The following is a 56,445-nucleotide window of genomic DNA, read 5'->3' as shown; positions in this document are numbered from 1 at the left end:
GTTATACCCGCGCAGCCGGCAGCAACCTTGCGACATCGGCGCAGATCGACGGCCGCTCCATCGTTGCCGTCGTTCTCGGCGGCCGCTCCAGCGCCGCCCGCGACTCCACCATGCGCAAGCTCGTTGCGACCTACCTGCCGCAGGCCTCGCGCAGCGGCAACAGCAACCTGATCGCACAGACGCGGTCGATGCCGGTTGAAGAACCCGTCACTATCGCCGCCGCTGTTCCCTCCGTGGCGGTTGCCGCAGCCGATGCCGGCCTGCCGCATGCAGGGCCCGTACCGCAGACCCGTTACGAAGATGCGCCGGTCACAGCCTTTGCAGGCTCCTCTTCCAATGCGGCCGTAAAGGCCATGGAAGCCGCCACCTGGCAGAAGGGCAAGGACCCCATCGCTCAGGCGTCCGTCGCACCAGACCGTAAGTTGATTACCAACTCGACCAAGCTGGACAATATCGTCACCGCATCCACGCCAGCCTCCGCACCTTCCGTTTCCGCAAAGGCGGAGGCTCCGCAGGGCGGCTGGGTGATCCAGATCGGCGCATCGCCGGATGAGAATTCCGCGCGCGGCCTGTTGCAGAGTGCGCAGGAAAAAGGCGGTGCGGCTCTTCGTTCCGCAAAACCCTTCACGGTCGCCTTCAATCGGGAAGGCGCCCAGGTCTACCGCGCCCGCTTCGGCGGCTTCGATGGCCAGAGCGCCGCGGTAAATGCATGCAATGCATTGAAAAAGAAAGGCGTCAGCTGCTGGGCGTCACTCCAGTAATGGGCGTTCACGCAGGCGGTGGCTCACAGTTGAAACATCGCCTGTCTCCTCGAATTGTGTAATGTGTAGCGAGGCTTTCCAAGATGGCAGTCAACGAGAATTATTCGGACATTGCGTCTGGCAACGGGCACGGCAGCCCGTCGGTTCTGCATCCCATTCACGAGGCGGCAATGCGCATTGCCGATCTCGGTCTTAATCGTTCCAAGGCAAAGACGCGCGATCTGGTCAGCCTGCTTCTGTCGCATGGTGCCCGCGCCTGGCGCTCCAACCAGCCGGAAGCCAGCATCCACCTTCATGTCGCCCGCCGCTCCGGGCGCGCTCCGGTCCATATCCGGATCCGCTGAAGAACCGAACCTAACCGGACGAAACAAAGAAAAACCCCGCGGTGCACAGGCTCCGCGGGGTTTTCTGTTGATTGACGGTGAAGAAACGAGGCGGCTTACGCCTCGCTCTCCGGTGCTTCAGGCGTATCCGGCAGAGTGTCGGCCGCCTCTTCGCCATTGTCGTTTTCCGCCTCGTCGTCACCTTCCGGCTCGTTGATGCGTTCCACGGAAACAACCTTCTCATCCTTGGCGGTGGAGAAGATCGTCACGCCCTTGGTCGCGCGGCTGGCGATGCGAATACCGTTTACCGGTACGCGGATGAGCTGGCCGCCATCGGAAACCAGCATGATCTGGTCACCATCGTCCACGGGGAAGGCAGCGACAAGTTCGCCGATTTCCGTCGTCTTCGAGGTATCGGTGGCGCGGATGCCCTTGCCGCCACGACCCGATGTGCGGAAGTCGTAGGAAGACGAACGCTTGCCGAAGCCCTTCACGGAAACCGTCAGCACGAATTCTTCGCGCGCCTTCAGTTCCTGATAACGCTCTTCGCTCAGTTCGCCCTCTTCCGTCACTTCTTCGCCAACGAGCGCGATATCTTCCTCATCGACGCCTGCGGCGCGCCGTTCAGCGGCCGAACGCTTGAGGTAGGCGGCGCGCTCCCACGGTTCTGCATCCACATGGCCCACGATGGTCATGGAGATGATGCGGTCACCGTCAGCCATGTTGATGCCGCGTACGCCGACGGAATTGCGGCCGGCGAAGACACGTACATCGTCCACGGGGAAGCGGATGCACTGGCCAAGCGCGGTCGTCAGCAACACATCGTCATGCTCAGTACAGGTTTCGACGGAGAGGATTTCATCGCCCTCCTCGTCCAGCTTCATGGCGATCTTGCCATTGCGGTTGACCTGCACGAAATCGCCGAGCTTGTTACGGCGAACCGTACCGCGCGTCGTCGAGAACATCACATCCAGCGTGTCCCAGGTCGTCTCGTCCTCGGGCAACGGCATGATGGTGGTGATGCGCTCGCCGGGCTCCAGCGGCAGCATGTTGATGAGGGCCTTGCCCTTCGATTGTGGCGTGCCGATCGGCAGACGCCATACCTTTTCCTTGTAGACGATGCCGCGCGAGGAGAAGAACAGCACCGGCGTATGGGTGTTTGCAACGAAGAGACGGTTGACGAAATCCGCGTCGCGCGTCGCCATGCCGGAACGGCCCTTGCCGCCGCGACGCTGCGCCCGATAGGTCGTCAGCGGTACGCGCTTGATGTAGCCGAGATGCGAAACGGTGACGACCATATCTTCGCGGGATATGAGGTCTTCATCGTCCATGTCGGGGCCACCCTCGACGATCTCGGACCGGCGCGGCGTGCCGAACTCGTCACGGATGGAGATGAGCTCGTCCGTGACGATCTGCATGATGCGCAGGCGCGAAGACAGGATGTCGAGATATTCGCTGATTTCCGCACCGATCTTGTTCAGCTCGTCGCCGATTTCATCGCGGCCAAGCGCCGTCAGGCGGGCAAGGCGCAATTCGAGAATGGCGCGTGCCTGCTCTTCGGAAAGATTGTAGGTGCCGTCTTCGTTGATGCGGTGGCGCGGATCGTCGATGAGAAGGATCAGGCTTTCCACATCCTTCGCCGGCCAGCGCCGCGTCATCAGTTCCTCGCGGGCCGTAGCCGGATCGGGAGCATGACGGATGACGCGGATGACTTCGTCGATATTGGCGACGGAAATCGCCAGACCGACCAACACATGCGCGCGGTCGCGCGCCTTGCGCAGCAGATACTTGGTGCGGCGGCTGACGACTTCCTCCCGGAAGGAAACGAAGGCCCTCAGCATGTCCAGCAGCGTCATCTGTTCCGGCTTGCCGCCGTTCAGCGCCACCATGTTGCAGCCGAAGGAGGTCTGCAGCGGCGTGTAGCGATAGATCTGGTTCAGGATGACTTCGGCATTGGCATCGCGCTTCAGCTCGACGACGACGCGATAACCCTGGCGGTCGGATTCGTCGCGTAGGTCGGAAATGCCCTCGATGCGCTTTTCCTTGACCAGTTCGGCCATCTTTTCAATCATCGTCGCCTTGTTCACCTGATAGGGAACCTCGGTGATGATGATCTGCTCGCGGTCGCCGCGCATCGGCTCGATGGTCGCACGGCCGCGCATGATGACCGATCCACGGCCCGTCTCATAGGCCGAGCGGATACCGGAGCGACCCATGATCAGCGCGCCCGTCGGAAAATCCGGACCGGGAATGATCTGCATCAGTTCGGGCAGCTCGATCGCCGGATTGTCGATGAGGGCGATACAGCCATCGATGACTTCCGACAGATTGTGCGGCGGAATGTTCGTCGCCATGCCGACGGCGATGCCGCCTGCCCCGTTGACCAGAAGGTTCGGGAACTTCGCCGGAATGACGACCGGCTCATGAAGAGTGCCGTCGTAGTTGTCGCGGAAATCGACCGTTTCCTTGTCGAGATCGTCGAGAAGCGAATGGGCTGCCTTTTCGAGACGGCACTCGGTGTAACGTTCGGCCGCCGGCGGATCGCCATCTATGGAGCCGAAGTTACCCTGCCCGTCGATCAGCGGCAGGCGCAGAGACCAGTCCTGCGCCATGCGCGCCAGCGCATCGTAAATCGCGGAATTGCCGTGCGGATGGAATTTACCCATCACGTCACCGGTGACGCGGGCGCATTTGACGTATTTCTTGTTCCAGTCGATGCCGAGTTCGGACATGCCGTAAAGGATACGGCGATGAACCGGCTTCAGACCGTCACGGACATCGGGAAGCGCGCGGGACACGATGACGCTCATCGCGTAATCGAGGTAAGACCGCTGCATTTCCTCAATGATGGAAATCGGTTCAATGCCTGGCGGAAGTTTTCCGCCGCCGGGGGGGCTCTGGTCAGTCAAAACGGATCACATTCTCTGTTAAGAATCGGATGGATTTTTATAGCGGAAACAGCCACGTTAAGCCAATTTCCCGGCGAGTTTTGAACAGTCTTTTGCGTCATTTGCAAGACATACACCGCTTTTCGCCATTTAGGTCGGCAAAAGCGCCGCCGCTCCCTTTTAATGCATGTACGACTTGCGTAGGCTCCGGCCTAAAAACAGAACAGGTGGGGAAAGAATGGCCAGCAGCGAAACGCTTATCAACGCGCTTACCACACTTCTGGTCACGCTCGATCCACCCGGCCTTGCACCCGTATTCCTCGCACTCACGGTTGGAATGACGCGTGCCCAGCGTGCCCAGGTGGCTCTGCGCGGCTCGCTCATCGCCTTCGGCATTCTCGCCGTCTTCGCCCTGTTCGGCCTTGCGATCCTCAACCTGTTAGGCATCTCGCTGGGCGCCTTCCGCATCGCCGGCGGTCTGCTGCTATTCTGGATTTCCTTCGAGATGATTTTCGAAAAACGTCAGGAGCGTAAGGAAAAGACCTCCGAGATCGCCATTACCAAAGACCATCTGCACAATCTGGCGGTCTTTCCGCTCGCCTTGCCGCTGATTGCCGGGCCGGGCGCCATTTCCGCCACCGTGCTTCTGGCGGGAACGATGAAGACGACGCTCGAAATGGTCGTGCTTATTCTCATTCTCGCTTTCGCCATGGCGCTCGTCTACGCCGCCCTGATCGTTTCGGAACGCATGGACCGCTTTCTCGGCAATACCGGCCGTGCGATCCTCACAAGGCTGCTCGGCGTTCTGCTCGCCGCCCTCTCGGTGCAATTCGTGGTGGACGGGATAAAATCGGCATTCGCATTCTGACGGTCGTTGCCGCGCAAGAAATTCCTGCAGCCGGCCCATATTGCGAAAAATCCGCTCTTTAAATCCGGCCCCCGCCTCGGTTAAAAGACGCACATCTTTTCCGCATCAGAAAGCTCTCTCCATGCGATCCACGCTGCGCCGCCTCATCCCGGATGCCGCTCCCGTCAGTCACAGGGAAAGGCTGCGCACTGCTGCCGGCGCCTTCGTCGGCATTTTGCTGACCGGTCTCATGGGCAGCCTTGTTTTCCGCTTCGACCCCACCCTGCCCGCCATGATCGCTCCGATGGGCGCATCGGCGGTGCTTTTATTCGCCGTGCCGTCCAGTCCCCTTGCGCAGCCGTGGTCGATCCTGTGCGGCAATCTCGTTTCGGCTTTCGTCGGCGTGACGGTGGCGCTCCTCGTTCCGGATATCTTCCTTGCCAGCGCGCTCGCCATCAGCCTTGCCATCGCCGCCATGATGGCGCTGCGCTGCCTGCATCCGCCAAGCGGCGCGGTGGCGCTGACGGCCGTTCTCGGCGGCCCCGCCGTGCACAGCCTCGGTTATGGTTTTCTCCTCTGGCCCGTCTTCGGGAACTCGCTGATCCTTCTCATCCTGGCGCTCGCCTATAACAATGCCACCGGCCGCGCCTATCCGCATGGCCTGAAGCTGGGAAAGGCGAGCCACGGCACGACGGATCCGACCCCGATCCAGAAAATCGGCTTTTCGTCTGCCGATCTGGACGAGGTGCTGAAGGAATATGACCAGGTTCTGGATATCGACCGCGACGAACTGGAGACCATTTTGCGCAAAACCGAACTGCGATCCTGGCGTCGCCGCGCGCTGCATCTCGATTGCGCCAGCGTCATGTCGCGCGACGTTGTCGGCGTCGCCCCGGATGACAGCCTGCGCCACGCCCATGCGCTGATGCATAACCATCATTTCAAGGCGCTTCCCGTCACCAATGACAGGGCCGAAATCGTCGGCATCGTCACCCAGACGGATTTTCTGGAAAAGGCGAGCTGGAGAAACGGCCGCCCCTCCATCGGTTTCCTGCAGCGGCTGCGCCTTATTTTCTCCGGTGCAAGCGCCCCCAACGATACCGTCAAGGATATCATGACATCGCCGGTCAGAACCGTACGGCCGGAGACGGCGATAGAAGAAGCAATCATCCGCTTTGCGGAGGAAGGGCTGCATTACCTGCCGGTGATCGACGCCAACGGCAAGATGGTGGGTATCCTATCGCAATCCGATGTCATGGTTGCGATGCTGGCGGACAAGGTCGCGGCATAAGCTGCCGCAACCCTGGAATAAAACGCTCTCGGTGCGCTCATTCCAACCCGACGACTATCGTTTGGCTTTCAAAAGGCGCTGCCACAGCGTGCCGCCGAAAAACCGCCCGAGCACGACGAAATAGGCGATGATCAGTGCGAAGGCGAAAAAGGCGGGCATGCCATTCAACTGAAAGCCGTTTGGCGTTTGCCCGCCCGCAACCGATGCGACAAGGAATCCGGCGACGAAAAACGCTGTCCAGAAATCGAGGAAAAATGCCAATATGATGCGCCAGGTGGCGGGCTGTTTGGGTACCGTTTCGTCACTCATGCCCGTCTCCTGTCACTTCACTCGTCATTTCTCATCCGATCAGAACGGGATATCGTCGTCCATATCGTTGGAGAAGCCGCCGGCAGGCTGGCTGCCGCCACGGGAGGAAGAACCGCCACGCGCCGCCGCCGGCTGCTGGTCGTAACCGCCGCCACTGCCATAATCTCCACCGCCGAAGTCTCCGCCGCCGCTGCGGCCACCAGCACCGCCACCGCCGCCTTCGCCACGACCATCGAGCATGGTCAGCGTGGAGTTGAAGCCCTGCAGCACAATTTCGGTGGAGTAACGGTCGTTACCGGTCTGGTCCTGCCACTTGCGTGTCTGCAACTGGCCTTCGATATAGAGCTTGGCGCCCTTCTTCACATATTGCTCGACGACTTTGCACAGGCCTTCGTTGAAAACCACGACGGTGTGCCATTCGGTCTTTTCCTTGCGCTCGCCGCTGTTGCGGTCGCGCCAGGTCTCCGAAGTGGCGATGCGCAGGTTGGCGATCGGACGGCCGTCCTGCGTCCGGCGAATTTCGGGATCGGCGCCAACGTTCCCAATCAGAATTACCTTGTTTACGCTACCAGCCATCTCGTCATCCTGTCCGCCAGTCGTCATGACCGGCAATTGCATTTCAAAAAATTCCGCACACAATACCCATCGCCGCCCATAAAGGGCACCGCAACGGAGAACAATCCACAGCGAATAATCCAGACTTCCGAAGAGCGTATATTCGCACTTGCAATTTGTTCCTTTTTTGTTCTATTAAATCGTGAAATTCGAGTCAAGTGAGCCGAAAAGCCATCGACCGATAGGGAATAAACCTCGACACGTCCGGCTGCGTCACTACATAAGGACGCGCCGCCATCAGGCCTGTTATTTTTGTCCGAGCTTTATCATGAGTGAATTGAAGACGATTTCCATCCGTGGTGCCCGTGAGCATAACCTCAAGGGCATCGATCTGGATCTGCCGCGCAACAAGCTGATCGTCATGACCGGGCTCTCCGGCTCGGGCAAGTCGTCGCTTGCCTTCGACACGATCTATGCCGAGGGCCAGCGTCGCTATGTCGAGAGCCTCTCGGCCTATGCGCGCCAGTTCCTCGAGATGATGCAGAAGCCGGATGTTGACCGTATCGAGGGCCTGTCCCCGGCGATTTCCATCGAGCAGAAAACCACCTCGAAGAACCCGCGTTCCACGGTCGGCACGGTCACGGAAATCTACGACTATATGCGCCTGCTGTTTGCGCGTGTCGGCGTGCCCTATTCGCCGGCCACCGGCCTGCCGATCGAAAGCCAGACGGTTAGCCAGATGGTCGATCGTATTCTCGGTTTCGAAGAAGGTACGCGTCTTTATATTCTGGCGCCGATCGTGCGCGGCCGCAAAGGCGAATATAAAAAGGAACTCGCCGATCTGATGAAGAAGGGCTTCCAGCGCGTCAAGGTGGATGGCCAGTTCTACGAGATCGCTGACGTTCCCGCCCTCGACAAGAAATACAAACACGATATCGACGTGGTGGTGGACCGCGCCGTCGTGCGCGCGGATATGGCAGCACGCCTTGCCGACAGTATCGAGACCTGCCTCAAGCTCGCAGATGGGCTGGCGGTGGCGGAATTTGCAGACAAGCCACTGCCGCCGGAAGAGACCTCGGCTGGCGGCTCCGCCAACAAATCGCTCAACGAAACCCACGAGCGCGTGCTGTTTTCGGAAAAATTCGCCTGCCCGGTCTCCGGCTTCACCATTCCGGAAATCGAGCCACGGCTTTTCTCCTTCAACAATCCCTTTGGCGCCTGCCCCAGCTGCGATGGCCTCGGCTCACAGCAGAAGGTGGATGAAAACCTGATCGTTCCTGAGCCGGCACGCACCCTGCGGGACGGCGCGATCGCCCCCTGGGCCAAATCGTCCTCGCCCTATTACAACCAGACGCTGGAAGCGCTCGGCAAAGCCTTCGATTTCAAGCTGTCGAGCAAATGGACGGATTTGTCGAAAGAGGCGCAGCACGCCATTCTTCAGGGTACCGAAGACAAGATCGAGTTCAACTATCAGGACGGCGCGCGCTCCTACAAGACGGTGAAGAATTTCGAAGGCATCGTTCCCAATCTGGAGCGTCGCTGGAAAGAGACCGACAGTGCCTGGGCGCGCGAGGAAATCGAGCGTTACATGTCGGCGGCCCCCTGCCCGGCCTGCGCCGGTTTTCGTCTGAAGCCGGAAGCGTTGGCGGTCAAGATCAACAAATTGCAGATCGGCGAAGTCACGCAGATGTCGATCCGCATGGCGCGCGACTGGTTCGAAACGCTGCCTGAAAATCTGAACGCCAAGCAGAACGAAATTGCGGTGCGCATCCTCAAGGAAATCCGCGAGCGCCTGCGCTTCCTCAACGATGTCGGTCTGGATTACCTCAGCCTGTCGCGTAATTCCGGCACGCTTTCCGGCGGCGAAAGCCAGCGTATCCGGCTTGCCTCGCAGATCGGCTCGGGCCTCACCGGCGTTCTCTATGTTCTGGACGAGCCGTCGATCGGCCTGCACCAGCGCGACAATGCCCGCCTGCTCGATACGCTGAAGCACCTGCGCGACATCGGCAATACGGTCATCGTCGTAGAACACGACGAGGACGCCATTCTGACGGCGGATTATGTCGTCGATATCGGCCCGGCTGCCGGCATTCATGGCGGTCAGATCATCGCCGAAGGCACGCCACAGGAGGTGATGGCCAATCCGAAGTCGCTGACCGGCAAATATCTCTCCGGCGAACTCGGCGTTGCCGTGCCGGCCGAGCGCCGCAAGCCAAAAAAAGGCCGCGAGATCAAGGTTTTTGGTGCACGCGGCAACAATCTGAAGAATGTAACTGCGGCCGTGCCGCTCGGCGTTTTCACTGCCGTTACCGGTGTTTCGGGCGGCGGAAAATCCACCTTCCTGATCGAGACGCTCTACAAATCGGCGGCACGCCGGGTAATGGGCGCGCGCGAAATCCCGGCCGAACACGACCGCATCGACGGTTTCGAATTCATCGACAAGGTGATCGACATCGACCAGTCGCCGATTGGCCGCACCCCGCGCTCCAACCCCGCCACCTATACTGGCGCGTTCACGCCGATCCGCGACTGGTTCGCCGGTCTGCCGGAGGCAAAGGCGCGCGGTTATGCACCTGGCCGTTTCTCCTTCAACGTCAAGGGCGGCCGCTGCGAAGCTTGCCAGGGCGACGGCGTCATCAAGATCGAGATGCACTTCCTGCCGGATGTCTATGTCACCTGCGACGTCTGCCACGGCAAACGCTACAATCGTGAGACGCTGGATGTGACCTTTAAGAGCAAGTCCATCGCCGACGTGCTGGATATGACTGTCGAGGAAGGCGTTGAATTCTTCGCCGCAGTGCCAGCGGTGCGCGACAAGCTGCAAGCGCTGTTCGATGTCGGCCTCGGTTATATCAAGGTCGGGCAGCAGGCCAATACGCTTTCGGGCGGTGAGGCCCAGCGCGTCAAGCTCGCCAAGGAACTGTCGAAACGCTCTACCGGCCGCACGCTCTACATCCTCGACGAACCGACAACGGGCCTGCATTTCCACGATGTCAACAAGCTTTTGGAAATGCTGCAGGCGCTGGTGGATCAGGGCAACTCCGTCGTGGTGATCGAGCACAATCTCGAAGTCATCAAGACGGCCGACTGGATCATCGATATCGGCCCCGAAGGCGGCACGGGCGGCGGCGAGGTGGTGGCGACCGGCACGCCGGAAGACATCGTCAAGAACGAACGCTCCTATACCGGTCACTTCCTGAAGGAGCTTCTGGAACGCCGGCCGGCTGGGAAACGCGAGGCTGCGGAGTAATCCGCAGCTTTTCCGAGCGAGGATTCGTAAGGCTGAGAGCCGGAGGAGGAACAGCACATGTCGACATCAGGCACGATCCGCACCGGTATCGGCGGCTGGACCTTCGAGCCGTGGGAAGGCACGTTTTATCCGGAAAAACTGCCGAAAAAACGCCAGCTGGAACATGCCAGCCGGCAAATGACGGCAATCGAGGTGAACGGCACCTATTATAGCAGCCAGAAACCCGAGACCTTCGCCAAATGGGCGGCGGATGTGCCTGAGGATTTCGTTTTCTCCCTGAAAGCAAGCCGCTTCGTCACCAACCGCAAGGTTCTGGCCGAGGCGGGTGAATCGATGGCGAAGTTCCTGACACAAGGGCTGACGGAACTCGGACGCCATCTCGGCCCGATCCTGTGGCAGTTCGCGCCGACGAAAAAATTCGACGCGGATGATTTCGGTGCCTTTCTCGCGCTGCTTCCCGAAAAACAGGATGGCATCCGCCTTCGTCACGTCGTCGAAGTGCGAAACCCGACATTTCAGGTGCCGGAATTCATCGATCTACTCACAAAACACAAGGTCGCAGTCGTCTGCGCCGATCATCACGATTATCCGATGCTGCCTGACGTAACTGCCGATTTCGTCTATTGCCGCCTGCAGAAGGGCGAAGACGATATCGAGACCTGCTACCCGAAAGCCGGGATCGATCACTGGGCAAAACGGGTCAAGACCTATGCGGCGGGCGGCGTACCGGACGATCTGCCGTTGATCGCGCCCGACAGGCAGGCCGAAAAGACCCCGCGTGACGTCTTCGCCTTCTTCATCACCGGCGGCAAGATCAATGCGCCCAACGGCGCGCGGGCATTGCAAAAAGCGGTCTGATCCCTCTCAGCCTGCCATTTCTTTCGTCGGATTGAAATCGATGGCGGTGAACGCCGCCTCGATCACCTCTGGTCCGGCGCCTGGCCGGGTGGCGTCGCTGGATAGAACCTGCCGGAAACGACGCGCACCGGGCATGCCCTGAAACAGGCCGACCATATGGCGGGTAACGTGGTTGAGACGCCCGCCCGCAGCGATATAGTCGGCGGCATAGGCCATCATCGCGTCACGCAGCCAGATCCAGTCGGGCTGCCGGGCCTCTTCACCATAGATACGATGGTCGACCTCGGCGAGGATGGACGTGTTGTGATAGGCCGCACGGCCGAGCATCACGCCATCAATATGTTTGAGGTGCTCGCTCGCCTGATCGAGATCGGCGATACCGCCATTGATGCCGATGAAGACGTCAGGATTTTCCCGTTTCATACGATAGACGAGATCATAATCGAGCGGCGGAACCTCCCGGTTTTCCTTGGGCGAAAGCCCCTGCAGCCAGGCCTTGCGCGCATGCACCCAGACAGCGTCCGCACCAGCGGCGACGACCCGCGCCAGAAATTCCGGCAACACGGCCTCCGGCTCCTGATCGTCAACCCCGATGCGGCATTTCACCGTGACCGGCACGCTCGCAACAGCCTTCATCGCCGTCACGCATTGCGCCACGATCTCCGGTTCCCGCATCAGGCAGGCGCCAAAAGTGCCGGATTGCACCCGGTCCGAAGGGCAGCCGACATTGAGATTGATCTCGTCATAACCGTAATCGCCGGCAATCCGCACCGCCTCGGCAAGCTTTGCCGGATCCGATCCACCGAGTTGCAGCGCCACCGGATGTTCCTGGGTGTGATAGCTGAGCAGCCTGTCGCGCTGGCCATGGATGATGGCGTCGGCGACGATCATTTCGGTATAAAGCAGCGCGCGCTTCGACAATTGCCGGTGCAGAAATCTGCACCTCGTGTCGGTCCAATCGATCATGGGGGCCACGGCGAAAATTTTCTCGCCGTTTGCAAGCGCTTCTCTATACATGAATTAACCTCTTTGCGCGGGCTTCTACAGCAAAGGACCGCAAAAAGCCAGTTTTGCGATCGCAGCCATTTTGAACTGGAAATCGCCCCGGAATCGCGGGACAAGACTTGCAGCTCTAAAAAAGACGACAGGAAATCCCATGGCCGCCACCGTCATTCCCGCCCCGAAACCCGTTCTTCTGCCCGTGGAAGGCACGGATGCGATGTTCCCCGTGCGGCGGGTCTATTGCGTCGGCCGCAATTATGCCGATCACGCCATCGAGATGGGCCACGATCCCTCGCGGGAACCGCCGTTTTATTTCCAGAAGAACGCGGACAATCTGCTGCCCGCAGGTCACGACTTCCCCTACCCGCCGCTGTCGTCGAACGTGCATTACGAAGTCGAATGTGTCGTGGTTCTCCAAAGCGGCGGTGCGGATATTCCGGCAAGTGAAGCGCTGAACCATGTCTGGGGTTACGCCGTCGGCATCGACATGACGCGCCGCGACCTTCAGGACGGTCTGAAGAAGATGGGCCGTTCCTGGGAGGGCGCGAAAGCATTCGAATATTCCGCGCCGGTTTCCGCCATCATTCCCGCAGACAAGATCGGCCACCCTGCCGCCGGAGCGATCTGGCTCGATGTCAATGGCGAGCGCAAGCAGACCGGCGATCTCGCCCAGATGATCTGGAAGGTGCCGGAAGTGATTGCCGAACTTTCGAAACTCTTCACGCTCGCCGCAGGCGACGTCATCATGACCGGCACGCCGGCGGGCGTCGGCCCCATCCTGCGCGGTGACCGGATCGAATGCGGCGTCGAGGGTGTCGGCACCTTGTCCGTCACGGTCGCCTGACCGCGATCAGCGAAAATCCAGAGGGAGGAAAACCGCCATGCCGCTTTATCGCCTTGCCGACCGGGTGCCGCAAACCCCTGCGCCGGGTCGCTACTGGGTGGCGCCCGATGCCAATGTCATCGGCTCGGTGACGCTCAGTGAGGATGTCGGCATCTGGTTTGGCGCGACGCTGCGCGGCGATAATGAACCGATCAGCGTCGGGCGTGGTACCAACATTCAGGAAGGCGCGATGGTGCATAGCGATCCCGGTTTTGCCGCTGTCATCGGTGAAATGTGCACCATCGGCCACCACGCCATCGTGCATGGCTGCACCATCGGCGACAATTCGCTGGTCGGTATGGGCGCAACGATCCTGAATGGCGCGAAGATCGGCCGCAACTGCCTTGTCGGCGCCAATGCGCTGGTGACGGAAGGCAAGGAGTTTCCAGACAATTCCCTGATCGTCGGATCACCTGCACGAGCCATCAGAACACTGGATGATGAGGCCGTCGCCGGCCTTCGCCGCTCGGCGGAAAAATACATCGAGAACTGGAAGCGTTTTTCAAAGGATCTGGCGATCATCGAAGGATGACGCCGGCCCTCTAAAAAGGGGGTGCCTATGCCGCGCAGGCGGCGCAGAGACCGCGAATCTCGATGGTGGTCTTTTCCGCCTTGAACTTGCTGTCCTTGACCCAGCGCTCAAGGCGGTGGTCGATCTCGTGATCGTGGAACTCGTTCACCTGCCCGCAGGATTCGCAAATGGCAAAGGCCACCGTTCCGTGGTGATGCGAGCAGCATTCAGCCTGCGTATGGGTGCAGGCAACGAAGGCGTTGAGGCTCTCAAGCCGGTGCACGAGGCCGTATTCCACCAGCTTTTCCAGCGCCCGGTAGACTTGCAGCGGTGCGCGAAAACCGTCATCGCGCAGCTTGTCGAGGATCACATAGGCGCTGAGCGGCGCATGCGCATTCGACAGGGCATTCATGACCAGCGACTGGTTTTTGGTAAGGTTCTGCGCATTCATGACTTGCCTCCTTCATCCGCGGAGCGGGAAAAACCCGGCGCCGGCAACAGGCTTATAACGAACAGGATCACGGCGGCAACCACGATGGACGGGCCGGACGGCGTATCGTAGGTCAGCGAGCCGAACAGGCCACCGACGACGGCAACCGCGCCAATCAGCGACGCGACCACCGCCATCACCTCGGGCGTGGCGGAAAACCGTCTGGCGGTCGCAGCCGGTATGATGAGCAGCGAGGTGATCAGCATGATGCCGACCACTTTCATGGCAATGGCGATCACCAGCGCCATCAACAGCGTGAAGATGAGTTTGGAACGTTCCGGGTTCAGCCCCTCCGCCTCGGCCAGCTCGGTATTGACGGTGGAGGCGAGCAGAGACCGCCACAGGAACACCATGGAGACCAGCACCACCAGCCCCCCGCCCCAGATCAGCGCGATATCGCTGCGGGTGACGGCCAGAATATCGCCGAACAGGAACGATACGAGGTCGATGCGCACCCAGCTCATGAAGGCGACGATGACGAGACCGATCGCCAGCGCCGAATGGGAGAGTATGCCGAGAAGCGCATCGGCGGAAAGCGCCTGCCGCCGTTGCAGAAAAATCAACAGGATCGAAACGGCGGACGCCACCAGAAAGACGCTCACGATGAGATTGATCTGCAAAAGCAGCGACAGGGCAACGCCGAGCAGCGCCGAATGGGCCATCGTATCGCCGAAATAGGCCATGCGCCGCCAGACGACAAAACAGCCGAGCGGCCCGGCGGTGAGCGCGACGCCGATGCCGGCGACCATGGCGCGGACGAAGAAATCGTCAAACATGCCGCTCTCCCTGCCCGTGGTTGGAGGTGGCATGGCCGTCATGCTCATGGCCGCAACCGCATTCGCCATGGTCGTCATGATGATCATCGTGAGGATGCTCATGGTCATGCGCGTGATGATGACCGTCATCGGGGTGACAATGTTCGGTCACCGAACCGTCCGCGTGCTGCACCCGGCCATCGGGCAGATGGGTGTGGTCGTGATGGTGGCTGTAAACGGCAAGGCCCTTGGCCGCAGCGCCACCGAAAAGCCGCATATATTCCGGGCTCTGGCTTACCGCCTGCGGCGTTCCCCGGCAGCAGACATGGCCGTTCAGGCATATCACGGTATCGGTTTCCGCCATTACCACATGCAGGTCATGCGAGATTAACAGAATTCCGCAATTATTTGAATTCCTGATATTTTTTATCAAATCATAAAGCGCGATCTCACCGGAAAAATCAACGCCCTGCACGGGCTCATCAAGCACCAGCAGGTCCGGCTTGCGGGCAATGGCGCGGGCAAGAAGCGCACGCTGGAACTCTCCGCCGGAAAGATGCTGGACCTCCGCACCGGCCAGATGCGCGATGCCCGTGGCATTCAGCGCCGCGTCGATTTCGCGCGCCGGCAATGGTCCGGTCAGCGTCATCAGCCGGCGTACCGAAAGCGGCATGGTCCAGTCGACGGAAAGCTTCTGCGGCACATAACCGACCCTCAGACCGGCAATGCGCGACACCTCGCCTTCATTCGGTTTCAAGACGCCGATCGCCATTTTCGCACTGGTGGATTTGCCCGAACCGTTCGGCCCGATCAGCGTGACGATCTCGCCTTTGCTGACGGAAAACTCCACGCCGCGCACCAGCCAGCGGTCGTTGCGCCGCGCGCCGGCATTGGAAAGGGAGACCAGTATCTCGTTGCCCTTGTGGGCGGAATGAAGCATGGGATTGTCCGATCGGCGATGTTGCTTACCGCTATCGCATACGTTATAGAGTTACGCAATAAATGTAATAACATAACCATACTTCTTCAAGTGGAGTGCATTTCATGCGATCGTTCGTGATCCCGCTCATGGCATCGGCAGCAATAGCGGCAGCCGCCTCCGGCGCCACGGCCGCGCCCAATGTCGTGGTCTCGATCAAGCCTGTCCATTCCCTTGTCGCAGCGATCATGCGCGGCGTTGGCGAACCGAAACTCATCGTCGATGGCGCGGCCTCCCCGCATACCTATAATCTCAGGCCCTCCAATGCGCGCACGCTGGAAAAGGCCGACCTGGTCTTCTGGGTCGGACCGGGGCTGGAAGCTTTCCTGCAAACGCCGCTGGAGGCGCTTGCCAGCAAGGCAACGGTTGTGGAACTGGAAGATGCCAAGGGGCTGGAGAAGCTTCCTTTCCGCGAAGGCGGTCCTTTCGAGAAGCATGACGATGATAAGGAAGGCCATGGAGAGCATGCCGGCCACACGGATGACGCATCTGGTCATGGACACGACCAGGGGCACGATCATGGCGAGGACCACAAAAACGATGGCGGCGACCATGAACATGGTGCATACGACACCCACCTCTGGCTCGATCCGGCCAATGCCAAGGCCATGGCCCAGGAGATCGAAACCGCATTGATTGCGGCCGACGCCGGCAATGCCGCAACCTACCAGGCCAATACGAAGAAACTGATCGACGATATCGATGCGCTCGACGCGGAGCTGGCGGAAACGGTGAGGCCGGTAAAGGACAAACCCTTCATCGTCTTCCACGACGCCTATCAATATTTCGAGCACCGCTATGGCGTGAAGACGGCGGGATCGATCACTGTCAGTCCCGAAACCCTGCCCGGTGCTGATCGCGTCAGCCAGATACAGGAAAAGGTTCGCCAGCTGGGCGCGACCTGCGTTTTTGCCGAACCGCAATTCGAGCCAAAACTGGTCTCGGTCATCACCGAAGGCACGGCGGCGAAATCGGCGACGCTCGATCCCGAGGCGGCAACGCTTGAACCCGGCCCCGATCTTTATTTCCAGCTGATGCGCGGCATTGCCGGTTCGCTGAAGAATTGCCTCTCCTGATCGGGAAAGGCGATGCTTCTCTCACGGTTTCGGCGCCATCGAGGACCAGACCGGGTTGCTGATGCTTTGCAGCGTTTCCGGCGGCGCGCCATTGATGCGCGCCAAAAGGGCCCTGGCAAGCTCCCTGCCCGCAAGCTTGATATCTTCGTTGACGGTGTGGATTTGCGGCTGAATCCAGTTCAGGAACTCCGCGGATTGTTTTGAAACGACGTCGATATCCTCGCCGATCCTCACACCCGCGGCCTCGAAACCTGCGACAAGCGCAATCGTGCTGCTGCCGCTGATCGAGACCACTCCATCGGGACGATCGCTCGACTGCATCAATCGCTGGCCAAAATCGCGTATCCTGTCGAGTGGCGTCTCGATGGTGACGGCATCCAGCGGGAATTCCGCAACGCCGAAATCCCTGATCCCCCGGTTGAATCCCCTGCGGGCATGGTCATGGAACGAAAACCGCGATGGCGGCACGATGACGGCGATCCTCTTTCGCCCGCGCTGAGCCAGCCGCGCGACGGCCTCATAGGCGTAAGCCTCGTTGTCGAAATCATGATAGGCATGTTCGATACCCATATCCGAGCGCCCATGGGTAACGAAGGGCATGTTGCGCTCAGTCATGAAGCGGACACGCGGATCGTTCGGCTCGATCTTGGAGATGATGATGCCGTCCGCCGAGCCGGTCTCGAGAATGTAGCGGATCGGCACCATGGAATCCTTGGCATGGGTGTGAGGGGTGACGACCAGGTGATATTGCGTCGCAGACAGGACCTCGGTGATGCCGAACACCATCTGGCTGGTGAAGCCCATCAGTTCCTCATCGACACTCAGCACCAGCGCGATCACATTGGTCTTGCCGGTGCGAAGGCGCACCCCGGCGCGGTTCGGCTGGTAGCCGATCTGCCGGGCGATAAGCCGCACGCGTTCCTTGGTTTCCGCGCCGATGTCAGGCGCATCCTTCAGCGCGCGCGACACGGTGGTGATGCCAAGTCCCGTCATATAGGCGATAGTCTTCAGGGTGGGACGTGCGCCCGTCGTTGCGGGTACTTCGCCCCCGCCGGATTTACCAGTATCGTTCATGTCATTTCGCCACGCTTTACCGAACGATAATCATAGATAGCTTTTTACTCTCTTGCAAAGGCGAACGTCGCCGTCAGCCGCAGGGATCAATCCGGTTGCGGGAGATTTTCGCTATAACGATATAGGTCGGGAAAAATATCCCCTGCGATTGGACCCTGTACCCAGATCAGGCGACGTATGAAAAACTCGCTTCAGGCGCATATAATTGAGATTAAAAAACAACAATATATAATTGATATTTATCAAAAAATTTTAGAATAATTCAGGTCTGTCAATCTCATGTTTTCTGGATCGCACCGACCGGCATTTTTTGCGCTGGAAGTTTCATCCCGAAGGCATGACGAAATGGAAGTTTTACGGTAACGTTGCCGGAGGGAGAGATAACACAGCCGAACGAACCGGGCCGCAGCCGGTTTGCGGCCATCCGTCTTCCCCAGATTCTGACACAAGCCCGCATCATAATGCAGGCTCATCCACTTTGAATTCGTATATGCAGGGTCCGATCATGATTTCTTCCTCCTCGCCCGAAACCGTCATCGATCTGGCCGGGCTCTGGCGCCTGACATCGGCTGAAGGAGACCATGCTACCGAGCTTCCTGTGCCGGGCGATATTCATAGCGCTCTCAAAAATGCGGGCATCATCCCTGACCCCTATCACGGCGCCAATGAAAATGCGGTGCAATGGGTTGCACAGCGGGACTGGATCATCGAGCGGACTTTCGTTCTCGATGACGCCGATGCCAGCTGGTATCTCGATATCGATTACCTCGATACCGTCGCCATCGTCTTCGTCAACGACGTGCCGGTCCTGAGCTCCGACAATTGCTTCCGCCGTTACCGTCCCGATGTCTCGCGCGCCCTGCGGCCCGGTGAAAACACCATTCGCATCCATTTCCATTCCAATGTTGCCGCCGGTGCGGAACGTCAGGCGCGGCAGCCTTTCTATATCCCCTACCATGAAGGCAACTCGCCGATTGCCAACGGCAACATGCTGCGCAAGCCGCAATGCCATTTCGGCTGGGACTGGAACATCGCGATTGCACCGCTCGGCCTCTACGGCAAAATCCTGCTGAGGCGCCTCGATACGGCCCGCATCGAACATGTCGTCACCTCTCAGCACCATATCGAGGGTGGGGTCGAGCTGCATGTGGCCGTCACGCTGTTTGCCGAAGGCCCGGCGAGCCTGCCGGTCTATCTGTCTCTCAACGATGAAAGGCTGCGGCTGGATTGCGGCGTCGGTGCGGGCGAGACGGTGGTGCGCCACATCTTCTTCGTGGAAAACCCCGCGCTCTGGTGGCCGGCGGGCAGCGGCGAACAGACACTCTACACGCTGACGGTCGAACTGCCGGATGAAACCGTCACCCGTAAGATCGGCTTCAGGACCATCGAGCTTCTGACCGACAAGGATGAGGCGGGCAGCCGCTTTGCCTTTCGTATCAACGGCCGGGAAATCTTCTGCCGTGGCGCCAACTGGATTCCATCAGATGCGCTTTATTCGCTGACCAGCCGCGAAAAAACCGAAGACCTCCTGTGCTCGGCGGTCGAGGCCAACATGAACATGATCCGGGTCTGGGGCGGCGGGTTTTACGAGGAGGACTGGTTCTACGATCTCTGCGACCGTCTCGGCCTTCTGGTCTGGCAGGATTTCATGTTCGCCTGCAACCTGTACCCCTGCAGCGAGGACTTTCTGGACAATATCGAACACGAGGTCGATTACCAGGTAAAACGCCTGTCTTCGCACCCGTCGATCGCGCTCTGGTGCGGCGATAACGAACTGGTGGGCGCGCTCACCTGGTTTGACGAGTCCCGCAACAACCGCGACCGCTATCTCGTGGCTTACGACCGCCTGAACCGCACCATCGAAAAGGCCCTGAAAAAAGCTGCTCCCGAAGCGCTCTGGTGGCCTTCCAGCCCGGCTTCAGGCTATCTCGATTATGGCGACGCCTGGCATGCGGACGGTTCCGGCGATATGCATTACTGGTCCGTCTGGCATGAAAACAAATCGTTCGATAATTACCGTTCGGTGAAGCCCCGCTTCTGTTCCGAATTCGGTTTCCAGTCCTATACATCCATGCCGGTCATCCGCACCTATGCGGAAGAGAAAGACATGAACATCGCCTCCCCGGTAATCGAGCTGCATCAGAAGAATGTCGGCGGCAACGAGCGGATCGCCGGCACCATGTTCCGCTATTTCCGCTTTCCGAAGGATTTCGCCAATTTCGTCTATCTGAGCCAGGTTCAGCAGGCGCTGGCCATCCGCACCGCTGTCGACCACTGGCGCTCGCTGAAACCCCATTGCATGGGCACGCTCTATTGGCAGCTCAACGACACCTGGCCGGTCGCCTCCTGGTCGAGCCTCGATTACGGCGGCGGCTGGAAGGCGTTGCATTATGCCGCGCGCCGCTTCTTCCAGCCGGTCGCGGTCTCGGCCATTCCCTCGGACGATGGACGCCGGGTAAGCTTCTCCATGGTCAACGACACGGCGGAGGATGTCGAAATCGACATGAATATCGTTGCGCTGACCATGGACGGCAATCGCGTGCCGCTGAAGTCCGCCAATGGTACATGCGCGACGGACAAGGCGGCGATACTGACCGAAATCGACATGGACAGCCTGCCCGAAGGCGCCATCCTTGCGTGGAGCTTCATTGCCTCCAACGGCATGACGGGCGAAGGCCATCACGTGCGCGATACCTACAAGGCGCTGGAGCTTCAGCCGGCCGGACTGACGTTCTCCGTCAAGACGTTGAAAAACGGCCAGTTCGAAATCGATGTCACCGCCGCCGGTCTCGCCCTTTTCGTCATGCTCGAGACCGATCAACCGGGACGTTATTCCGACAATCTGTTCGATCTTGCCGCCGGCGAAACGCGCCGCATCATTTTCACGCCGAAGACAGGCAGCGGACAGCCGCAGTTCCGCGTCTTCGATCTTCATACCTGCCAATCCTCGCATTGAAACCATGCGGCGAAAGGCTTAACCATCCCGTTTGGGAAAGGTGGGCGGCTTGACGCCTGCCCTCATCGGCTCAAAGGGTTGCGGGGTTCCCCGGCAACCATTCATCAGCAAGTGGAGGAAGACCCATGGTTTGGCAACCGGCCGAAAACCGATACACATCCATGAAATACAATCATTGCGGCAAGACCGGTCTGAAACTGCCGGCGATTTCGCTCGGACTCTGGCACAATTTCGGCAACGACACGCCGCACCAGACCAAACAGGCCATTTGCCGCCGGGCATTCGATCTCGGCATTACCCATTTCGATCTCGCCAATAATTACGGCCCGCCGCCCGGCAGCGCCGAAACCGCCTTCGGCGAAATTCTGAAGACGGATTTTGCCGGTTATCGCGACGAAATGATCATTTCGTCCAAGGCAGGTTACAACATGTGGCCCGGCCCCTATGGCGAGTGGGGCAGCCGCAAATATCTGATCTCCTCCTGCGACCAGAGCCTGAAGCGCATGGGGCTGGATTACGTCGATATCTTCTACTCCCACCGCTTCGACCCCAACACGCCGCTTGAGGAAACCTGCGGCGCGCTGGACCAGATCGTGCGTTCGGGCAAGGCGCTTTATGTCGGCATCTCGTCCTACAATTCGAAACGCACCCGCGAGGCCGCCGCGATCCTGAAGGATCTCGGCACGCCCTGCATCATCCACCAGCCAAGCTATTCGATGATCAACCGCTGGATCGAGGAAGATGGTCTGGTCGATACGCTGGAAGATCTGGGCATCGGCTCTATCGTCTTTTCACCGCTGGCGCAGGGCATGCTCACGACGAAATATCTGGGCGGCGTGCCGGACGGCAGCCGCGCATCGCAGAGCAAGTCGCTCAACCCGGCCTTCCTCAACGAGCGCAATGTCGAAAACATCCGTGCGCTCAACCGGATTGCCGAGCGGCGTGGCCAGACGCTGGCGCAGATGGCGATCGCCTGGGTGCTTCGCGGCGGCCGCATCACCTCGGCGCTCATCGGCGCAAGCCGTGTCGAACAGGTCGAAGATTGCGTGAAGGCGCTCGACAACCCCGATTTCTCCGCAGAGGAGCTTTCGGAAATCGATCGTTACGCCAGGGATGCGGACATCAACCTCTGGGCAAAATCCGCCGAACGCGTCTGATGCAAAAACGACCGCCCGGTTATTCCGGGCGGTCTGACGGTCTCGGAAAACTCAAAACGAAAGATTAACTTCCGCTCCTAACCATTAACAACCATTACATAAATGTAATTTTAAATTCAGTTTCCGTTCATTCGTTTATTCGTAAGTTCTCCTCATCGAAACACGAGAGGAAACATTCATGAAAAAGTTCATCACCGTTCTTCTGGCCGCCACCGTTCTCGCCGCTCCGATGGCCCAGGCGCAAAGCCGTCACGACGATCGCCATCGCGGCGCTACCATCGAGCGCCATATCACCACCAAAAAGGTCATCGTCAAGAAGCACCGCTGGGATCGCGGTCAGCGCCTGTCTGCCGGCGAACGCCGTCATTCCGTTGATCGCCGCGACTATCGCCGTTACCGTCTTGCCGAGCCGCGTCGTGACCAGCGCTGGGTGCGCGTCGACAACCAGTTCCTGCTCATCAACGCCGTTACCGGCTTGATCGTCGGCCTCTCTGCCGCACGTTAAAAAAATCAACGGATGAAATGAAAAAGGCCCGCGCAAGCGGGCCTTTTGTCGTTTGCCGTTTCAGCCGATCAGAAAATATCGGCGCCGCTGCCCCATGGGCCGTGCGGCTTGTCGACGCCGTCGGTGCGTTCGAAACCATGCGCGCCGAAGAAGTCGCGCTGCGCCTGGATAAGGTTGGCGCTGCCGCGGGCACGGCGATAGGCATCGAAGTAGCCGAGTGCGGAGGCGAGCGCCGAAACCGGCAGACCCGACAGAACCGCGTAGGAAACAACACGGCGCAGGGCTGCGTCGGTGTCCTTGACGATGCCGGAGAAGGCAGGCGTCACGATGAGGTTGGCCACATGCGGATCCTTGGTGAAGGCCGATGTGATCTCATCGAGGAATTCCGAGCGGATGATGCAGCCGGCGCGCCAGATGCGGGCGATGGTCGGCATCGGCAGGTTCCAGTTGAACTCCTTCGATGCAGCCGACATGACGGCAAAGCCCTGCGCATAGGCGCCAACCTTGGCGGCCAGAAGCGCGCTTTCCAGGTCGGCGATGAAGGCCTTTTTGTCCGATGGCGTGGACGCAACGGCCGGCAGACCGAAAATCTTCTCGGCAGCTTCGCGCTCGTCCTTCTGCGACGACAGGATGCGGGCGGCAACGGCCGCCTCGATGGCGGTTGCGGCGACGCCCATATTCTGCGCCTCGATAACCGACCACTTGCCGGTACCCTTCTGGCCAGCCTTGTCGAGGATCAGATCGACCATCGGCTTGCCGGTGATCGGGTCGGCGGCGCGCAGAACCTTCTCGGTGATTTCGATCAGGTAGGAGTTCAGGCGGCCCTTGTTCCATTCGGCGAACACGTCGGCGATTTCGACTGCGCTCATCTTCAGGCCGTCACGCAGAATGCCGTAGATTTCGGCGATCATCTGCATGTCGGCATATTCGATGCCGTTATGGATGGTCTTGACGAAATGGCCAGCGCCGTCATTGCCGAGCCATGCCACGCACGGATCGTCATTATATTTGGCGGAAATGGAGGTCAGCACCTTTTCGACGCGCTTCCAGCTATCTTCGGTGCCGCCGACCATGATCGACGGGCCGTGACGCGCACCTTCTTCACCGCCGGATACACCCATGCCGATGAAGGTCAGGCCGCTATCCTTCAGATTGTCGAAACGGCGGATCGTATCGCGGAAATTCGCATTGCCGGCGTCGATCATGATGTCGCCGTTCGCCAGATGCGGCTTCAGGATTTCCATCTGCTGGTCAACGGGATCGCCGGCCTTGATCATGATGATGATCGGGCGCGGAGGGCGAATGGCGGCGACGAATTCTTCGATGGTTTCGCAAGGGATCAACTGTCCCTGCAACTCACCGGCTTCCGCATAGAATTTCTTCGTCGCCTCAGGGGTTCGGTTGAATACGGCAATCTTGTTGCCCTTTTCCGCGATGTTCAACGCCAGGTTCGAGCCCATGACGCCGAGACCGATCAAACCGATTTCTGCCTGTTCCACGGATGTGCCTCCATCTTGCTTTTTGGTGGTCGTGTTGTGGCACTGTAATCCGCAAACGGCAAGGCTAGGGGCGACTGAAACGATTAAATTTTGATGACGCAAGTCAGCTTTGCATATTTGCAGCAGGTCGAAGCAAGTTCGAAACGGAGGCTCTTCATGACGGTCGCGGCCGGTCGTCGCCATCATCCAGCGCCCGCGCCTGCCAGGCCGCACCGTCCATATCCTCATATTGCCCTGATCGACCATAGGAAGGCGAAAAACCCGAGCGCATGCGGGCTTTCTCCCATCTCGCCGGTGAGATATCCTTGACTTGCATCAAGCGATGACAAAGTGGCGCAGCCGGAGGCCTGCACCGCAAAGGGAGGATGAAATGCCTGTCATGCAATCGAGAATCATTCATCGGTCGGTCGAAAAACCATGGAGCCATGTCTATGATTTCATCTCCGATCCGCAAAACATGCCGCACTGGGCAGCCGGTCTTGCGGGCGGCCTCAAGCCCGACGGCGAGGACTGGATCGCCGATGGCGGCCCGCTGGGCGAAGTGCGCGTCAATTTCGCGCCGGTAAACGAATTTGGCGTCGTAGACCATGTCGTCACATTGCCGGATGGCCGGAAGGTCTATAACGCGTTGCGGGTAACACCGAATGGCAGCGGCGCCGAAATCAGCTTCACGCTGCTTCGCCTTCAGGACATGACGGATGAGGATTTCGAACAGGACGCCCGGGCGATCACGGCTGATCTAGAAACACTGAAGTCTCTGCTCGAAACGGATTGAAGGATGAAACGATGACCACGAACACGAATGACAGACGGATCGACTATGTCGAATTCAACGTTGCCGACATCGAGCGCAGCAAGGAATTTTACGGCGGCGCTTTCGGCTGGTCTTTCAAAGATTACGGTCCGCAATATTGCGAGTTTTCCGATGGTCGGCTGACCGGCGGTTTCACCACCACCGCGCCTGTCTCTGCCAAGGGCGGACCGCTCGTCATTCTTTACGCCGCCAATATCGAGGATATGCAGCGCCGTATCGAGGCAGCCGGCGGGCAAATCAGCGTCGCACTTTTTACGTTTCCCGGCGGACAGCGATTCCATTTTACCGATCCTGATGGATACGAGCTGGCCGTCTGGTCTGATCGATAGAAAAGGGCCGCATCACGAGCAAGGCGAGAAAGGTCCATCCCATTTCCAGGGGCGGATACCTCAGCCCTTCATCTTCAGGGGCAATCCAGCGGCGACGAAATAGACCTCACCGGCAAGGGCGGCGACACGTTGATGCAGCCTGCCGGCATGGTCGCGAAATTCCCGCGCCATGCGGTTTTCCGGCACGATACCGAGGCCGACCTCGTTGGAGACGAGAATCAACTTGGACTTCGTGGAAGCGATCGCCGCTTCGAGCGCGGCAAACGCCGTCTCCATATCGGCATTTTCCATCATCAGATTGGTGAGCCACAATGTCAGGCAGTCAATGAGGATGACGTTCTCCGGATCATCGAGCCGATCCAGAACGGCGACGACATCGACCGGCGCTTCGTGCGTCGTCCATTCCTCGCCGCGGCGTGCCTGATGATGGTCGATGCGATCGCGCATCTCGTCATCCCATGCCCGGCCGGTGGCCAGATAATGCAGGCGCCCGCCGGCATTGCCCGCAAGTTCCTCGGCAAAACGGGACTTGCCGGAGCGCGCGCCGCCTAGAATGAAAACGGAGCGATTTTTATCTGCCATGGAGAACCTGAAAGAAAAGGATAAAACGGACCGGCATCATTGCGGTGTCGCAAGCCAGAGACAGGCGGACATGAAGGGAACGATTCGTAGAAAAAGGCGTTCCCCGGTTGCTCATGCCGGACTGCCGATGATACCGGGCCGGAGATGACAAAACCTGTCCGCATGATGCGGGACATATCACAGCCTTGGCAACCCCGAATGCCGGAAACACCGGTCCTGACAAAAGGCTAGGTGCGAACGGTCATTCTGTCAATCGGCCGGCGATATCGGCGAGAATTCAAGCGGAACCGGTACGCAAAACCTTGACCCGGAACCGGCAGACTTTCATCCGCGCCGGAATTGATAAAGCCACTTGGTTACCGGAAGGTTAGCGGAAACGCGGAATGGCGAAGCTGCAACGCGGCGTGAGAATATTTGCCCATGGCGGCCGCCGCCATTGCCTTGCCATGGCCTTCAAATCAATATGCTTTCGAAGATTCGCAAACAGCAGGGTGACCTGACGTGCTGACCGTCATGGACTATGTATCGATCGTCGTTTTCATCGTGTTATGGGCTGCCTATACGCATCTCACGACGGGAACGCCGCTGTTTTCGAGAACCAGCCTCAATCAGGCCATGGCGGAGCGCCGTCGCGACTGGATTTACAACTCCCTCAAACGCGACCTGAAGATGATCGACACACAGATCATGGCGGGTTTGCAGAACGGTACCGCTTTTTTCGCATCCACCTCGATCTTCGCCATCGGCGGCTGCTTTGCTCTTCTGGGGGCGACCGACCGGGTTGAAACCGTCTTTCGCGATCTGCCTTTCGTGCATTATGCCGGGCGCACGGCCTTCGAGCTGAAAGTCATGGGGCTCACCTGCCTTTTCGGTTATTCGTTTTTCAAGTTCGGCTGGTCCTATCGCCTGTTCAATTATTGCACGATCCTGTTTGGCGCCATCCCCATGGTCCATGACGTCAATGCGGATCGTGAGGCGGCGGAGCGCGCCGCTGAAAACGTCATAAAGATGAACATCATCGCTGCTAAGAACTTCAATGACGGGCTGCGGACGATCTTTCTGTCGATCGGTTATCTCGGCTGGTTCATCAGCCCCTATGTCTTCATCGCCAGCACCGTCATCATCACCGTGGCGCTGTTGCGCCGCCAGTTCTTCTCCGAAGCCCGCCGCGCCATCATGGACAGGGACGGGTCTTGAAATAACCGTACTTCACGGGCCAAGCCCTGAATGAACAACGGCTTCAGACAGCTGAAACAGCGGGAATTATGAAAACAACCACAGCCGCAACCGATACCCGCCGCAAAGGCCGCATAGGCGGCCTCGATACCCTGCGCGGGCTCGCCCTCATCGCCATGGCGTCCTACCACTTCACCTGGAATCTGGAATATTTCGGCTATCTGGAACCCGGCACGGCGACGACGGGCCTGTGGAAACTCTATGCGCGCGCCATTGCCAGCTCGTTCCTGTTCCTGGCCGGTTTCAGCCTGTTTCTCGCCCATGGCAGAGCCATAAACTGGCCGTCCTTCGGCAAGCGTTTTGCGATGGTGGCCGGCGCGGCATTGCTCATCACCGTCGCCACCTATTTCGCCTTTCCGGATAGCTTCATCTTTTTCGGCATCCTGCACAATATCGCCGCCGCAAGCCTCGTCGGGTTGCTGTTCCTGCGCGCGCCCGCGCTGGTGACGCTGCTTTTCGCGGCACTTGCGTTTGCACTGCCGCACTACGTGCAGTCCGATTTTTTCAACAGCAAATGGCTGGCATGGGTCGGTTTCTCTACCATGCCGCCGCGCTCGAACGATTATGTGCCGCTCTTGCCCTGGCTGGCGCCATTCCTTGCGGGACTAGCGGTCTCGCAATTCGTCACACCGCGCGACTGGCTGGACCGTTTTCGCAACCCGAGTTCACCCCGCAATCTGATAGCAAGTGCCGGCCGCCACAGCCTCGCCTTCTACCTCATCCACCAACCGGCGCTGATCGGCCTCGTCTACGCCATATCGCTCGTGGCCCCGCCTCCCCCGGTCGATCAGGTCGAGCTTTACAAATCGAGTTGCGAAAAAAGCTGCGTCGAACAGGCGAACGGGCAGGAATTGTGCCAGCGTTTCTGCGGCTGCACGCTTGAAAAGCTGCAGGCGGAAAGCCTGTTCGACATCATGATGGAAGGCAAGCTCACCACCGATCAGCAGACGAAGGTGAGCGATGTGGCGCAGCAGTGCACGGTTGAGGCGCAGTAACGCACGTTAGCGCCTCACATTGCTGAGATCATCTCGCGACTTAAGTGCGATTGTGGGCCTGGTTAAACCCATCTTCCGTCACCCCGGGCCTGATCCGTGGTCCCAGTGCGATCTAGTCTTTGATCGTGATAAGGCTCTTCTCACGGCGCAGACGCGCCGTGGCTGAATTCCGGGTCAAGCCCTGCATGACGGGAGAGAGGTTTCATACCGGCAGCCTGAAAGCCCTCACGTCAAGCGCAACGGCGGGAGCCCTTGTCAAGTCCCAACGCCGATTTCGGCAAGGCGTGTCAGGCATGCCTCTTCGACATTGTCGAGTTCAGCCAGCGTCTCTTCGATGTCCTTGCGCTTTTGCCTGAGATCGGCGCGCTTTTCATCGACCTTCTTCATCAGCAGCACGAGTTGGCCCGATTCACCCGGCGGCTCCTTGTAGACGTGAATAATCTCGCGGATTTCGGAGATGGTGAAACCGATACGGCGGCCGCGCAGGATTTCCTGAATGAGACGCCGGTCCGCGGACCGGAAAAGTCGAGTACGTCCGCGACGCTCAGGGTGAATCAGCCCCTCGTCCTCGTAAAATCGCAAGGTGCGGGTGGAAACACCGAATTCGCGTGTCAGTTCAGTTATGCTATAATATTTGTCCAAGGGCCTATCCGATTCATGACCGGATAATTATTATTTGACCTTCACGTAAAAGTCAATTTTCCCTGCCGACTTCGCCTGTTCGGGCCTATCCTGAAATACCGTACCACCACGTGGCGATGCCGAGAAAGGCAAAAAAGCCGACGATGTCCGTGACCGCTGTCACGAAGACGGCGGAGGAGACGGCGGGGTCCGCGCCGAACTTGTCGAGAACCAGCGGAATGAGGATGCCTGCCAGCGCTGCCGCCAGCATGTTGAGACACATGGCGGCGGCGATGATGCCGCCGATATGGACATCCTGAAACCACACGCCGGCGACGATGCCGATGGCACAACCGAACAACATGCCGTTCAGAATGCCGACACCCGCCTCGCGCCGGATGATGCGTGCAGCATTGTGAATGTCGAGGCTTTTGGTGGCCAGCGCCCGCACGGACACGGTCATGGTCTGCGATCCGGCATTGCCGCCCATGCCGGCGACGGTCGGCATCAGGATCGCCAGCGCGATGATCTGCTGGATCGTCGCATCGAACAGGCTGATGACGGAGGCAGACAGAAAAGCGGTGAGGAGGTTGACGGCAAGCCAGGGTACACGCGAACGCGAGGTGCTGACGATGCTGTCCGACAGTTCCTCGTCGCCCACGCCGCCAAGGCGCAGCAAATCCTCCTCGGCTTCTTCCTGAATGACGTCGACCACGTCATCGATGGTGAGGACGCCGACCAGCCGGCCGTTATTGTCGACGACGGCGGCGGACAGAAGGTCGTATTGCTCGAAAACCTGCGCCGCTTCTTCCTGGTCCATTTCGGCCGGAATGGAGTGGTTGGTCTCGTGCATGATCGTTTCGATCCTCGCCTGACGCTTGGCGCGCAGCACCTTGTCGAGATCGAGAGCGCCGACGAGCTTGAAGGTAGGATCGATGACGAATATCTGGGTGAAGGAATCCGGCAGTTCCTCTTCTTCGCGCAGATAATCGATGGTCTGTCCCACGGTCCAGAACGGTGGCACGGCCACGAATTCCGTCTGCATGCGGCGGCCGGCGGAGCTTTCCGGATAATCCAGCGCCCGCATCAGCCGCACGCGTTCGGTGAACGGCAGCTGCGAGAGAATGTCCTCGCGATCCTCATCGTCGAGATCTTCGAGAATGTAGACAGCGTCGTCCGAATCCAGCTCGCCGATGCCGGCGGCGATCTGCTCGTTCGACATCTGATCAACGATATCGAGACGGATGCCTTCATCCACCTCGGTCAGCGCCGTCATGTCGAAATCGGCGCCCAGCAGCCGCACCAGCGCGTGGCGCTGTTCCGGCATGATGGATTCGAGCACGTCGCCGAGTTCGGACTCATGCAGCCGCGCCACATTCTTGCGCAGGAAAAGCAGGTCTCGGTCGGCAATCGCCGCACCCACCATCGCCAGAAAATCAGAACGGACGGACCCGTCATCGGCGTAGATATCGGAGGGTGCCTCTGTCGGCCTCGACTCTTCGGGCGCGTGAAGATCGTCGTCACGGTCTGTCATCTGGCGTCCTCTTGTCTAAATGCCGCACTGCACGAATGCGCAGGCAGAATGGCGTTAAAAAGCATATTGTCAACAACCGGATAGGCGGAAAACAACAAGCCCCGGGACTGCGACGAAAATGTCATGGGCCGCCCCTTCGCGAGACCGTGATGGCAGAGCAAAGCGCCCCATATTGATGCCTCGGGCAGACGGCATCTCAATCCGTACAACGTCCCCCAAGCCCCGACCGTTCCCCCGCAAAGGACAGGGACAGGCCAGAATAGACCCATGCCCGTGCCGCAGGAACCGGTAAGATAGAGATTGACATATGTCGCCCATAGACGATTCTGAAAGAGCTTTTTTTATATATGATCGGCCACCGCGAAAAGGCATCCGCCGTGCGGCCGGCCAGGTAAATTTCAGGATAATCACGACAATGAGCAAGACGGATTTCATCGGCAAGGCATCCGCCGCCGCAGGCGGCTGGGGCGCGCTTAAGAGCGTCGGCAAACGGCTGATGGAATCCGGCGCGCCGATTTCCGGTGCGCGGGCGCTGCTGAAGACGAACCAGCCGGATGGCTTCGACTGCCCGGGTTGCGCCTGGGGCGATCCGGAACACGGTTCTTCCTTCGAGTTTTGCGAAAACGGCGTCAAGGCGGTGGCGTGGGAAGCGACGGAAGCCCGGGTGCCACCCGATTTTTTCGCCACCCGCACCGTTTCCGAACTGCGTGGCTGGTCTGACTACGATCTGGAAAAACAGGGCCGCCTCACCCACCCGATGCGTTACGACCGGGCGACCGACAGATATCTGCCGGTGTCGTGGGACGCCGCCTTCGCCGAAATCGGCAGGATGCTCAAAGGTTTAGACAGCCCGGACCGTGCGGAGTTCTACACATCCGGCCGCGCCTCCAACGAGGCGGCCTTCATCTATCAATTAATGGTACGGCTTTACGGCACCAACAATTTCCCCGACTGCTCCAACATGTGCCATGAGGCGAGCGGCGTCGGCCTCAAGGAGTCGATCGGCGTCGGCAAGGGCACGGTACTGCTCGAGGATTTCGAACAGGCGGATGCGATTTTCGTGATCGGGCAAAATCCCGGCACCAATCACCCGCGCATGCTGGGCGACCTGCGCCGGGCGGCACTTCGCGGCGCCAAGATCGCCGTCTTCAACCCGATCCGGGAAAAGGGGCTGGAGCGCTTCGCCGATCCGCAGGACAAGATCGAGATGGTGACCGGCGGCAGCACCAAGATCGCCACCAACTACTACCAGCCGAGGCAGGGCGGCGACATGGCGGCCGTGCGCGGCATGAGCAAGGCGATCTTCGCCGTCGACGATGCCGCAAGGGCGGCGGGAGAGCCCGCCATCATCGATGACGACTTCATCGCCGACCACGCCACTGAGTTCGACGCCTATCGCGCCGCCGTCGAGGCGACCGGCTGGGACACCATCCTCGAACAATCCGGCCTGACCCGCGCGGAAATCGAGGAAGCCGCCGGTATCTACATGAATGCCGGTTCCGTCATCGCCACCTGGGCCATGGGCGTCACGCAGCATCGCCACTCGGTCATTATCGTTCGCGAGATCGCCAATTTCATGCTGCTGCGCGGCAATATCGGCCGGCCCGGCGCCGGTCTTTGCCCAGTGCGCGGCCATTCCAACGTGCAGGGCGACCGGACCGTCGGCATCGACGAGAAAGCACCGCCAGCATTTCTCGACGCGCTGGAGAAGGAACTCGGGGTTGCCTTGCCGCGCAAGCCCGGCCACAACACCGTCGAAGCCATCGCCGCCATGCTGGATGGCAGGGCGCAGACCTTCATCGCGCTCGGCGGCAACTTCCTGCGGGCGACACCCGACAGCCCGCTGATCGTCAAGGCTTTCGAAAAACAGAGACTGACGGTCAATATCGCGACCAAGCTCAACCATTCGCATCTGGTGCCGGGCGAAACCTCCTTCATACTGCCCTGTCTCGGACGAACGGAAATCGACCGCAATTCGGCAGGTCGGCCGCAGATCGTCACGGTCGAGGACTCCATGAGCATGGTGCACGGTTCCGGCGGCATCAACCCGCCCGCCTCCGACGAGCTGCGCTCCGAAGTCGCCATCATTGCCGGTATCGCCGAAGCGACGCTGGGCAATGCGCATGTCGACTGGAAGGCGCTTGCCGATGATTACGACCTCATTCGCGACATGATCGAGCGGGTCATTCCCGGTTTCGACAATTTCAACGAGCGCGTCCGCGTGCCGCGCGGTTTTCACCTGCGCAACACGGCCGCCGAACGGGAATGGAACACGCCGACGAAAAAGGCGACCTTCTACAGTGGCCCGCTTCCCGAACAGACCGAGCACCAGCAGGCTCTCACGCGCGACAACCTTTTCGTTTTGCAGACTTTCCGCAGCCACGATCAGTACAACACCACGATTTACGGCATGGATGACCGTTATCGCGGCGTCTATGGCGAGCGTCAGGTCATCTTCATGAACCCCGTGGATATGGAGGTGCTCGGCGCCCATTCCCGCCAGCGCGTCGATGTCATCGGCGAATATGGCGATGGCGTGGAGCGGATCGCGGAAAACTTCCGGTTGGTACCTTACAATATCCCGCGCGGCAGCGTCGGCGGTTATTATCCGGAACTGAACGTGCTGGTGCCATTGTCGAGCTATGGTGAAGGCAGCTTTACGCCAACGTCCAAATCGGTGCTGGTCTCCTTCCGCCTGCGCCCGGATGCGCCTTGATGGCTGAGGAGCAATCCGCAGCCTCTTTCATGGCGGCGGTGGAGCAGATCGTGCAAGGGTCCTCGCAGGTGCTGACGGCCACGGGGGCGGCCATTCTTCTGGCGATCCAACTGGATATCGCCACGGACAGCCGCAGCATCGCCAAACGGCTGGGACTTGCACACGCTCTCGTTCTGCGCGAAATCACCATTCTGTCGCCCCGCTTCGTGCGGGTGACGAAACGCGATGCCCGCACCCAGCGCAGCTTTCTGGAGGCGACGACGGAAGGACAGGCGCTCGCCGCGTCATTCTCCCCTATTTGAGACGAACGGAGCATTTCCTTGGCAATCAGGCCGATCCTGCCCTACCCCCATCCCGGTCTTTCCGAGATCTGCGCGCCGGTGATCGATTTTGACGACCAATTGCAAACGCTGGTCACAGACCTGATCGACACGATGCGCGCCGCCCCCGGCGTCGGCATTACCGCAGCCCATATCGGCGTAAAACAGCGTGTTTTCGTACTTGAGCTGACGCCGGGAACCGTCCTGACCTATATCAATCCGGAAATTCTCGACCAATCCGCACAAACCATGCGGCATATGGAGGGCAGCGTCTCGATGCCCGGCTTCACCGAGGAGGTGGAGCGTCCGTCTGAGGTCGAGGTGAAGTTTCAGGATACGTCGGGCATGGAACATCGCCAAACCGCCGAGGGATTTCACGCCATCTGCATCCAGCATGAGATCGACCAGCTGGACGGTCTTTTTTGGCTGAAACGCCTCTCGAAGCTCAAACGCGACCGGCTGGTGAAAAAATGGGAAAAATCTCGAAAGCCGTGATGATCAGCCGGTAATCGACAGCACGAATTCCGCGTCGCCCTTCAGCGTGTTGCTGACGGTGCAGATATCCTCGGCCATATGCGCGATCGCTATGCGGGTCGCCTCGTCGAAACCCCCGGCAATCTCGATCCGGATATCGAAACGGACTATTCGAGACGGCTCCTCATCGGCCTTTTCGCCGGAGACGTGAACCGTGACCTTTTCGAAGCCGTCGAGCAGACCCATGCGGCTCGCCGCGATGCGGGCGCTGAGCGCCAGACAGGCCGCAAGCGACGAATAGAGAAGATCGACGGGATTGAACCCTGGCTCCGAAGCACCCGTCATCACCGTCAGCGCGCCGCCAGTGGCAGTGACGACATCGGGACGTCCAAGACGCCCAAGCGCAACAATGGCCCCCGTTGGCCGCTTTTTTATCCTGAGCTGTTTCACGTCTTCTCCCGCCTCTCGATGTCACCGCATGGAACCAAAACTAGCCTCACGCTTTTACGCACGCAACGGTGAACGACCGTTGAGGATTGATTGAAAAGGGAGCTGGGACATATGGTTACATCTACGCTCGTCGGTATTCTGATCACCTTCCTGGTGATCGTGCTTGTCTTGTGGCTCATCGCACGACTGCCCGTGGGTGGCGGCGCGAAACAGATCGCTCAGGTGATCGTCATCATCATCGGCATTATTTCGCTGTTGAAATACCTTGCCGTCTTCTGATGTCCCGGCAATGCGCGAAAAATAAAGGCGGCGAAAGCCGCCTCTTTTTATCCGCGATTTTCACAAGCCCCCGACCGCTATTGGCGCGGCTCGAACCGGTAGGCTTTTTTAAGGGTGATATCCCGAACGCTGCCGAGGCCGAGAAACGGCGTGTTGTCGGCATCGAAGATCGCCCTGCCCTTCGCCACGATCCAGCGCGCGGAACCATCAGGCAGATTGACCTTGTAGCGCTGATCGAAGAACACGCCGGTGGTGATGCTTTCAAAAATCGCCTGCGCCACCCGATCGCGCATTTCGATATCGATTCTTTCGAGAATATCCTCGATCGTCACCCCCTGCGATCCGACCATTACAGAAAATCCATGACATTCCGCGGTAACGGCATCCATGATCAGCCTGTTGTCGGAGATGCTCCACATATAATAGCCGATCGCATTGTCTGAATCCGTTTTGTCCCCAAGCACGAAAACCTCCAGACAGTTTTTCCTGACAAACGCTAACATCAGACCTCTAATATTCCACCCCTCGTTTTATGGGGGTAACGACTCCGCCACTACACCGTGCATCGATATCCACCGAAATTTGCCGACGACCAAATCCGGATATCGGTGTCGAGAGGATCATAAATTCCGGGGAGACGTCGCAAAGCCGCTCGCTTGCACCTACATAGCTTTGCGCTAAAATTTCCAAGGAGGCTAATATGCTGCGAACCGCTCTTACTTTTGGACTGTTGTCGGCAACTGTTTTTCTCGCCGGCTGCCAGACGTGGCAAAGCCCTTATCGCGGGACCGAATGGCGGATGGACCAGGTCATGGATGGCGACCCCTATCGGGTCGGTGACGGCAATCGCGGGGGGAGACGCTAAGCCGTCGAAGATTTCATCCGAATGGCGGCGAGATCGATAATCTGGCGGCCTGAAACTTTAAAGCCCGGGCTGCCGAGACGAAAACACGTCGACGCGGCCCGAGGCGGATTTCATCGCCATCAAATTCAACTTTTGTGGGAGAATGCAACGCCAAGCGATTGGCACAAAAAGAAAAAACCCGCCGAAGCGGGTTTCTTTGGTGCGGTCGAGAAGACTCGAACTTCCACGGGTTGCCCCACAGCGACCTCAACGCTGCGCGTCTACCAATTCCGCCACGACCGCATCGTGGTAGGCGTCGACTTGCGCCGACGGGGGTGCATGTAGCAAAAGGATTTTCGGTGCACAAGAGCGTCGTGACAGTTTTTTGAAATTAAAAATCGCGCCGACCCACCCTATATGCAGGAAGCCCGCAAATGCTGGGGTTGCCGCCTTGTCATCATTTTGCGAGAAGGCTGTGGAAAGGACTTTTTCATGCTCACACGTACGGATATCGAGACAAATATGCTGCCGGTCGCCGGCTCGCCGCCCGTCCGCTGGCGAATCTCGGAAGGTCTCGTCCCTTACGAGCTGGCGACGGAGGAAATGGAGCGGGAAGTTGCCGCCATCGCCAGCGGCGAGGCCGACGAACTCGTCTGGCTTCTGGAACATCCGCCGCTTTATACCGCAGGCACCAGCGCCGATGCCGTCGACCTCATTGAACCAGATCGTTTTCCGGTCTTTGCTACGGGACGCGGCGGCGAATATACCTATCATGGGCCGGGACAACGGGTCGTTTATGTGATGCTCGATCTGAAACGGAGGCGACAGGATGTCCGTGCCTATGTGGCGGCGCTGGAAAATGTCATCATCCGCACGCTCGACAAGATGAATGTGCGCGGCGAGCGGCGCGAGGACCGTGTCGGCGTCTGGGTCAGGCGGCCGGAGAAACCCCTGCTTCCCGGTGGTGGTATGGCCGAGGACAAGATCGCCGCTCTTGGCATCCGGCTGCGGAAATGGGTGAGCTTCCACGGGCTGTCGATCAATGTCGATCCCGACCTCACGCATTTTACCGGCATCGTGCCCTGTGGCATCAGCGCCTATGGCGTCACCAGCCTTGTCGATCTCGGATTGCCGGTTATGATCGGCGACGTCGACGTTCTGTTGCGCGAGGCTTTCGAGGAGGTTTTTGGCGAGGCAGTACCCGAAACCGGTTATGGCGGCTGATTGACCCCAACCTTTGCCGCCAGCCGGTGTTTCCAGCATCGATCACCAGAGGAGGAACAACCATGTTCACAACGTCCGCCTATGCCTGCGATGACGGTTCTGCGCCGATGAAGCTCGCGACCATCAAGCGTCGCGATCCCGGTCCGCGCGATGTCGAAATCGAGATCGAGTTCTGTGGCGTCTGCCACTCCGATATCCACACGGCCCGCAGCGAATGGCCGGGTTCCCTCTACCCTTGCGTCCCCGGCCACGAGATCATCGGTCGCGTCGGCCGGGTTGGCGCGCAGGTCACCAAGTTCAAGACGGGGGACCGCGTCGGCGTCGGCTGTATCGTCGACAGTTGCCGTGAATGCGCAAGCTGCGCCGAAGGGCTGGAGCAATATTGCGAAAACGGCATGACCGGCACCTATAATTCGCCTGATAAGGCCATGGGCGGCGGCGCGCATACGCTGGGCGGTTATTCCGCCCATGTGGTGGTCGACGACCGTTACGTGCTCAATATCCCTGAAGGGTTGGATCCGGCCGCCGCCGCACCGCTGCTCTGCGCGGGCATAACCACCTATTCGCCGTTGCGGCACTGGAACGCCGGTCCTGGCAAGCGTATCGGCGTCGTCGGTCTTGGCGGCCTCGGCCATATGGCGGTCAAGATCGCCAATGCCATGGGCGCGACGGTGGTGATGATCACGACATCACCCGGCAAGGCGGAGGACGCCAAGAAGCTCGGCGCCCATGAAGTAATCGTCTCGCGCGACGCCGACCAGATGAAAAAGGCCGCTTCCAGCCTCGACCTCATCATCGACGCGGTTGCCGCCGACCATGACATCAACGCCTATCTCGCTTTGCTGAAACGCGACGGCGCGCTGGTACAGGTCGGCGCGCCTGAAAAGCCGCTCTCCGTTCACGCTTTCAGCCTTATCCCCGGCCGCAAGACCTTTGCCGGTTCGATGATCGGCGGAATTCCCGAAACCCAGGAAATGCTCGACTTCTGCGCCGAAAAGGGCATCGCCGCGGAAATCGAAATGATCGATATCGATCAGATCAATGACGCTTATGAACGCATGATAAAAAGCGATGTGCGTTATCGCTTCGTCATTGATATGAAAAGCCTGCCGCGCCAGGAAGCCGCCTGACCCTTCGAGGGGAGCGCCTTCCGGCGCTCCTTTTTCTCGTTGGACCTTTTGGTCGAAAGCGCAGCCAGACCCATGACCAGCGAGACCGGCTTCAACAATGTCGCCAAGGGCATGACCATCATGGCCGGCTGCATGTTCGTGCTGCCAATCATGGATGCCATCGCCAAATACATGGCGGTCAGCGGTGGCATGTCACCGGCACAAGTCACTTTCTACCGGTTCTTCTTCCAGCTTCTGTGCACCCTGCCCCTGTTGCTTCTGGTGTCGCCGAAAGCACTGTTCAGCGCTAAGCGACCATGGATGAATTGCCTGCGTGGCGTGCTGCATGCCAGCGCCAGCCTGATGTTCTTCGCCGCCGTCAAATACATGCCGCTCGCCGATGTCTTTGCGATCTACTTCGTCGAGCCCTTCATGCTGACGATGATGTCGGCCCTCTTCCTCGGTGAAAAAGTAGGCTGGAAACGCTGGACGGCGATTGCGGTGGGTTTCGGCGGCGCATTGATCGTCATTCAGCCGAGTTTCGAAATCTTCGGCTGGACGTCTCTTCTGCCGGTCGCCTGCGCGTTTCTCTACACGCTTTATCTGTTCCTGAACCGCGCCATCGGCGATGCCGACAGCCCGTTCGTCATGCAGACCATGTCCGGCATTGCCGGCACGGTATTCATGGGTGCGGCACTTCTGGCCGGTGATGCTATCGGTGACAAGGATTTCGCGATCTCGCTTCCGCAGTCCGGTTTCACCCTCACCCTGCTCATCCTGCTGGGATCGATATCCGGCTACATGCATCTCCTGATCGTCAGGGCCTTCAGGCTTGCGCCGCTATCGCTGCTGGCGCCGTTCCAGTATTTCGAGATCATTTCGGCGACGGTGCTCGGTTATGCGCTGTTTTCGGATTTCCCGACGCCGTCGAAATGGCTCGGCATCCTCATCATCGTCGCATCCGGCCTGTTCATCATCTGGCGCGAGCGCATACAGGTACAGACCAACCCGCTGCTCAACGGGCAATGACGCCGACACCCACGCGCCCCTCAGGTGCCTGAGGGCAGCGTTCCTTCGTCGTGATGGTCCTGCGCCTCCACAAGGCTGCCGAGCAGCCACAGGGAAACCTCGGCCGCCTCCCCGGCGGACTTGAAGCGGTATGAGCCGCTATATTTCGGCATATCGAAAAAGGTAACGACGAAACCGTCACCGCTTTCCAGACCTTCGACCCTTATCCGCTCGGGATCGATCAGCACACATACGTAATGAGACCCCATATTGCGCATGAAGCCGGCCTTGTTGTCGTGCAGCCGCACAAAGGCCGCACCGCCGTCCACGCTCATATGCAGGCTTCTGATCGCCTCATTGGGAAAAGCGCGGGCGAAATCCATGATCGCCTGCCCCACATCATGGCTGTTATCGTCATCCGTCGCCCGCGTCATGCGCCAGGCATAAACAGCGAAGACCGAAAGCAGTACGAAAACGATAATCCAGATCGCAATATTCATCCGGGACGCTCCCTCAGCACCGAGACACCGTGATTCGCGAATCGAAACGATGCGAACCCGGCTCAGTTACATAAAGACCGAGGCTTGCGTGAAGTGTGGCTCCTCAAAATCGATGCGAAGATCGGCATCGTTTTGCCATGTCGTGCATGGGTTGCGAAATCAGAAGCGCTTGAGGAACGACGCCTTCGCCAGCAGCCATTGCCGGCGAAGCTGCGACAGCTGCACCTCGCCCTCCAACACGCCCGCTCCCGCCTTTCGGGCGGCAACGATGACCGGGCCGGACAAAGCGACGGGGAGATAGGCAGCAAAGATATTCCTGGAAATCTTCGCGCGCCTGGCCCTCTGGATATGGTCCAGCGCATGCGTCGCAAAAATCTCGATGGCGATGCCTATGCGCTGCTTGTCTTCGCCTTCGAGAAACGTCTCGCGATCGAGTCCGGCAGCCGCCAGCATGTCGGCGGGAACATAGACCTGCCCACGACGCCGATGCAGAGGCATCAGCAGCAGAATGCCGGCCATGGCCTGCGCGACGCCCGCATGTCCCGCCGTTTCCGCGCTTGCCGGGGCGTCTTCCGGTGAAAGCACGAGGCTCGCCAGCTGGATCAGGGCCGATGCGGTCTCACCGGCGTAACCTTCAAGGGCATTTCGATCCTCGAACAGATCGTCATAGAGATCGAAGATGCGCGCTTCGATCATATTGGCCAGCACCGGCCGAGGCAGGCGATATTGCTCGATCGCGGTCAAAAGAGCGGCGGCAACGGGATGGGACTGGCTGTCGCCATGCGCATTGCCCTCGAGAAGATCGCGCCACCATTGCATGCGCACTTCACCAGGCAGCGCCTCGCGAACGGAATCGCGGATACGGGCAATTTCGGCATTGAAGGCGTAAAGCGCTGCGAGTGCTGCGCGCTTGTCGGCCGGAGACAGAAGGCATGCGAGATAGCGGTCACGATCTGTGTCGCGCAGTGTCGCAAGGCAGACGTCGAGATTTTCTGTGGGTGCCATGGTTCCCGCCCGAAACGTCCTGTCAGCCTTCGACGGCAATCAGCGCCGCAGCCACGGCGCGCGATTCCGAAAGCATGATGTTATAGGTGCGCACGGCAGCACCCGTGCTCATCGGATCGACCGAAATGCCCGCGTCCCTGAAGGCCGCGCGCAGTTCCTTCGGCAAGACCCGCATGCCATCGCCCGTGCCGATCAAAAGTACCTCGATATCCTGAGCTTGCGCCAGAACCATGTCGAAATGTTCGAGCGTCAATTCTTTCGCATCGACGGGGCTCCAGCCATGAATGCCGGAAGGCAGGCACAGAAGCGAACCGCGATGCGACATGTCGGCAAAGCGGAAACCGAAATTGCCATAAGCATCGATGGGCGCCCGGCCGGGAAAATGGGCCGGGCGTATTTCGATCCCGCCGGCCATCAGACGGCGGGCTTGCCGCCGATGGCGTTGGTTTTCTCGTCCTTCTCGTCTTCGGCGTCCTTGCTATCGGGACGCAGCTTGAAGGCGATCAGCACCGGAGCGGCGATGTAGAGCGACGAGAACACACCGATACCGACGCCGAACAGCATGGCGAAGGTGAAGGAGCGGATGACTTCGCCACCAAAGATGTAGAGCGCGAGTAGAGCCAGAAGCACGGTGAGACCGGTGAGGATCGTCCGCGACAGCGTCTGGTTCAGCGACACGTCGATAATCATCGACAGCGGCATCTTCTTGTACCGCCTGAGGTTTTCGCGGATACGGTCGTAGATGACGACGGTGTCGTTCAGCGAATAACCGATGATCGTCAGAATCGCCGCGATACTGGTCAGGTTGAACTCTATATCCAGGAAGACGAACAGGCCGATGGTGAAGACCACGTCGTGCACCATCGAGATGACAGCGCCGAGCGCAAACTGCCACTCGAAGCGAACCCAGATGTAGACCATGATCGCCGCCATGGCGAGCACAACGCCGATCGTGGAAGTAAAGGTCAGGTCACCGGATACGGCGGGGCCGACCACTTCGACGCGGCGGAAATCATACTTGTCCTCAAGCTCGCCACGCACCAGGGTAATGGCAGACTGCTCGGCATTTTCGCCGCCGTCCTGCGCCTGAATGCGGATGAGAACATCCTGCGGAGTGCCGAAGTTCTGCGCCTGGATTTCACCGAGATTCAGCTGGTTCAGACGCTCGCGGATATCGGCGAGATCCGCCTCTCCCTGCTTGGCGCGCACTTCGATGACCGAACCGCCCTGGAAGTCGATGCCGAGGTTCAGGCCCTTGGCCACGAAGCCGCCGACGCAGGCGAGCATGACGACGCCGGTGATCATGAAGACTACGCGGCGGTAGCGCATGAAGGGAATGTCGCGACCGTCGAACATGGCGGTGCGGACGCCCTTCGGCATATGTTTCGGACGGCTGCGGCGAACCCAGTAGCCGAACATCCAGGCCGTCAGCGTATAGGCCGTGAAGACGGTGGTGATGATGCCGACCGCAAGCGTGACGGCGAAGCCCTTGACGGGACCGGTGCCCATGTAGAACAGCACGCTCGCCACGATCAGCGTCGTCAGGTTGGCGTCGACAATGGTCGCAAAGGCGCGCGTGAAACCGTTATCCAGTGCCTGGATCAGCGGTTTTCCACTCTTCACCTCTTCGCGTATTCGCTCATAAATCAGAACGTTGGAATCCACCGCCATGCCGATCGTCAAGACGATACCGGCAATACCGGGCAAGGTCAGCGTCGATCCGATCACGCTGAGGACAGCGAGCAGCATGACGATGTTGACGATGAGCGCGATGTTCGCGAGCAGGCCGAAGAAGCCGTAGAAAACGAACATGAAGATGAGCACGCCGACGGCGCCGATGGCGCTCGCCGTGAGGCCCGCCGTGATGGAGTCGTTACCAAGGCTTGGGCCAACGGTGCGTTCCTCGACCACGGTGAGCGTCGCGGGCAGAGCACCCGCACGCAGGAGAACGGCAAGGTCGTTGGCGCCCTGAACGGAGAAGCTGCCGGAGATCTGCCCCGAACCGCCGATGATAGGCTCGCGGATCACAGGCGCGGAAATGACCTGGTTATCGAGCACGATGGCGAACGGCTTGCCGACATTCTGCTGCGTCGCCTGCGCAAAGCGCTGCGCGCCGCGGCTGTCGAAGCGGAAGGTGACGACGGGTTCGTTGGTCTGTTGGTTGAAGCTGGCCTGCGAGTCCACGAGATTGTCGCCGGAAACGAGCGCGCGGCGTTCGACCAGATAGGGAACCGGCGGATCGTCCTGCGAATAGAGAACTTCTGAGGTCGCGGGCGGACGGCCGTTCATGGCCTCCTGCGCCGGCATGGTCGTATCGACCATGCGGAAGGACAGCTTTGCCGTCTGGTTGAGAAGCGATTTCAGGCGCTGCGGATCCTGAAGGCCCGGAACCTGCACGATGATACGATCGGAACCCTGACGCTGGATGAGCGGCTCGGTAGTGCCGACTTCGTCAACGCGGCGGCGCACGACTTCGATCGACTGCGACACGGCCGAGGACAGGCGGTAATCGACGCCTTCATCGGTCAGGTTGAGCCGCAGCAGATTGTCGCCGCCGTCGCTCATCGCCACTTCGGTAATGGAACCGCCGACCAGCGTTCCGGCGGACACCGGCTGCGTCAGATCGCGAAGTGCGGTTTTCGCCGCTTCGTATTGAGCGGGATCGCTGATGCGGACCTGAATCTGCTGGCCGTTGCCCGTCAGGCCCGAATAGCGGATGTTGGCGTCGCGAAGCTGCGTGCGCACATCTCCAACGATCGTTTCAAGGCGTTCCTTGACGATATCGGAACGCTCGATCTTGAGCATGATATGCGAGCCGCCCTGAAGGTCGAGACCGAGCGTTACCTTGTTGTCCTTGTACCAGGCAGGCATGCCCTCCAGCTGTTTGTCCGTAAACAGGTTGGGAGAGGCGATGAAGACGCTTGCCAGCACAAGCAGCCAGATGAAGACTGTTTTCCAACGGGAAAAATGAAGCATTTCGATCTCGGTCAGGGTTGGGGTTGCGCGAGTGGCGCAACCCGTCAAAATTCGCAATCGGGCGTTCGGTTGTCCGGCAGGATCAGGAAGCGGCTTCCGTCTTGACCACTTCGCCCTTCACGCGCACTTCGGCAATATATGCACGAGCGGCACGGATTTTCACGCCTTCGGCGATTTCGACTTCGAGTTCATTGTCGTCGATAACCTTGATCACCTTGCCGACGATGCCGCCGCCGAGAACGACCTGATCGCCACGGCGAATATTGGTCAGTGTTTCCTGGCGCTTCTTCATCTGCGCGCGCTGCGGGCGAATGAGGAAAAAGTACCAGACCACCATAAGCGGCGCAAACAGGAAAAGCATTTCAAGGCCGGAACCGAAGGCCGATGCGCCGCCCGTTGCGTCCTGGGCAAAAGCTTGACTAATAAACATATAAAACTCCTCAACGATTACGGCACGACCTCGTATGCCGCCCCAGCTTTCAAGCCGCCGGAATATAGTGGGGAACGCCGGGAATGCAACAGATGCAGGGCCACGCCGTACCGATTCCGGACCTCTTAACCTTTATGGGCCGGAAACGCCATGCTAGGCCGGGTCGAAAACATCGTTTTGAACACCGGACAAGCGGAAGAAACACCATGATTCGAGAAGAAACGGCCACCCTGCTTCTTGCCGAACTGCGTAGGCTGAACGTTGCCTTGGAACGGCTGGCGGGTCCTGCACCCGCCGTGAACGACTGGAATGCAGCGGATTGTTTCGTCTGGACGCCGGTCAATTCCTTTCTGCAGCCGGTCTCGCGTCCCAACCGCATCGCGCTGAAACTCATTCGCGGCGTCGATCATGTGCGCGACATCCTGCATGAAAACACGCAGCGTTTCGCCGATGGTTTTCCTGCCAACAATGTGCTGCTCTGGGGCGCTCGCGGCATGGGAAAATCCTCGCTGGTAAAGGCCGTTCACGAAGATGTGCGGGCCGCAAGCGGCGTTCCCCTGAAACTGGTCGAGGTGCACCGCGAGGATATCCACACCCTGCCCGCTTTGCTCGACATATTGAAGGCCTCCGGCGAGCGCGTCATTGTTTTCTGCGACGACCTCTCCTTCGATCACGACGACACGGCCTACAAGTCGCTGAAGGCGGCGCTCGACGGCGGCATCGAGGGACGGCCGGACAACGTGCTGTTTTACGCGACGTCCAACCGACGCCATCTTCTTCCGCGCCACATGATGGAAAACGAGCAGTCCACCGCCATCAACCCTTCGGAGGCTGTGGAGGAAAAAGTCTCGCTGTCGGATCGCTTCGGCCTCTGGCTCGGCTTCCACAAATGCGGCCAGGAAGATTATCTGACGATGATCGACAGCTATGCTGCCCATTTCAACCTTGGCCTCGATCGCGACACCCTGCACCACGAGGCGCTGGAATGGGCGACCACGCGTGGCGGCCGCTCGGGCCGCGTTGCCTGGCAATATATTCAGGATGCCGCCGGCCGCTTGAGGAAATCGATCGACAGATAACGCCACCGTGACATCAGGCGAGAGCCGGTGTCGTTGCGGCTATAGGCGTTGTCGTATTCCCGAACGCCACATCGCCCGCCAAATGGTTTGCTGCTCATATCCGGCGAATGCCGGTATCTGCGGCGGACGGTGATCGGGAGACAGGCGACGTTTGTCCAAACGTGCCGATTGCTCTTCTTTCCCTCCCTTCGCCGATGAGATTCCTCGCGAACCGCATACGGGTTCGCGCATGAGTTTCGACGACATCCTGTCCGCAGAGGAGCGGGCCGGCATTGGTGTTCAACCCAAGGAGGAGATGGATATGAGCAGGAACAGAGGCGTCGTCTATTTGCGGCCCGGCAAGGTCGAGGTCCGTGACATCGACGACCCGAAGCTGGAGGCGCCGGATGGCCGCCGTATCGAGCACGCGGTCATTCTCAAGGTGATTTCCACGAATATCTGCGGTTCCGACCAGCATATGGTGCGCGGCCGCACCTCGGCGATGCCCGGCCTCGTCCTCGGCCATGAAATCACCGGTGAAGTCATCGAAAAAGGCGTCGACGTCGAGATGCTTGATATCGGCGATATCGTGTCGGTGCCGTTCAACGTCGCCTGCGGTCGTTGCCGCTGCTGCAAGTCGCAGGATACCGGCGTCTGCCTGACGGTGAACCCGTCCCGTGCCGGCGGCGCTTACGGTTATGTCGATATGGGCGGCTGGATCGGCGGACAGGCCAGATACGTGACGATCCCCTATGCCGACTTCAACCTTCTGAAATTCCCCGACCGCGACAGGGCGATGTCCAAGATCCGCGATCTCACCATGCTCTCCGATATCCTGCCGACCGGCTTCCACGGCGCGGTCAAGGCCGGCGTCGGTGTCGGCTCCACGGTCTATGTTGCGGGTGCTGGCCCGGTTGGTCTCGCGGCTGCCGCCTCCGCCCGTATTCTCGGTGCTGCCGTCGTCATGGTCGGTGATTTCAACAAGGATCGCCTGGCGCACGCAGCAAATGTCGGTTTCGAGGCCGTCGATCTTTCCAAGGGCGACCGGCTGGGCGACATGATCGCCGAAATCGTCGGCACCAACGAGGTCGACAGCGCCATTGACGCCGTCGGTTTCGAAGCGCGCGGCCATGCGGGCGGTGAACAGCCCGCCATCGTTCTCAACCAGATGATGGAAATTACCCGCGCCGCCGGCTCCATCGGCATTCCGGGTCTCTATGTTACCGAGGACCCCGGCGCCGTCGATGCCGCAGCAAAGCAGGGCAGCCTGTCGCTACGCTTCGGCCTCGGCTGGGCCAAGGCCCAATCCTTCCATACCGGCCAGACGCCGGTGCTGAAGTACAATCGCCAGCTCATGCAGGCGATCCTGCACGACCGTCTTCCCATCGCCGACATCGTCAACGCCAAGATAATCGCGCTCGACGACGCCGTTGAGGGATATGAGAGCTTCGATCAGGGTGCTGCAACCAAGTTCGTCCTCGATCCGCATGGCGATCTGCTGAAAGCGTCCTGACGGGAGCCTCCAAAACTAACCTGAAAATATGCAGCAAAAAACCGCCCGCGACGTGATCCGTCGCGGGCGGTTCTTTTAAATCGACAATATCACCTGATGGTGACGATCACAGATCGACGTCGAGGATCGCCATGGAGAAATTGTACGAGCGGTCGCCGTCCTCGTCATCGATGTAGACAACACCAAGGAACTCTTCGCCAAGATAAACTTCGGCGGAATCGTCCTTACGGGGACGCGCCTTCACAACCATCTTTTCATTGAAGGTGCGCTTGAAATAGGCGTCGAGTTTTTTGATTTCGTCGGCTTTCACCACTATTCTCCTGTGCGGTTCGCGTTGCGCCGCTTTTGGCATGGGACTAAGGCCAAAGTAAAGTGAAAGCGGCATCGCCCATGTCTTTCACACGGTGTCTTCCACACGAACGATTGAGAAAATACCGGACCCGTCAGATGTCGGCTCCAATGACCTGGTCCATCAGACGCGAGGGTTCCGAACACCCTGCTTCTCCCACCACGCGCGCCGGCACACCGGCAACCGTGGTCTTCGGCGGAACCGGCTTCAGCACCACCGAACCGGCGGCGATGCGCGAGCAGCTGCCGATTTCGATATTGCCGAGGATTTTTGCGCCTGCCCCGATCATCACGCCATTGGCGATCTTCGGATGGCGGTCCGCCCCCTCCTTGCCGGTGCCGCCGAGGGTCACGCCATGCAGGATGGAAACGTTATCGCCGATAACCGCCGTCTCACCGATCACCAGCCCGGTGGCATGGTCAAGGAAGATGCCCTTGCCGATGCGTGCCGCCGGATTGATATCCGTCTGGAAAATGCTCGACGAGCGGCTTTGCAGATAAAGCGCCAGATCCCGGCGCCCTTTTTGCAGCAGCCAGTGGGCAAGGCGATGGGTCTGGATGGCCTGAAATCCCTTAAAATAAAGGAGCGGCTCCATGAAGCGCGTGCAGGCCGGATCGCGATCGTAAACCGCCTGGATATCGACGCGCAGCACGCTTCCCCATTCCGGCCAGTCATCCAGCATGTCCTGGAAGGTATGGCGCAGGAGAACGGCCTGCATGTCGGGATGATCAAGGAGTTCGCAGATACGATAGATCACACATTCTTCCAGAGACCGATGATTGAGAATCGTCGAATAAAGGAAGGCCGAAAGCAGCGGGTCCTGCGCCACGGCGCTTCTGGCCTCGTGCAGCAGGCTACCCCAGATCGGATCGACAATCGCCAGCTGTTCGGGCTGACGGGCCTCGGTACGTGCGACCATGAATGGTCTCCTCGTTTGCAGTGGTCGTTCTTTATACAGAAAAAGACGTGCATTAGAAATGGGATTCGAATGGCGACTTTAAAGGCGGCAAGGCTTCAGTTTTTCTTCATGCAGCATGAAAAAGCGTTTCTTGACGTCCTGCTCAAAGGGTACGGTAAAACTCCAGAACCGCCGCCTTGAACACCCTGTCACCAACGGCCAGCATGTGGTCGCGGCCGGGAATGTCGATCGCCCGCGCATGCGGCATGATCGCGGCCAACTCAGCGCCGGATCCGGCGATGTCGTCATTGGTTCCAACTGCGATCAATGTCGGCGCATCGATCTTTGCCGCCTGTTCTCGCTTAACGAGAACCCGCGACGTCTCGATACAGGCTGCAAGCGCCAGCCGGTCGCTTTTCGTCTGGTCGGCAAAGGCGCGGAACATGCGGCCGCGTTCATGGGTGACGACCTCAAGCGAGGGCGCGAGAAGCGCCTCGGCAATCGGATCCCAGTCGCCGACACCTTCCACCATGCCGATGCCGAGCCCACCGAAAACCAGCGAGCGCACACGCTCGGGATGGGCCATCGCCAGAAAGGCCGAAATGCGCGCGCCCATGGAATAGCCCATCACATGGGCCTCCGCGATGCCGAGGTGATTGAGCAGCGCCACCGCATCATCAGCCATGACGGGCGGATAATAGGCTTCCGGATCGTGCGGCTTGTCGCTTGCGCCATGGCCACGATTGTCGATGGCGATTACCCGATAACCGGCGTCTCCCAGCGTCTTCAGCCAGCCGGGATGTACCCAGTTGACGTTGGCGCTGGAGGCGAAGCCGTGAATCAACAGAACCGGATCGCCCGCCGCATCGCCCTCGTCGAAATAGGCAAGGCGAAGGCCGTCATGGGAAAAATCGGAAAATTGCGGCATGTTGAGATTCATCAAGGACATCCTTTTTGCCGGACCATATGGCAGGAAATCGCAATTTTGAACATGTTTTCCTGACGATTTTTATGGAGATGCAATGCGTTTGGGGCTACATATCCGCAACAATGAGCCCATGCTCGATGACGATCTGCGGCTTAACCACGATATTGCATTTGGAGACGAACATGGCCGGGCATTCCATTCCCCACTTCCAGAACGATGGCGGACACAGCGTGATCGAGATCGGCGTCAAGGAATTCATGTGCACCGGCGCTTCGGTTCCTTTCGATCATCCCCACATCTTCATCGATATGGGCGACGACAACGAAAAGGTCTGTTCCTACTGCTCCACCCTTTTCCGCTACAATCCGTCGCTGAAGGCCGAGCAGACCAATCCTCCCGGCTGCGTCTTCCATGTGAAGGCCGCCTGACCTTCCCCTTTCCTGATCGGGGCGCACCATGCCCATCAAATCCGTAGCCATTGTCGGTGCCGGCATTGCCGGTCTCACCGCCGCCCTTTCTTTTGCCCGGCACGGCGTCAGCTGCGACATCATCGAACAGGCCGCCGAGCTGACGGAGGTCGGCGCGGGCTTGCAGCTATCGCCAAATGCTGCCCGCATCCTCGCCGAACTCGGCGTGTTGCCCGCAATCGAGGCGCGCTGGACCGAACCGGCAAGCGTCGATCTGGCTGACGGAAAATCGCTTGCGACGCTGTTATCCCTACCCATGGGCGCCGTTGCCCGCGCACGCTGGGGCGCACCCTATGGCGTCCTTCACCGCTCGACATTGCAAAGCGCGCTTCTTGATGCGGTAACCCGCAATCCGCTCTGCCGCCTGCATCTCGGCAAACCTGTCGAAAACGCCACTGCTGATATTATCGCCGCGACCACCTTTCGCGATCATGACCTGATCGTCGGCGCAGACGGCGTCTGGTCGGTGGCCCGTTTTGCCGTCCCCTCCGCCCCCGTCGCTACCTTTTCCGGCAATGTTGCCTGGCGCTTCACGGTCGCGACAAAAGATGTTCCTTCCGCCATCAACAAAAGTGCTGTGACCGCCTATCTCGGTTCGGGCGGCCATGTCGTCGCCTATCCGCTGAAAGAGATTGGCGGCTACAACATCGTCGCCATCGCGCTCGGCGCCGATCCCGGCGCGACATGGCGGGCGGAATCGAGCGGGCGGCAAAAAGCCATGCTGCTCGAACAGTTTCGCGGCTGGAGCCCGGATATCGTCCGGCTGCTGGCGTCATCGGAAAACCCGACCTTCTGGCCGCTTTATCAGGCCGGTCCCGGACGCTGGCACAATGGCCGCGATACGGTGCTGATCGGCGACGCCGCCCATGCCATGTTGCCCTTTGCCGCACAGGGAGCGGCCATGGCCATCGAGGATGCATTTGAACTGGCGGGCGCGCTTGCCGCCTCCCCCCTGCCCATGCCGCAAGCCCTTGCCGCCTTCGAGGCGCTGCGCTTGCCGCGTATAGAAAAGGCCCGCAAACGGGCCTCTCTCAATCGTTTCGCCTATCATGCCGCAGGCCCTGCCCGTCTGGCCCGGAACTTCGTTTTTTCGACGCGCCCCACGGAAGCCTTCCTGAAAGACTTCGACTGGCTTTACGGCTACCGCGCCAAAGGCTGAGGTTAAACCTCAGCCGCCGCAGCAAACCCGACTTCAAGATCCTTCTTGAGGTCGGCAACATCCTCAAGCCCGATCTGAAGGCGGATGACCGGGCCTTCCGACGGGCCTTTGGCGATCGTCCTGTCGACAAGCGATACCGACACGGCAAGCGATTCGTATCCGCCCCAGGAATAACCAAGCCCGAAGAAGGTCAGCGCATCGAGGAAAGCTGCCGCTGCCTGCTTATATTTGCCTTCTTCCGCCTTCAGCACGAAGGAAAAGACGCCGCTTGCACCTTTGAAATCGCGCTTCCAGAGTTCGTGCCCGGCAAAACTCGGCAAGGCCGGATGCAGAACGCTCACCACATCGTCGCGACTTTCCAGCCAGCTGGCGATGTCGAGCGCGCTTTTCTGGTGGTGAGCCAATCGAATGCCCATGGTGCGCATGCCGCGCAGGATCTGATAGGCGTCATCAGGCGTCACGCAGATGCCGAGATTGGTGTTGGCCTGATAAAGCGCCTTCCAGTGCTTTTCATTGGCCGAGACGAAACCCATCAGGACATCGGAATGCCCGGAGGGATATTTGGTCGCGGCGTGAATGGAAACGTCGACGCCGAAATCGAGCGGCTTGAAATAAAGCGGCGTCGCCCAGGTATTGTCCATCGTCACGATGCAATCATGCCTGTGGGCAATCTCGGTGATCAGCCGCACATCCTGGATCTCGAACGTGTTGGAACCCGGCGCTTCCAGATGCACGAGCTTCGTATTCGGCCGGATGAGCGCCTCGATGCCCGCGCCGATCGCAGGATCGTAATACTCCACTTCCACACCGAGCTTCCTCAGCATCATGTTGCAGAAGCGGCGCGTGGGATAATAAACGGAATCGACGATCAGCGCATGATCGCCAGCACCGAGATAGGCCAGAAACGGCACGGTGATCGCCGCAAGGCCCGACGGCACGAGAATGGTTCCGGCAGAACCTTCCAGCTCGTTGACGAGATTGCAGAGCGCATCGGTCGTCGGCGTGCCGTGGGTGCCGTAGGTATATTTCTGGTTTTCGGTCGAAAGCGTCGCCGCATCGGGGAAAAGCACGGTGGAGCCGCGCACGATCGGGGGATTGACGAAACCGAAACAGTCTGCGGGATCGTTGCCGCCATGGGTCAGGCGCGTATTTACACCTGCGGCGGAAAGCAGGTCATTTTTCTTGGTCATTTCAGATCAGCTTTCGAAGGGGTATCGACCGACCGACAATGCGTAGAGCCGAAGGCGAGGTCAAGTCCCGAGGGACCTCCGTCAGTCTGGTATTGATCCATCTCGAAACAGCATACAAGAAGTATACAAAAATCGCGCAAGTGCAAATTTCCGCAAAAATATGCTTATATTTTCACCCTTTGCACACTTCCCGACCAAAATTTGGAAAATTCCGTTTTATAGGCACAATTATTGCCGGCACGTCTTGACCCCGCTGCCAATTACGATTGTGATAGAAAAAGCGGATCGAAAAGATCTTGCTGAAGGGGGAGCTGGGGCAAGTCAATATGCCGGTCCTCTTCCAATTGACGATAACAAACAAAGGTTGGGAAAAATGAAAAAGGCAATTCTGTCAGCCGTAATCGGCGCAGCAGTTTTGGGAGGAGCCTCGGTCGCTTCGGCTGCGACGCTTCAGGATGTGAAGTCAAAAGGTTTCGTCACCTGCGGCGTGAGCGCTGGCATTCCGGGATTTTCCAATCCCGATGACAAGGGCGAATGGTCCGGCATCGACGTTGACTATTGCCGTGGTATTGCCACTGCGGTTTTCGGCGATCCTACGAAGGCCAAATTCGTCGCTCTTTCGAGCAAGGACCGTTTTCCGGCCCTCCAGTCTGGCGAGGTCGACGTTCTGACCCGTAACACCACCTGGACGATCAGCCGCGACACGTCGCTCGGCTTCAACTTCCGCACTGTCAACTATTATGACGGCCAGGGCTTCATCGCCAAGAAGGGCCTCAACGTGAAGTCCGCTCTCGAGCTTTCCGGCGCCGCCGTCTGCGTTCAGACCGGCACGACCACCGAGCTCAATCTCGCCGACTATTTCAAGACCAACAACCTGCAATACAATCCGGTTGTCTTCGAAAAGGAATCCGACGCGACTTCCGCTTATGATTCAGGCCGTTGCGACGTCTACACCACCGACCAGTCCGGCCTTTATGCTATCCGTCTCAAGCTGAAGAACCCGGAAGACAACATCGTTCTGCCTGAAGTGATCTCCAAGGAGCCGCTTGGACCGGCCGTTCGCCAGGGCGACGATCAGTGGTTCGACATCGTCACCTGGGTTCACTACGCGATGGTCAACGCCGAGGAACTGGGCATCACCTCGAAGAACGTCGACGAGCAGAAGAACAGCGCCAACCCTGATATCAAGCGTCTGCTGGGCACTGAAGAAGGCACCAAGATCGGTACCGATCTCGGCGTGACGAACGACTGGGCTTACAACATCGTCAAGCTGGTGGGTAACTACGGCGAAGTCTTCGACCGCAACGTCGGCGCCGGCTCGCCGCTCAAGATCGAGCGTGGCCAGAACGCGCTGTGGACCAAGGGTGGCCTGCAATACGCACCGCCGGTCCGTTGATCGGTCCCATCGTCGGTTAGTCCTGAAGGAGGCTGGGCGATGCCCGGCCTCCACTTAAAATTATACAATAAGCTCGCAAAGAGCATATAAAAGGGAAAGGTGCCTATGGCAGGCAACGCGGTCAGTTCGCAACGATCGCGCGCGCAAAGCGCGTCGTCACTTCTTTATGATCCACGCATACGCGGAATTTTCTATCAGGTTCTGACAGTCGTCATCCTGACCGCCTTCGTCTGGATCATCGTGACGAATACGATCACCAATCTTCAACGATCAAACATTTCGTCCGGCTTCGGCTTCCTCAACGGAAGAGCCGGTTTCGATATCGGCCAGTCGCTGATCGCTTATACCAGCGATGCGACCTATGGCCGGGCTTTGCTCGTTGGTATCCTCAACACGATCCAGGTCGCATTTTTCGGCATCATCGCCGCCTCAATCATCGGTTTCATCGTCGGCATCGCCCGGCTGTCCAGCAACTGGCTGATCTCCAAGCTGGCGCAGGCCTATGTGGAAATCTTCCGCAACATCCCGCCCCTGCTCGTCATCTTCTTCTGGTACAAGGGCGTCATCTCCGTTCTGCCGCAGGCGCGCGATTCGCTGGAGTTTCCGCTCGGAAGCTACCTCAATAATCGCGGTTTCTTCTTTCCCAAGCCGCTTTGGGGAGAAGGCACCTGGCTCATGCCGCTCGCCTTTCTGGTCGCCGTCATCATCAGCGTCTTCGTTTATCGCTGGGCAAAGGCGAGGCAGGAGAGAACCGGCCAGCAATTCCGCACCGGGATCACGCTGACGCTTCTCCTCATCGGCCTTCCGGCCGCGACATTTCTCGCGCTCGGTTCGCCGCTGACCTTCGACTTCCCGATTGCCGGGCGGTTCAATCTTGCCGGCGGCGCGGTCGTCGCACCTGAATTCATGTCGCTGTTTCTGGCGCTCTCCTTCTATACCGCCTCCTTCATCGCCGAGATCGTTCGCGGCGGCATCAAGGCCGTGGCGAAGGGTCAGACCGAGGCTGCGGATGCATTGGGTCTTCGCCCAAGTACGACGACGCGTCTGATCGTCATTCCGCAGGCGATGCGCATCATCATCCCACCGCTGACAAGCCAGTATCTCAACCTGACCAAGAACTCCTCGCTCGCGGTCGCGGTCGGTTTCGCCGACATCGTCTCCGTCGGTGGCACGATCCTGAACCAGACGGGACAGGCGGTCGAAGTCGTTGCGATCTGGCTGGTTCTCTATCTCTCGCTGTCCATTCTCACGGCCTTGGTCATGAACTGGTTGAACGCGAAAATGGCCCTGGTGGAAAGATAACAGATGACGATCAGCAATCCCGCTTTCGTGCGCCAGACCATTGAAGAAGCCAAACCCGCGCCTTCGAGCGCGGTAGGCGTCAGCCATTGGTTGCGCACCAAACTTTTCGCCACACCGAAGGACACCGTCCTCACGGTTCTCGCCGTCGCCTTCCTCGCCTATCTTCTGCCGCCACTCTTCAAGTGGCTGTTCATAGATGCGGCATGGACCGGCACGGATCGCATCGCCTGCCTTACCGCCTCTCAGGGCGGCGCGCTTCCCGACGACCAGTCGGGCGCGTGCTGGGCGTTCATTTCGGCGAAATTCGGCCAGATCATGTTCGGCCGTTATCCGATCGACGAACGCTGGCGTCCTATCCTCGTGATGGTGATGTTCACCATCCTGCTGATACCGATGCTCATTCCGAAAGCGCCGTTCAAGCGGCTCAACACGCTGGCGCTTTTCATCATCCTGCCGATCATTGCGTATTTCCTCCTCATCGGCGGCGTCTTCGGCCTGCCGGTGGTGGAAACGCAGCTCTGGGGCGGCCTGATGGTCACGCTGATCCTGTCGTTCTTCGGAATAGCGGTGTCCCTGCCCTTCGGCATTCTTCTGGCGCTCGGCCGACGGTCGAACCTGCCGGTGATCAAAATGCTATGCGTGCTTTTCATCGAAGTTATCAGAGGCATTCCCCTGATCACCGTCCTGTTCTTCGCAAGCATCATGCTGCCGCTGTTCCTTCCCGATGGGTGGACCTTCGACAAGTTCCTGCGCGCCCTGGTCGGCGTGTCGCTCTTCTCCTCGGCCTATATGGCGGAGGTGATCCGTGGCGGCCTGCAGGCCATCCCGAAGGGGCAATATGAAGGAGCAGATTCGCTCGGCCTGAACTATTGGCAGAAAACCCGGCTGATCGTGCTGCCGCAGGCGCTGAAGCTCGTCATTCCGGGCATCGTCAACACCTTCATCGGGCTTTTCAAGGACACGTCGCTGGTCTCCATCATCGGCATGTTCGACCTGCTCGGCATTGTCACACTCAACCAATCGGATGCGAACTGGGCGACACCCGTCACTGCAATGACAGGTTATATTTTCGCAGGCTTCGTATTCTGGATATTCTGCTTTGGCATGTCGCGTTACTCGCTGTTCATGGAACGGCACCTCGACACCGGGCATAAACGATAAGGGACGCTCAAAATGGCAGAAACCCAAACAAAAAAACTGGCCGTCTCGACAACGGACGTGGCGATCGAACTCATCGGCATGAACAAGTGGTATGGCGACTTCCACGTCCTGCGCGACATCAACCTCAAGGTGATGAAAGGCGAGCGTATCGTCATCGCCGGTCCTTCGGGTTCGGGTAAATCGACCATGATCCGCTGCATCAACCGGCTGGAAGAACATCAGTCCGGGCTGATCAACGTCGATGGTATCGAGCTTACCAATGATCTGAAAAAGATCGACGAAGTACGTCGCGAAGTCGGCATGGTGTTCCAGCACTTCAACCTCTTCCCGCACCTGACGATCCTTGAAAACTGCACGCTGGCGCCGATCTGGGTTCGTAAAATGCCCAAGAAGGAAGCCGAAGAAGTGGCGATGCACTATCTGAAGCGCGTCAAAATCCCCGAGCAGGCCCACAAATACCCCGGCCAGCTCTCGGGCGGCCAGCAGCAGCGTGTGGCGATTGCCCGCTCGCTGTGCATGAAGCCGAAGATCATGCTGTTCGACGAGCCGACCTCGGCGCTCGATCCGGAAATGGTCAAGGAAGTGCTCGACACCATGGTCGGCCTTGCCGAAGACGGCATGACCATGCTGTGCGTGACCCACGAAATGGGCTTCGCCCGCCAGGTCGCCAACCGCGTCATCTTCATGGATCAGGGCCAGATCGTCGAACAGAATTCGCCCGCCGAATTCTTCGACAATCCGCAGCACGAGCGCACCAGGCTGTTCCTCAGCCAGATTCTGCACTAAGAACGCTGCAATCGGTGACAACGGAAAAACGGGGCTGCAAAGCCCCGTTTTTTTATGCCGCAAAGACGCACGACTGACCGTCCTGTCCCTTCAGGAAGTACGACATATGTCGCGATTCTCGCGAAAAGCCGGCAGGCAGGAGACCGAAGACGGCCCTCGCCCCACCTCTTTAACCATCTGTTACGAAACAGGAATCCTTGTTTTCCAAGGGCTTTGGCCGCCCTTGTCATTTTTTTGTCAAATCATGCATTTTTCCGCTTGCGGACCAAGGGGAGCCTGACTATAAGGGCGCCACACCGCAAGTGTACGCGCCCTTCGTCTATCGGTTAGGACGTCAGATTTTCATTCTGAAAAGAGGGGTTCGACTCCCCTAGGGCGTACCATTTGCTGTCGTGTTCTCCCCATAAAACCTTCTAAAAAAAACGTAGTACGCTTCGATAGCAATTGTCGTCGCTCATCAGGCCGATCGCCCTTTCTTTGCGACGATGGATTGCCGGGAACCGATTTGCCTACAGACGCCGGCTAAGCCTCCGGAAGCCGCCTGCATCCACTCGGCACAACGGTAAAACCTGCTTTTTCGTTCGACGATAGGACCGTTATTTCAAAGTCTTGGCCTCGTCCGTTACGGTTTTCCACAGCCCCTGCACCCCGGTTAAAAAAACTCGTCACGAAGCGGAAAAAATCGATTTTTCCGCTTGCGGACCAACGGGAGCCTGACTATAAGGGCGCCACACCACATGTGTACGCGCCCTTCGTCTATCGGTTAGGACGTCAGATTTTCATTCTGAAAAGAGGGGTTCGACTCCCCTAGGGCGTACCATTT

The 56,445-nt window shown here is 59.2% G+C and carries 54 protein-coding genes, 3 tRNA genes and 1 pseudogene (1 of these 58 only partly in view); 33 read left to right on the top strand and 25 right to left on the bottom strand.

The window, feature by feature from the left end; translation table 11 throughout:
• A protein-coding gene (locus RS75_RS06205) for a D-alanyl-D-alanine carboxypeptidase family protein (protein ID WP_084686519.1) crosses the window boundary here: on the top strand, positions 1 to 761 show its 3' portion. 724 nt of this gene lie to the left of the window's left edge; the window shows 761 of its 1,485 coding nt (coding positions 725-1,485); its start codon lies off the left edge, out of view; it ends in the stop codon at positions 759 to 761.
• Between the two features lie 83 nt (positions 762 to 844).
• Positions 845 to 1,105, top strand: coding sequence for a hypothetical protein (locus RS75_RS06200; protein WP_045018448.1), 261 nt, complete (start codon positions 845 to 847; stop codon positions 1,103 to 1,105).
• Between the two features lie 95 nt (positions 1,106 to 1,200).
• On the opposite strand, the gene gyrA is transcribed toward RS75_RS06200, so the two are convergent.
• Positions 1,201 to 3,993, bottom strand: coding sequence for a DNA gyrase subunit A (gyrA, locus tag RS75_RS06195; RefSeq protein ID WP_045018447.1), 2,793 nt, complete (start codon positions 3,991 to 3,993; stop codon positions 1,201 to 1,203).
• Positions 3,994 to 4,210: 217 nt separating this feature from the next.
• Between gyrA and RS75_RS06190 the strand changes: the two genes are divergently transcribed.
• Positions 4,211 to 4,840, top strand: coding sequence for a MarC family protein (locus tag RS75_RS06190; RefSeq protein WP_045018446.1), 630 nt, complete (start codon positions 4,211 to 4,213; stop codon positions 4,838 to 4,840).
• A gap of 121 nt (positions 4,841 to 4,961) precedes the next feature.
• On the top strand, positions 4,962 to 6,110 hold the full coding sequence (locus tag RS75_RS06185) for a CBS domain-containing protein (protein ID WP_045018445.1): 1,149 nt from the start codon (positions 4,962 to 4,964) through the stop codon (positions 6,108 to 6,110).
• A gap of 54 nt (positions 6,111 to 6,164) precedes the next feature.
• On the opposite strand, the gene RS75_RS06180 is transcribed toward RS75_RS06185, so the two are convergent.
• On the bottom strand, positions 6,165 to 6,419 hold the full coding sequence (locus tag RS75_RS06180; RefSeq protein ID WP_045018444.1) for a hypothetical protein: 255 nt from the start codon (positions 6,417 to 6,419) through the stop codon (positions 6,165 to 6,167).
• 39 nt (positions 6,420 to 6,458) lie between these two features.
• Entirely contained in the window at positions 6,459 to 7,037 is a 579-nt protein-coding gene (locus tag RS75_RS06175) for a single-stranded DNA-binding protein (protein WP_045018443.1), read from the bottom strand.
• Positions 7,038 to 7,302: 265 nt separating this feature from the next.
• On the opposite strand from RS75_RS06175, the gene uvrA reads away from it, so the two are divergent.
• Together uvrA and RS75_RS06165 are read left to right on the top strand one after the other, a co-directional pair.
• Positions 7,303 to 10,224 carry an excinuclease ABC subunit UvrA gene (gene uvrA / locus RS75_RS06170; RefSeq protein WP_045018442.1) on the top strand — a complete coding sequence of 974 codons (2,922 nt, stop codon included), beginning with the start codon at positions 7,303 to 7,305 and terminating at the stop codon, positions 10,222 to 10,224.
• Between the two features lie 57 nt (positions 10,225 to 10,281).
• A complete protein-coding gene (locus RS75_RS06165; protein ID WP_045018441.1) occupies positions 10,282 to 11,082 on the top strand; it encodes a DUF72 domain-containing protein in 801 nt (266 codons plus the stop codon).
• 6 nt (positions 11,083 to 11,088) lie between these two features.
• Here RS75_RS06165 and dusA read toward each other — a convergent pair whose 3' ends face one another.
• A complete protein-coding gene (gene dusA, locus RS75_RS06160) occupies positions 11,089 to 12,099 on the bottom strand; it encodes a tRNA dihydrouridine(20/20a) synthase DusA (protein ID WP_045018439.1) in 1,011 nt (336 codons plus the stop codon).
• Between the two features lie 139 nt (positions 12,100 to 12,238).
• Between dusA and RS75_RS06155 the strand changes: the two genes are divergently transcribed.
• Positions 12,239 to 12,928, top strand: a complete 690-nt coding sequence (locus tag RS75_RS06155; RefSeq protein WP_045018438.1) for a fumarylacetoacetate hydrolase family protein — start codon at positions 12,239 to 12,241, stop codon at positions 12,926 to 12,928.
• A 37-nt stretch (positions 12,929 to 12,965) separates the two neighbouring features.
• A complete protein-coding gene (locus RS75_RS06150; RefSeq protein WP_045018436.1) occupies positions 12,966 to 13,499 on the top strand; it encodes a gamma carbonic anhydrase family protein in 534 nt (177 codons plus the stop codon).
• A gap of 25 nt (positions 13,500 to 13,524) precedes the next feature.
• On the opposite strand, the gene zur is transcribed toward RS75_RS06150, so the two are convergent.
• Genes zur through znuC form a run of 3 tightly spaced genes read right to left on the bottom strand, consistent with a single transcriptional unit; the run spans position 13,525 to position 15,663 of the window.
• Positions 13,525 to 13,929, bottom strand: a complete 405-nt coding sequence (zur, locus tag RS75_RS06145; protein ID WP_045018433.1) for a zinc uptake transcriptional repressor Zur — start codon at positions 13,927 to 13,929, stop codon at positions 13,525 to 13,527.
• Complete coding sequence (gene znuB, locus RS75_RS06140) at positions 13,926 to 14,744, bottom strand: zinc ABC transporter permease subunit ZnuB (RefSeq protein WP_045018431.1); 819 nt, start codon at positions 14,742 to 14,744, stop codon at positions 13,926 to 13,928. Before znuB ends, zur begins: the two co-directional genes overlap by 4 nt.
• Positions 14,737 to 15,663 carry a zinc ABC transporter ATP-binding protein ZnuC gene (znuC, locus tag RS75_RS06135; protein ID WP_045018429.1) on the bottom strand — a complete coding sequence of 309 codons (927 nt, stop codon included), beginning with the start codon at positions 15,661 to 15,663 and terminating at the stop codon, positions 14,737 to 14,739. Before znuC ends, znuB begins: the two co-directional genes overlap by 8 nt.
• 104 nt (positions 15,664 to 15,767) lie before the next feature.
• Here znuC and znuA point away from each other — a divergent pair, with 104 nt between their 5' ends.
• A complete protein-coding gene (gene znuA, locus RS75_RS06130; RefSeq protein WP_045018427.1) occupies positions 15,768 to 16,778 on the top strand; it encodes a zinc ABC transporter substrate-binding protein ZnuA in 1,011 nt (336 codons plus the stop codon).
• 21 nt (positions 16,779 to 16,799) lie between these two features.
• On the opposite strand, the gene RS75_RS06125 is transcribed toward znuA, so the two are convergent.
• Entirely contained in the window at positions 16,800 to 17,852 is a 1,053-nt protein-coding gene (locus RS75_RS06125; protein WP_045018425.1) for a LacI family transcriptional regulator, read from the bottom strand.
• 490 nt (positions 17,853 to 18,342) lie between these two features.
• Here RS75_RS06125 and RS75_RS06120 point away from each other — a divergent pair, with 490 nt between their 5' ends.
• The 3 genes from RS75_RS06120 to RS75_RS06110 all read left to right on the top strand — a co-directional run bounded on the left by RS75_RS06120 (position 18,343) and on the right by RS75_RS06110 (position 22,470).
• Positions 18,343 to 20,808 (top strand): beta-mannosidase, encoded by a 2,466-nt coding sequence (locus RS75_RS06120; RefSeq protein WP_045018423.1) that lies wholly within the window; start codon positions 18,343 to 18,345, stop codon positions 20,806 to 20,808.
• 125 nt (positions 20,809 to 20,933) lie between these two features.
• Positions 20,934 to 21,965, top strand: coding sequence for an L-glyceraldehyde 3-phosphate reductase (gene mgrA / locus RS75_RS06115; protein ID WP_045018421.1), 1,032 nt, complete (start codon positions 20,934 to 20,936; stop codon positions 21,963 to 21,965).
• Positions 21,966 to 22,143: 178 nt separating this feature from the next.
• Positions 22,144 to 22,470 (top strand): RcnB family protein, encoded by a 327-nt coding sequence (locus tag RS75_RS06110; RefSeq protein ID WP_045018418.1) that lies wholly within the window; start codon positions 22,144 to 22,146, stop codon positions 22,468 to 22,470.
• A gap of 68 nt (positions 22,471 to 22,538) precedes the next feature.
• Here the strand turns inward: RS75_RS06110 and gndA are convergent, their stop codons facing one another.
• Both gndA and ccoS read right to left on the bottom strand, forming a co-directional pair.
• A complete protein-coding gene (gene gndA / locus RS75_RS06105; RefSeq protein WP_045018417.1) occupies positions 22,539 to 23,969 on the bottom strand; it encodes an NADP-dependent phosphogluconate dehydrogenase in 1,431 nt (476 codons plus the stop codon).
• Positions 23,970 to 24,123: 154 nt separating this feature from the next.
• Positions 24,124 to 24,238: pseudogene (gene ccoS / locus RS75_RS25465) on the bottom strand (cbb3-type cytochrome oxidase assembly protein CcoS); the annotation flags it as partial.
• A gap of 101 nt (positions 24,239 to 24,339) precedes the next feature.
• Here ccoS and RS75_RS06100 point away from each other — a divergent pair.
• Together RS75_RS06100 and RS75_RS06095 are read left to right on the top strand one after the other, a co-directional pair.
• Entirely contained in the window at positions 24,340 to 24,744 is a 405-nt protein-coding gene (locus RS75_RS06100; protein ID WP_045018415.1) for an SRPBCC family protein, read from the top strand.
• An 11-nt stretch (positions 24,745 to 24,755) separates the two neighbouring features.
• Positions 24,756 to 25,112: a VOC family protein gene (locus RS75_RS06095; protein ID WP_045018780.1), complete on the top strand. Its 357-nt coding sequence runs from the start codon at positions 24,756 to 24,758 to the stop codon at positions 25,110 to 25,112.
• A gap of 60 nt (positions 25,113 to 25,172) precedes the next feature.
• On the opposite strand, the gene cobU is transcribed toward RS75_RS06095, so the two are convergent.
• Entirely contained in the window at positions 25,173 to 25,694 is a 522-nt protein-coding gene (gene cobU, locus RS75_RS06090; protein ID WP_045018412.1) for a bifunctional adenosylcobinamide kinase/adenosylcobinamide-phosphate guanylyltransferase, read from the bottom strand.
• Between the two features lie 504 nt (positions 25,695 to 26,198).
• Here cobU and RS75_RS06085 point away from each other — a divergent pair.
• Together RS75_RS06085 and RS75_RS06080 are read left to right on the top strand one after the other, a co-directional pair.
• Positions 26,199 to 26,891, top strand: coding sequence for a DUF599 domain-containing protein (locus tag RS75_RS06085; RefSeq protein WP_045018778.1), 693 nt, complete (start codon positions 26,199 to 26,201; stop codon positions 26,889 to 26,891).
• Positions 26,892 to 26,959: 68 nt separating this feature from the next.
• A complete protein-coding gene (locus tag RS75_RS06080) occupies positions 26,960 to 27,925 on the top strand; it encodes a heparan-alpha-glucosaminide N-acetyltransferase (RefSeq protein WP_045018410.1) in 966 nt (321 codons plus the stop codon).
• A 255-nt stretch (positions 27,926 to 28,180) separates the two neighbouring features.
• Here RS75_RS06080 and RS75_RS06075 read toward each other — a convergent pair whose 3' ends face one another.
• Entirely contained in the window at positions 28,181 to 28,567 is a 387-nt protein-coding gene (locus RS75_RS06075) for a MerR family transcriptional regulator (RefSeq protein ID WP_045018408.1), read from the bottom strand.
• Positions 28,568 to 28,652: 85 nt separating this feature from the next.
• On the bottom strand, positions 28,653 to 30,080 hold the full coding sequence (gene mgtE / locus RS75_RS06070) for a magnesium transporter (protein WP_045018406.1): 1,428 nt from the start codon (positions 30,078 to 30,080) through the stop codon (positions 28,653 to 28,655).
• 415 nt (positions 30,081 to 30,495) lie between these two features.
• Between mgtE and RS75_RS06065 the strand changes: the two genes are divergently transcribed.
• Genes RS75_RS06065 through RS75_RS06055 form a run of 3 tightly spaced genes read left to right on the top strand, consistent with a single transcriptional unit; the run spans position 30,496 to position 33,611 of the window.
• The gene (locus RS75_RS06065; protein WP_045018404.1) at positions 30,496 to 32,796 is read left to right on the top strand and encodes an FdhF/YdeP family oxidoreductase; all 2,301 of its coding nucleotides are present in this window, start codon (positions 30,496 to 30,498) and stop codon (positions 32,794 to 32,796) included.
• Entirely contained in the window at positions 32,796 to 33,098 is a 303-nt protein-coding gene (locus tag RS75_RS06060) for a hypothetical protein (protein ID WP_045018403.1), read from the top strand. Before RS75_RS06065 ends, RS75_RS06060 begins: the two co-directional genes overlap by 1 nt.
• An 18-nt stretch (positions 33,099 to 33,116) precedes the next feature.
• Entirely contained in the window at positions 33,117 to 33,611 is a 495-nt protein-coding gene (locus RS75_RS06055) for a peptide deformylase (RefSeq protein WP_045018402.1), read from the top strand.
• A 3-nt stretch (positions 33,612 to 33,614) separates the two neighbouring features.
• On the opposite strand, the gene RS75_RS06050 is transcribed toward RS75_RS06055, so the two are convergent.
• Positions 33,615 to 34,040 carry an OsmC family protein gene (locus RS75_RS06050; protein WP_045018400.1) on the bottom strand — a complete coding sequence of 142 codons (426 nt, stop codon included), beginning with the start codon at positions 34,038 to 34,040 and terminating at the stop codon, positions 33,615 to 33,617.
• Between the two features lie 111 nt (positions 34,041 to 34,151).
• On the opposite strand from RS75_RS06050, the gene RS75_RS26850 reads away from it, so the two are divergent.
• A complete protein-coding gene (locus RS75_RS26850) occupies positions 34,152 to 34,319 on the top strand; it encodes a Thivi_2564 family membrane protein (RefSeq protein WP_052679662.1) in 168 nt (55 codons plus the stop codon).
• A gap of 77 nt (positions 34,320 to 34,396) precedes the next feature.
• Here the strand turns inward: RS75_RS26850 and RS75_RS06045 are convergent, their stop codons facing one another.
• Both RS75_RS06045 and RS75_RS06040 read right to left on the bottom strand, forming a co-directional pair.
• Positions 34,397 to 34,822 (bottom strand): PAS domain-containing protein, encoded by a 426-nt coding sequence (locus tag RS75_RS06045; protein ID WP_045018399.1) that lies wholly within the window; start codon positions 34,820 to 34,822, stop codon positions 34,397 to 34,399.
• 559 nt (positions 34,823 to 35,381) lie between these two features.
• Positions 35,382 to 35,466: transfer RNA gene (locus RS75_RS06040), tRNA-Leu, on the bottom strand.
• Between the two features lie 189 nt (positions 35,467 to 35,655).
• On the opposite strand from RS75_RS06040, the gene lipB reads away from it, so the two are divergent.
• The 3 genes from lipB (at position 35,656) to RS75_RS06025 (ending at position 38,525) form a co-directional block, all read left to right on the top strand.
• Positions 35,656 to 36,387, top strand: coding sequence for a lipoyl(octanoyl) transferase LipB (gene lipB, locus RS75_RS06035; protein WP_045018776.1), 732 nt, complete (start codon positions 35,656 to 35,658; stop codon positions 36,385 to 36,387).
• 62 nt (positions 36,388 to 36,449) lie between these two features.
• Entirely contained in the window at positions 36,450 to 37,517 is a 1,068-nt protein-coding gene (locus RS75_RS06030; protein ID WP_045018397.1) for an NAD(P)-dependent alcohol dehydrogenase, read from the top strand.
• 72 nt (positions 37,518 to 37,589) lie between these two features.
• Positions 37,590 to 38,525 (top strand): DMT family transporter, encoded by a 936-nt coding sequence (locus tag RS75_RS06025; RefSeq protein WP_045018395.1) that lies wholly within the window; start codon positions 37,590 to 37,592, stop codon positions 38,523 to 38,525.
• Positions 38,526 to 38,545: 20 nt separating this feature from the next.
• Here the strand turns inward: RS75_RS06025 and RS75_RS06020 are convergent, their stop codons facing one another.
• The 5 genes from RS75_RS06020 to yajC all read right to left on the bottom strand — a co-directional run bounded on the left by RS75_RS06020 (position 38,546) and on the right by yajC (position 43,415).
• The gene (locus RS75_RS06020; protein ID WP_045018393.1) at positions 38,546 to 39,004 is read right to left on the bottom strand and encodes a hypothetical protein; all 459 of its coding nucleotides are present in this window, start codon (positions 39,002 to 39,004) and stop codon (positions 38,546 to 38,548) included.
• A 159-nt stretch (positions 39,005 to 39,163) separates the two neighbouring features.
• Positions 39,164 to 40,009, bottom strand: coding sequence for a phytoene/squalene synthase family protein (locus RS75_RS06015; RefSeq protein WP_045018391.1), 846 nt, complete (start codon positions 40,007 to 40,009; stop codon positions 39,164 to 39,166).
• Positions 40,010 to 40,031: 22 nt separating this feature from the next.
• Positions 40,032 to 40,424 (bottom strand): Mth938-like domain-containing protein, encoded by a 393-nt coding sequence (locus tag RS75_RS06010; protein ID WP_045018389.1) that lies wholly within the window; start codon positions 40,422 to 40,424, stop codon positions 40,032 to 40,034.
• Complete coding sequence (secDF, locus tag RS75_RS06005; protein ID WP_045018387.1) at positions 40,424 to 42,985, bottom strand: protein translocase subunit SecDF; 2,562 nt, start codon at positions 42,983 to 42,985, stop codon at positions 40,424 to 40,426. The genes RS75_RS06010 and secDF overlap by 1 nt, the downstream gene beginning before the upstream one ends.
• Positions 42,986 to 43,067: 82 nt before the next feature.
• Complete coding sequence (gene yajC, locus RS75_RS06000) at positions 43,068 to 43,415, bottom strand: preprotein translocase subunit YajC (RefSeq protein ID WP_045018386.1); 348 nt, start codon at positions 43,413 to 43,415, stop codon at positions 43,068 to 43,070.
• A 206-nt stretch (positions 43,416 to 43,621) separates the two neighbouring features.
• Here yajC and RS75_RS05995 point away from each other — a divergent pair, with 206 nt between their 5' ends.
• Positions 43,622 to 44,494, top strand: a complete 873-nt coding sequence (locus RS75_RS05995; RefSeq protein WP_045018383.1) for an ATP-binding protein — start codon at positions 43,622 to 43,624, stop codon at positions 44,492 to 44,494.
• A 301-nt stretch (positions 44,495 to 44,795) separates the two neighbouring features.
• Complete coding sequence (fdhA, locus tag RS75_RS05990) at positions 44,796 to 45,986, top strand: formaldehyde dehydrogenase, glutathione-independent (protein ID WP_045018774.1); 1,191 nt, start codon at positions 44,796 to 44,798, stop codon at positions 45,984 to 45,986.
• A 106-nt stretch (positions 45,987 to 46,092) separates the two neighbouring features.
• Here fdhA and RS75_RS05985 read toward each other — a convergent pair whose 3' ends face one another.
• From RS75_RS05985 to RS75_RS05975, 3 genes are all read right to left on the bottom strand, one after another.
• Positions 46,093 to 46,296, bottom strand: a complete 204-nt coding sequence (locus RS75_RS05985; RefSeq protein WP_003515356.1) for a DUF3126 family protein — start codon at positions 46,294 to 46,296, stop codon at positions 46,093 to 46,095.
• A gap of 133 nt (positions 46,297 to 46,429) precedes the next feature.
• Positions 46,430 to 47,254, bottom strand: a complete 825-nt coding sequence (gene cysE / locus RS75_RS05980; protein ID WP_045018381.1) for a serine O-acetyltransferase — start codon at positions 47,252 to 47,254, stop codon at positions 46,430 to 46,432.
• Between the two features lie 142 nt (positions 47,255 to 47,396).
• Complete coding sequence (locus RS75_RS05975) at positions 47,397 to 48,173, bottom strand: alpha/beta fold hydrolase (RefSeq protein ID WP_045018772.1); 777 nt, start codon at positions 48,171 to 48,173, stop codon at positions 47,397 to 47,399.
• A gap of 170 nt (positions 48,174 to 48,343) precedes the next feature.
• On the opposite strand from RS75_RS05975, the gene RS75_RS05970 reads away from it, so the two are divergent.
• Entirely contained in the window at positions 48,344 to 48,589 is a 246-nt protein-coding gene (locus RS75_RS05970; protein WP_045016369.1) for a zinc-finger domain-containing protein, read from the top strand.
• Between the two features lie 28 nt (positions 48,590 to 48,617).
• Positions 48,618 to 49,787: an FAD-dependent monooxygenase gene (locus RS75_RS05965; protein ID WP_045018379.1), complete on the top strand. Its 1,170-nt coding sequence runs from the start codon at positions 48,618 to 48,620 to the stop codon at positions 49,785 to 49,787.
• A gap of 2 nt (positions 49,788 to 49,789) precedes the next feature.
• Here RS75_RS05965 and RS75_RS05960 read toward each other — a convergent pair whose 3' ends face one another.
• Positions 49,790 to 50,977 carry a cystathionine beta-lyase gene (locus RS75_RS05960; protein ID WP_045018377.1) on the bottom strand — a complete coding sequence of 396 codons (1,188 nt, stop codon included), beginning with the start codon at positions 50,975 to 50,977 and terminating at the stop codon, positions 49,790 to 49,792.
• Positions 50,978 to 51,350: 373 nt separating this feature from the next.
• Between RS75_RS05960 and RS75_RS05955 the strand changes: the two genes are divergently transcribed.
• The 6 genes from RS75_RS05955 to RS75_RS05930 all read left to right on the top strand — a co-directional run bounded on the left by RS75_RS05955 (position 51,351) and on the right by RS75_RS05930 (position 56,442).
• The gene (locus RS75_RS05955; RefSeq protein WP_045018375.1) at positions 51,351 to 52,373 is read left to right on the top strand and encodes an amino acid ABC transporter substrate-binding protein; all 1,023 of its coding nucleotides are present in this window, start codon (positions 51,351 to 51,353) and stop codon (positions 52,371 to 52,373) included.
• Positions 52,374 to 52,478: 105 nt separating this feature from the next.
• Positions 52,479 to 53,675, top strand: a complete 1,197-nt coding sequence (locus RS75_RS05950) for an amino acid ABC transporter permease (protein WP_045018373.1) — start codon at positions 52,479 to 52,481, stop codon at positions 53,673 to 53,675.
• Positions 53,676 to 53,678: 3 nt separating this feature from the next.
• Complete coding sequence (locus RS75_RS05945) at positions 53,679 to 54,836, top strand: amino acid ABC transporter permease (protein ID WP_045018371.1); 1,158 nt, start codon at positions 53,679 to 53,681, stop codon at positions 54,834 to 54,836.
• Between the two features lie 12 nt (positions 54,837 to 54,848).
• The gene (locus tag RS75_RS05940) at positions 54,849 to 55,622 is read left to right on the top strand and encodes an amino acid ABC transporter ATP-binding protein (RefSeq protein WP_045018370.1); all 774 of its coding nucleotides are present in this window, start codon (positions 54,849 to 54,851) and stop codon (positions 55,620 to 55,622) included.
• 308 nt (positions 55,623 to 55,930) lie between these two features.
• Positions 55,931 to 56,005, top strand: a tRNA-Glu gene (locus tag RS75_RS05935).
• A 362-nt stretch (positions 56,006 to 56,367) separates the two neighbouring features.
• A tRNA-Glu gene (locus RS75_RS05930) sits at positions 56,368 to 56,442 on the top strand.
• Positions 56,443 to 56,445: the final 3 nt, after the last annotated feature.

The organism is Rhizobium nepotum 39/7 (genome assembly GCF_000949865.1).
Lineage (GTDB): Bacteria > Pseudomonadota > Alphaproteobacteria > Rhizobiales > Rhizobiaceae > Agrobacterium > Agrobacterium nepotum.
The sequence above is the reverse complement of the archived record's forward strand: the minus strand, read 5'-3'. Positions and strand labels throughout refer to the sequence as shown.

Excerpts from the sequence above, each read along its gene's own strand:
- RS75_RS06180 (WP_045018444.1), bottom strand. The coding sequence starts at position 6,419 with ATGAGTGACGAAACGGTACCCAAACAGCCCGCCACCTGGCGCATCATA.
- mgtE (WP_045018406.1), bottom strand. The coding sequence starts at position 30,080 with ATGACAGACCGTGACGACGATCTTCACGCGCCCGAAGAGTCGAGGCCG.
- RS75_RS05965 (WP_045018379.1), top strand. The coding sequence starts at position 48,618 with ATGCCCATCAAATCCGTAGCCATTGTCGGTGCCGGCATTGCCGGTCTC.
- uvrA (WP_045018442.1), top strand. The coding sequence starts at position 7,303 with ATGAGTGAATTGAAGACGATTTCCATCCGTGGTGCCCGTGAGCATAAC.
- RS75_RS06190 (WP_045018446.1), top strand. The coding sequence starts at position 4,211 with ATGGCCAGCAGCGAAACGCTTATCAACGCGCTTACCACACTTCTGGTC.
- fdhA (WP_045018774.1), top strand. The coding sequence starts at position 44,796 with ATGAGCAGGAACAGAGGCGTCGTCTATTTGCGGCCCGGCAAGGTCGAG.
- RS75_RS06060 (WP_045018403.1), top strand. The coding sequence starts at position 32,796 with ATGGCTGAGGAGCAATCCGCAGCCTCTTTCATGGCGGCGGTGGAGCAG.
- cobU (WP_045018412.1), bottom strand. The coding sequence starts at position 25,694 with ATGGCAGATAAAAATCGCTCCGTTTTCATTCTAGGCGGCGCGCGCTCC.
- RS75_RS06045 (WP_045018399.1), bottom strand. The coding sequence starts at position 34,822 with ATGTTAGCGTTTGTCAGGAAAAACTGTCTGGAGGTTTTCGTGCTTGGG.
- RS75_RS05975 (WP_045018772.1), bottom strand. The coding sequence starts at position 48,173 with ATGAATCTCAACATGCCGCAATTTTCCGATTTTTCCCATGACGGCCTT.
- RS75_RS06025 (WP_045018395.1), top strand. The coding sequence starts at position 37,590 with ATGACCAGCGAGACCGGCTTCAACAATGTCGCCAAGGGCATGACCATC.
- RS75_RS06080 (WP_045018410.1), top strand. The coding sequence starts at position 26,960 with ATGAAAACAACCACAGCCGCAACCGATACCCGCCGCAAAGGCCGCATA.
- RS75_RS06185 (WP_045018445.1), top strand. The coding sequence starts at position 4,962 with ATGCGATCCACGCTGCGCCGCCTCATCCCGGATGCCGCTCCCGTCAGT.
- lipB (WP_045018776.1), top strand. The coding sequence starts at position 35,656 with ATGCTCACACGTACGGATATCGAGACAAATATGCTGCCGGTCGCCGGC.
- RS75_RS05940 (WP_045018370.1), top strand. The coding sequence starts at position 54,849 with ATGGCAGAAACCCAAACAAAAAAACTGGCCGTCTCGACAACGGACGTG.
- RS75_RS06095 (WP_045018780.1), top strand. The coding sequence starts at position 24,756 with ATGACCACGAACACGAATGACAGACGGATCGACTATGTCGAATTCAAC.
- RS75_RS06125 (WP_045018425.1), bottom strand. The coding sequence starts at position 17,852 with ATGAACGATACTGGTAAATCCGGCGGGGGCGAAGTACCCGCAACGACG.
- RS75_RS06150 (WP_045018436.1), top strand. The coding sequence starts at position 12,966 with ATGCCGCTTTATCGCCTTGCCGACCGGGTGCCGCAAACCCCTGCGCCG.
- RS75_RS05945 (WP_045018371.1), top strand. The coding sequence starts at position 53,679 with ATGACGATCAGCAATCCCGCTTTCGTGCGCCAGACCATTGAAGAAGCC.
- RS75_RS05960 (WP_045018377.1), bottom strand. The coding sequence starts at position 50,977 with ATGACCAAGAAAAATGACCTGCTTTCCGCCGCAGGTGTAAATACGCGC.
- mgrA (WP_045018421.1), top strand. The coding sequence starts at position 20,934 with ATGGTTTGGCAACCGGCCGAAAACCGATACACATCCATGAAATACAAT.
- RS75_RS06030 (WP_045018397.1), top strand. The coding sequence starts at position 36,450 with ATGTTCACAACGTCCGCCTATGCCTGCGATGACGGTTCTGCGCCGATG.
- zur (WP_045018433.1), bottom strand. The coding sequence starts at position 13,929 with ATGAATGCGCAGAACCTTACCAAAAACCAGTCGCTGGTCATGAATGCC.
- RS75_RS06100 (WP_045018415.1), top strand. The coding sequence starts at position 24,340 with ATGCCTGTCATGCAATCGAGAATCATTCATCGGTCGGTCGAAAAACCA.
- RS75_RS05970 (WP_045016369.1), top strand. The coding sequence starts at position 48,344 with ATGGCCGGGCATTCCATTCCCCACTTCCAGAACGATGGCGGACACAGC.
- dusA (WP_045018439.1), bottom strand. The coding sequence starts at position 12,099 with ATGTATAGAGAAGCGCTTGCAAACGGCGAGAAAATTTTCGCCGTGGCC.
- cysE (WP_045018381.1), bottom strand. The coding sequence starts at position 47,254 with ATGGTCGCACGTACCGAGGCCCGTCAGCCCGAACAGCTGGCGATTGTC.
- RS75_RS06120 (WP_045018423.1), top strand. The coding sequence starts at position 18,343 with ATGCAGGGTCCGATCATGATTTCTTCCTCCTCGCCCGAAACCGTCATC.
- RS75_RS06015 (WP_045018391.1), bottom strand. The coding sequence starts at position 40,009 with ATGGCACCCACAGAAAATCTCGACGTCTGCCTTGCGACACTGCGCGAC.
- RS75_RS06175 (WP_045018443.1), bottom strand. The coding sequence starts at position 7,037 with ATGCAATTGCCGGTCATGACGACTGGCGGACAGGATGACGAGATGGCT.
- RS75_RS06155 (WP_045018438.1), top strand. The coding sequence starts at position 12,239 with ATGGCCGCCACCGTCATTCCCGCCCCGAAACCCGTTCTTCTGCCCGTG.
- znuB (WP_045018431.1), bottom strand. The coding sequence starts at position 14,744 with ATGTTTGACGATTTCTTCGTCCGCGCCATGGTCGCCGGCATCGGCGTC.
- RS75_RS06200 (WP_045018448.1), top strand. The coding sequence starts at position 845 with ATGGCAGTCAACGAGAATTATTCGGACATTGCGTCTGGCAACGGGCAC.
- RS75_RS06020 (WP_045018393.1), bottom strand. The coding sequence starts at position 39,004 with ATGAATATTGCGATCTGGATTATCGTTTTCGTACTGCTTTCGGTCTTC.
- znuC (WP_045018429.1), bottom strand. The coding sequence starts at position 15,663 with ATGCTTCATTCCGCCCACAAGGGCAACGAGATACTGGTCTCCCTTTCC.
- secDF (WP_045018387.1), bottom strand. The coding sequence starts at position 42,985 with ATGCTTCATTTTTCCCGTTGGAAAACAGTCTTCATCTGGCTGCTTGTG.
- RS75_RS06110 (WP_045018418.1), top strand. The coding sequence starts at position 22,144 with ATGAAAAAGTTCATCACCGTTCTTCTGGCCGCCACCGTTCTCGCCGCT.
- znuA (WP_045018427.1), top strand. The coding sequence starts at position 15,768 with ATGCGATCGTTCGTGATCCCGCTCATGGCATCGGCAGCAATAGCGGCA.
- RS75_RS06010 (WP_045018389.1), bottom strand. The coding sequence starts at position 40,424 with ATGGCCGGCGGGATCGAAATACGCCCGGCCCATTTTCCCGGCCGGGCG.
- RS75_RS26850 (WP_052679662.1), top strand. The coding sequence starts at position 34,152 with ATGGTTACATCTACGCTCGTCGGTATTCTGATCACCTTCCTGGTGATC.
- RS75_RS05995 (WP_045018383.1), top strand. The coding sequence starts at position 43,622 with ATGATTCGAGAAGAAACGGCCACCCTGCTTCTTGCCGAACTGCGTAGG.
- RS75_RS06065 (WP_045018404.1), top strand. The coding sequence starts at position 30,496 with ATGAGCAAGACGGATTTCATCGGCAAGGCATCCGCCGCCGCAGGCGGC.
- yajC (WP_045018386.1), bottom strand. The coding sequence starts at position 43,415 with ATGTTTATTAGTCAAGCTTTTGCCCAGGACGCAACGGGCGGCGCATCG.
- RS75_RS05955 (WP_045018375.1), top strand. The coding sequence starts at position 51,351 with ATGAAAAAGGCAATTCTGTCAGCCGTAATCGGCGCAGCAGTTTTGGGA.
- RS75_RS05950 (WP_045018373.1), top strand. The coding sequence starts at position 52,479 with ATGGCAGGCAACGCGGTCAGTTCGCAACGATCGCGCGCGCAAAGCGCG.
- RS75_RS06165 (WP_045018441.1), top strand. The coding sequence starts at position 10,282 with ATGTCGACATCAGGCACGATCCGCACCGGTATCGGCGGCTGGACCTTC.